This window comes from Palaeococcus ferrophilus DSM 13482 (genome assembly GCF_000966265.1).
Taxonomy (GTDB): domain Archaea; phylum Methanobacteriota_B; class Thermococci; order Thermococcales; family Thermococcaceae; genus Palaeococcus; species Palaeococcus ferrophilus.
In genome coordinates, this window is the sequence record NZ_LANF01000019.1 from 337,193 (window position 1) to 377,594 (window position 40,402).

45 protein-coding genes, 1 tRNA gene and 4 pseudogenes (1 of these 50 only partly in view) are annotated in these 40,402 nt (G+C 54.9%); 25 read left to right on the plus strand and 25 right to left on the minus strand.

The features are described from left to right. Positions 1-461: the 5' portion of an ADP-dependent ribose-1-phosphate kinase gene (locus tag PFER_RS11515; RefSeq protein ID WP_048152547.1), read on the minus strand. 418 nt of this gene lie to the left of the window's left edge; only the first 461 of its 879 coding nucleotides appear in the window; the start codon lies at positions 459-461; the stop codon falls past the left edge of the window. Positions 462-521: 60 nt separating this feature from the next. Here PFER_RS11515 and PFER_RS11520 point away from each other — a divergent pair, with 60 nt between their 5' ends. Further along, the gene (locus PFER_RS11520) at positions 522-1,394 is read left to right on the plus strand and encodes a PfkB family carbohydrate kinase (RefSeq protein WP_048152548.1); all 873 of its coding nucleotides are present in this window, start codon (positions 522-524) and stop codon (positions 1,392-1,394) included. A 26-nt stretch (positions 1,395-1,420) separates the two neighbouring features. Here the strand turns inward: PFER_RS11520 and PFER_RS11525 are convergent, their stop codons facing one another. The 5 genes and pseudogenes from PFER_RS11525 to PFER_RS11535 all read right to left on the minus strand — a co-directional run bounded on the left by PFER_RS11525 (position 1,421) and on the right by PFER_RS11535 (position 4,759). Then, entirely contained in the window at positions 1,421-2,527 is a 1,107-nt protein-coding gene (locus PFER_RS11525) for a M20 family metallopeptidase (RefSeq protein ID WP_048152552.1), read from the minus strand. Between the two features lie 188 nt (positions 2,528-2,715). After that, positions 2,716-3,351, minus strand: a pseudogene (locus tag PFER_RS12495) (radical SAM protein); the annotation flags it as partial. Between the two features lie 498 nt (positions 3,352-3,849). Beyond that, positions 3,850-4,053, minus strand: a pseudogene (locus PFER_RS12570) (LAGLIDADG family homing endonuclease); the annotation flags it as partial. Positions 4,054-4,089: 36 nt separating this feature from the next. Continuing rightward, positions 4,090-4,419: pseudogene (locus PFER_RS12575) on the minus strand (hypothetical protein); the annotation flags it as partial. Then, positions 4,400-4,759 carry a hypothetical protein gene (locus PFER_RS11535; protein WP_157255245.1) on the minus strand — a complete coding sequence of 120 codons (360 nt, stop codon included), beginning with the start codon at positions 4,757-4,759 and terminating at the stop codon, positions 4,400-4,402. The gene PFER_RS11535 and the pseudogene PFER_RS12575, both read right to left, overlap by 20 nt. A 94-nt stretch (positions 4,760-4,853) precedes the next feature. Between PFER_RS11535 and PFER_RS11540 the strand changes: the two genes are divergently transcribed. The 5 genes from PFER_RS11540 to PFER_RS11560 all read left to right on the plus strand — a co-directional run bounded on the left by PFER_RS11540 (position 4,854) and on the right by PFER_RS11560 (position 9,133). Continuing rightward, positions 4,854-5,657: a GTP cyclohydrolase IV gene (locus PFER_RS11540; RefSeq protein ID WP_048152557.1), complete on the plus strand. Its 804-nt coding sequence runs from the start codon at positions 4,854-4,856 to the stop codon at positions 5,655-5,657. A 79-nt stretch (positions 5,658-5,736) separates the two neighbouring features. After that, a complete protein-coding gene (locus PFER_RS11545; RefSeq protein WP_048152559.1) occupies positions 5,737-6,042 on the plus strand; it encodes an MTH1187 family thiamine-binding protein in 306 nt (101 codons plus the stop codon). Positions 6,043-6,044: 2 nt separating this feature from the next. After that, a complete protein-coding gene (locus PFER_RS11550; RefSeq protein WP_048152709.1) occupies positions 6,045-7,217 on the plus strand; it encodes a DUF373 family protein in 1,173 nt (390 codons plus the stop codon). Then, on the plus strand, positions 7,186-8,253 hold the full coding sequence (locus tag PFER_RS11555) for a hypothetical protein (RefSeq protein WP_048152562.1): 1,068 nt from the start codon (positions 7,186-7,188) through the stop codon (positions 8,251-8,253). Before PFER_RS11550 ends, PFER_RS11555 begins: the two co-directional genes overlap by 32 nt. A 40-nt stretch (positions 8,254-8,293) precedes the next feature. Next, positions 8,294-9,133 (plus strand): deoxyribonuclease IV, encoded by an 840-nt coding sequence (locus PFER_RS11560; protein WP_048152565.1) that lies wholly within the window; start codon positions 8,294-8,296, stop codon positions 9,131-9,133. Here PFER_RS11560 and PFER_RS11565 read toward each other — a convergent pair. Then, the gene (locus tag PFER_RS11565; RefSeq protein ID WP_048152568.1) at positions 9,118-9,936 is read right to left on the minus strand and encodes a DUF835 domain-containing protein; all 819 of its coding nucleotides are present in this window, start codon (positions 9,934-9,936) and stop codon (positions 9,118-9,120) included. The two genes, PFER_RS11560 and PFER_RS11565, sit on opposite strands and share 16 nt — an antisense overlap. A gap of 122 nt (positions 9,937-10,058) precedes the next feature. On the opposite strand from PFER_RS11565, the gene PFER_RS11570 reads away from it, so the two are divergent. The 4 genes from PFER_RS11570 (at position 10,059) to PFER_RS11585 (ending at position 12,762) form a co-directional block, all read left to right on the plus strand. After that, entirely contained in the window at positions 10,059-10,697 is a 639-nt protein-coding gene (locus PFER_RS11570) for an MBL fold metallo-hydrolase (protein ID WP_048152570.1), read from the plus strand. A 2-nt stretch (positions 10,698-10,699) separates the two neighbouring features. Next, entirely contained in the window at positions 10,700-11,359 is a 660-nt protein-coding gene (gene radB, locus PFER_RS11575; protein ID WP_048152572.1) for a DNA repair and recombination protein RadB, read from the plus strand. 92 nt (positions 11,360-11,451) lie between these two features. Beyond that, a complete protein-coding gene (locus PFER_RS11580) occupies positions 11,452-12,621 on the plus strand; it encodes a pyridoxal phosphate-dependent aminotransferase (RefSeq protein WP_048152575.1) in 1,170 nt (389 codons plus the stop codon). 64 nt (positions 12,622-12,685) lie between these two features. Beyond that, positions 12,686-12,762: transfer RNA gene (locus tag PFER_RS11585), tRNA-Val, on the plus strand. A gap of 66 nt (positions 12,763-12,828) precedes the next feature. On the opposite strand, the gene PFER_RS11590 is transcribed toward PFER_RS11585, so the two are convergent. Both PFER_RS11590 and PFER_RS11595 read right to left on the minus strand, forming a co-directional pair. Continuing rightward, positions 12,829-13,605, minus strand: a complete 777-nt coding sequence (locus PFER_RS11590) for a M48 family metallopeptidase (RefSeq protein WP_048152577.1) — start codon at positions 13,603-13,605, stop codon at positions 12,829-12,831. Positions 13,606-13,611: 6 nt separating this feature from the next. Continuing rightward, complete coding sequence (locus tag PFER_RS11595) at positions 13,612-13,977, minus strand: BlaI/MecI/CopY family transcriptional regulator (RefSeq protein ID WP_048152579.1); 366 nt, start codon at positions 13,975-13,977, stop codon at positions 13,612-13,614. Positions 13,978-14,058: 81 nt separating this feature from the next. Between PFER_RS11595 and PFER_RS11600 the strand changes: the two genes are divergently transcribed. Next, complete coding sequence (locus PFER_RS11600) at positions 14,059-14,586, plus strand: deoxycytidylate deaminase (protein ID WP_048152581.1); 528 nt, start codon at positions 14,059-14,061, stop codon at positions 14,584-14,586. Positions 14,587-14,679: 93 nt separating this feature from the next. Here PFER_RS11600 and gcvH read toward each other — a convergent pair whose 3' ends face one another. Further along, a complete protein-coding gene (gene gcvH / locus PFER_RS11605; RefSeq protein ID WP_048152583.1) occupies positions 14,680-15,084 on the minus strand; it encodes a glycine cleavage system protein GcvH in 405 nt (134 codons plus the stop codon). Between the two features lie 100 nt (positions 15,085-15,184). Here gcvH and PFER_RS11610 point away from each other — a divergent pair. The 8 genes and pseudogenes from PFER_RS11610 (at position 15,185) to PFER_RS11645 (ending at position 23,120) form a co-directional block, all read left to right on the plus strand. Beyond that, a pseudogene (locus tag PFER_RS11610) lies at positions 15,185-16,091 on the plus strand (pantoate kinase). Between the two features lie 40 nt (positions 16,092-16,131). Beyond that, positions 16,132-17,808 carry an ATP-dependent DNA ligase gene (locus PFER_RS11615; protein WP_048152585.1) on the plus strand — a complete coding sequence of 559 codons (1,677 nt, stop codon included), beginning with the start codon at positions 16,132-16,134 and terminating at the stop codon, positions 17,806-17,808. Between the two features lie 44 nt (positions 17,809-17,852). After that, positions 17,853-18,524, plus strand: coding sequence for a hypothetical protein (locus tag PFER_RS11620; protein ID WP_048152714.1), 672 nt, complete (start codon positions 17,853-17,855; stop codon positions 18,522-18,524). Between the two features lie 88 nt (positions 18,525-18,612). Beyond that, positions 18,613-19,191: a winged helix-turn-helix domain-containing protein gene (locus PFER_RS11625; protein ID WP_048152587.1), complete on the plus strand. Its 579-nt coding sequence runs from the start codon at positions 18,613-18,615 to the stop codon at positions 19,189-19,191. Positions 19,192-19,217: 26 nt separating this feature from the next. Next, positions 19,218-19,523, plus strand: coding sequence for a DUF211 domain-containing protein (locus PFER_RS11630; RefSeq protein ID WP_048152589.1), 306 nt, complete (start codon positions 19,218-19,220; stop codon positions 19,521-19,523). Further along, positions 19,524-20,090: an ArsR/SmtB family transcription factor gene (locus PFER_RS11635; RefSeq protein ID WP_048152591.1), complete on the plus strand. Its 567-nt coding sequence runs from the start codon at positions 19,524-19,526 to the stop codon at positions 20,088-20,090. A gap of 151 nt (positions 20,091-20,241) precedes the next feature. After that, entirely contained in the window at positions 20,242-21,663 is a 1,422-nt protein-coding gene (locus PFER_RS11640; protein WP_084593965.1) for an alpha-amylase, read from the plus strand. Positions 21,664-21,986: 323 nt separating this feature from the next. After that, on the plus strand, positions 21,987-23,120 hold the full coding sequence (locus PFER_RS11645; protein ID WP_048152596.1) for a hypothetical protein: 1,134 nt from the start codon (positions 21,987-21,989) through the stop codon (positions 23,118-23,120). Positions 23,121-23,180: 60 nt separating this feature from the next. On the opposite strand, the gene PFER_RS11650 is transcribed toward PFER_RS11645, so the two are convergent. From PFER_RS11650 to PFER_RS11670, 5 genes are all read right to left on the minus strand, one after another. Next, the gene (locus PFER_RS11650) at positions 23,181-23,648 is read right to left on the minus strand and encodes a hypothetical protein (RefSeq protein WP_048152597.1); all 468 of its coding nucleotides are present in this window, start codon (positions 23,646-23,648) and stop codon (positions 23,181-23,183) included. Next, the gene (locus PFER_RS11655) at positions 23,641-24,045 is read right to left on the minus strand and encodes a hypothetical protein (RefSeq protein ID WP_048152600.1); all 405 of its coding nucleotides are present in this window, start codon (positions 24,043-24,045) and stop codon (positions 23,641-23,643) included. Before PFER_RS11655 ends, PFER_RS11650 begins: the two co-directional genes overlap by 8 nt. A 4-nt stretch (positions 24,046-24,049) precedes the next feature. After that, positions 24,050-24,757, minus strand: coding sequence for a hypothetical protein (locus PFER_RS11660; protein WP_245612561.1), 708 nt, complete (start codon positions 24,755-24,757; stop codon positions 24,050-24,052). Between the two features lie 176 nt (positions 24,758-24,933). After that, on the minus strand, positions 24,934-25,563 hold the full coding sequence (locus PFER_RS11665; RefSeq protein ID WP_048152602.1) for a hypothetical protein: 630 nt from the start codon (positions 25,561-25,563) through the stop codon (positions 24,934-24,936). 9 nt (positions 25,564-25,572) lie between these two features. Then, positions 25,573-27,015: a bifunctional ADP-dependent NAD(P)H-hydrate dehydratase/NAD(P)H-hydrate epimerase gene (locus PFER_RS11670; RefSeq protein WP_048152604.1), complete on the minus strand. Its 1,443-nt coding sequence runs from the start codon at positions 27,013-27,015 to the stop codon at positions 25,573-25,575. Positions 27,016-27,158: 143 nt separating this feature from the next. Here PFER_RS11670 and PFER_RS11675 point away from each other — a divergent pair, with 143 nt between their 5' ends. Then, positions 27,159-27,380 carry a hypothetical protein gene (locus PFER_RS11675; RefSeq protein ID WP_048152606.1) on the plus strand — a complete coding sequence of 74 codons (222 nt, stop codon included), beginning with the start codon at positions 27,159-27,161 and terminating at the stop codon, positions 27,378-27,380. A gap of 50 nt (positions 27,381-27,430) precedes the next feature. Here the strand turns inward: PFER_RS11675 and PFER_RS11680 are convergent, their stop codons facing one another. From PFER_RS11680 to PFER_RS11710, 7 genes are all read right to left on the minus strand, one after another. Next, on the minus strand, positions 27,431-27,844 hold the full coding sequence (locus PFER_RS11680) for a hypothetical protein (protein ID WP_048152608.1): 414 nt from the start codon (positions 27,842-27,844) through the stop codon (positions 27,431-27,433). A 42-nt stretch (positions 27,845-27,886) separates the two neighbouring features. After that, entirely contained in the window at positions 27,887-28,426 is a 540-nt protein-coding gene (locus PFER_RS11685; protein WP_048152610.1) for a [protein ADP-ribosylglutamate] hydrolase, read from the minus strand. Positions 28,427-28,437: 11 nt separating this feature from the next. Next, positions 28,438-29,415, minus strand: coding sequence for a DUF835 domain-containing protein (locus PFER_RS11950; protein WP_052696247.1), 978 nt, complete (start codon positions 29,413-29,415; stop codon positions 28,438-28,440). Beyond that, entirely contained in the window at positions 29,412-30,686 is a 1,275-nt protein-coding gene (locus PFER_RS11695; RefSeq protein ID WP_048152613.1) for an amidohydrolase family protein, read from the minus strand. The genes PFER_RS11950 and PFER_RS11695 overlap by 4 nt, the downstream gene beginning before the upstream one ends. 66 nt (positions 30,687-30,752) lie before the next feature. Then, positions 30,753-31,526: an S-methyl-5'-thioadenosine phosphorylase gene (locus tag PFER_RS11700; RefSeq protein ID WP_048152615.1), complete on the minus strand. Its 774-nt coding sequence runs from the start codon at positions 31,524-31,526 to the stop codon at positions 30,753-30,755. A gap of 114 nt (positions 31,527-31,640) precedes the next feature. Then, positions 31,641-31,997 (minus strand): DUF2304 domain-containing protein, encoded by a 357-nt coding sequence (locus PFER_RS11705; protein ID WP_342666403.1) that lies wholly within the window; start codon positions 31,995-31,997, stop codon positions 31,641-31,643. Then, positions 31,997-33,319, minus strand: a complete 1,323-nt coding sequence (locus PFER_RS11710) for a glycosyltransferase (RefSeq protein ID WP_048152618.1) — start codon at positions 33,317-33,319, stop codon at positions 31,997-31,999. Before PFER_RS11710 ends, PFER_RS11705 begins: the two co-directional genes overlap by 1 nt. A gap of 111 nt (positions 33,320-33,430) precedes the next feature. Here PFER_RS11710 and PFER_RS11715 point away from each other — a divergent pair, with 111 nt between their 5' ends. Further along, a complete protein-coding gene (locus PFER_RS11715) occupies positions 33,431-34,333 on the plus strand; it encodes an MraY family glycosyltransferase (RefSeq protein ID WP_048152624.1) in 903 nt (300 codons plus the stop codon). Here PFER_RS11715 and cas6 read toward each other — a convergent pair. Further along, entirely contained in the window at positions 34,248-35,039 is a 792-nt protein-coding gene (cas6, locus tag PFER_RS11720; RefSeq protein WP_048152626.1) for a CRISPR-associated endoribonuclease Cas6, read from the minus strand. The two genes, PFER_RS11715 and cas6, sit on opposite strands and share 86 nt — an antisense overlap. 215 nt (positions 35,040-35,254) lie before the next feature. Between cas6 and PFER_RS11725 the strand changes: the two genes are divergently transcribed. Beyond that, complete coding sequence (locus PFER_RS11725; protein ID WP_048152628.1) at positions 35,255-36,451, plus strand: proteasome-activating nucleotidase; 1,197 nt, start codon at positions 35,255-35,257, stop codon at positions 36,449-36,451. 6 nt (positions 36,452-36,457) lie between these two features. Here PFER_RS11725 and PFER_RS11730 read toward each other — a convergent pair whose 3' ends face one another. Continuing rightward, on the minus strand, positions 36,458-37,555 hold the full coding sequence (locus PFER_RS11730; protein WP_048152630.1) for an MFS transporter: 1,098 nt from the start codon (positions 37,553-37,555) through the stop codon (positions 36,458-36,460). Between the two features lie 93 nt (positions 37,556-37,648). Here PFER_RS11730 and PFER_RS11735 point away from each other — a divergent pair, with 93 nt between their 5' ends. Together PFER_RS11735 and PFER_RS11740 are read left to right on the plus strand one after the other, a co-directional pair. Next, entirely contained in the window at positions 37,649-38,569 is a 921-nt protein-coding gene (locus PFER_RS11735) for a serine/threonine-protein kinase RIO2 (RefSeq protein WP_048152632.1), read from the plus strand. Between the two features lie 41 nt (positions 38,570-38,610). Continuing rightward, positions 38,611-39,090, plus strand: coding sequence for a hypothetical protein (locus PFER_RS11740; protein ID WP_052696248.1), 480 nt, complete (start codon positions 38,611-38,613; stop codon positions 39,088-39,090). Here PFER_RS11740 and PFER_RS11745 read toward each other — a convergent pair. Further along, the gene (locus PFER_RS11745) at positions 39,070-39,996 is read right to left on the minus strand and encodes a radical SAM protein (protein ID WP_048152635.1); all 927 of its coding nucleotides are present in this window, start codon (positions 39,994-39,996) and stop codon (positions 39,070-39,072) included. The genes PFER_RS11740 and PFER_RS11745 overlap by 21 nt on opposite strands. 68 nt (positions 39,997-40,064) lie before the next feature. Here PFER_RS11745 and PFER_RS11750 point away from each other — a divergent pair. Continuing rightward, positions 40,065-40,402: phosphorylase family protein (locus tag PFER_RS11750; RefSeq protein WP_048152718.1), on the plus strand; the 338-nt coding region annotated here is incomplete at its 3' end.

Consider the following 40,402-nt stretch of genomic DNA (forward strand, 5'->3'; position numbering starts at 1 on the left):
ATGGAGACGCTGATTCCCCTCTCGTGGGCGAAGTTGACGGCATCAACGATGAGCTCTCGGGGATTGGACGACATGTGGATGTGCCTCGTCCTTGAGAGATAGTCGAAGTCGAGCGTCCTGTGGGCGTTGGCCCCGCTGAACTTGATTATCCGCTTGTCCTCGCCCCTTATCATGGCAATCGCCACTCCGGAGGGGACGTCAAGCCTTTTTATTCCCCCTGTGTCCACGCCGATTTTGTTGAAGTAGCTTATGTGGGCCTCTCCAATCTCGTCCCTTCCCACGGCGCCTATGAACCCCACCCTAAGCCCGAGGGTGCCGAGCCACGATGCGGTGTTTCCTGCGGCTCCTCCGAGGCCGAAGAACGCCCCCCTCGCCATCATCTTCTCGTGAAATTCCGGGAATCTATCAACGAGCAGGATTATATCGTAGTTCAGGTTCCCAATGGCCACAACGTCGAACATTCCACCACCCGTAGCGGGTAGGGGCTAAAAGTATAAAAACGTGAGGGGAGAGGCGGAGTTATGCGTGTGCTGGTCGTGGGGAACCTAACTCGTGATGTTATAGTGAGCGGGAAGGGACGGTGGGAGCGAACGGGAGGCGGTGCCTACTACTCGGCCCTTGCCCTTAGAGGCCTGGCTAGGGTGGATGTGGTGACCAAAGGCGCCCCCGAGGGTCCCCTTCCCGAGGGCATAAACTTTCACGTTCTTCCATCTGACGAGATAACCACGTACCTTCTGGAGTACCGCGGTGAGGGGAGGAGGCTCTCCCTCCTAAGTCGCGGTGGAGAGATACGCCCGGAGGAGCTGCCCCCGCTGGAGGACTACGACTTCGTGGTGGCCAACCCCGTGGCGGGGGAGCTGTCACCGAAGACGCTCGAGCGCCTGATGGAGAGGCCCCTTGCCCTCGACGTCCAGGGCCTCGTGAGGAGGTTCGGGGAGGAGGGAGAGGTATTCATGGGCCCGCTTGAGCCCGATGTTCTGGATGGGGTATGGGTGCTGCACGGCGATGTACGAGAGATTCTAACGCTGGGAAGCTTTGAGAGAGTCCTTGAAACCCTTGCGGAGCGCGTTGAGGTTGCCCTGATATCCAACGGCTCCGAGAGGGGGATAGCCCTTCACAGGGGGAAGGTTTACGCGTTCTATCCACCCAGAAGGGATGTGGAGAATCCCACGGGGGCGGGGGACACGTTATTGGGGGCCTTCTCGTTCTTCTACAGAACTTTGCCATTTGTGAAGGCGTTAAAAACAGCCGTTGCCTTCACGGCGCTGTCCCTCGAGGGCAGTGCGAACCTCAAAAAAGCCATGAGCATGGCCCGGGAGGTACGGGTGGAGCGGCTCAGCAACGTCGATCCCGGGCATCACTACCCCAAAGGCCAATCTACATCATCGCCGTGAATTGTAGGGGGAGGGAGCTTTAAAACCTAACGGGCCAGTTCCCTCAAAAATTCAACGTAGAGTCTCTTGACCCTTCTGACGGAGCTCAGGCTCACCCATTCATCCGCGGCGTGCCAGTTTCCGCCGATGGGCCCGAACACGAGCGTTGGGACTTTGAGGTATGCCCCGAAGTAGTTGAAATCCCCCACGCTCCTGCCGTACGTGACTTCGGGGGTCTCCCCAAAGAGCCTCCCATATGTCTCCTTGAACCTCTGGGCGTACGTTGAGTTTTCCCTCGTCAGATAGGGCAGCATCTCGGGGGTTGGGCGTGGGTATCTGCTCACCACCACCCTGGAGCGCAGGTCGAGCTTCGAAATGAGCTTCTCAATGTCGCCCTTAACCCTATCCCACTCCTCTCCCGGTACAACGTGCCTGTCAACGATGGCCTTTGCGTATTCCGGGATGCTCAGCCCGTCGGCGCTTCCCTCGAAGTGGAGAACTGCCCAGCTGCCCCTTCCAAGCTTCAGGTGCTTCTTAGTCCTCAGACGGCCGATGTTCCCCACGACCTTCGCTAAATCCTCGACGGCGTTCGCCCCGCTGTCGGGCTGCGTTGCGTGGGCCTTCTTTCCGAAGGCCTCGATCTGAATCACGAAGCGCCCCCTCGCCCCCAGCATAAGGCGTTCGTTCGTGGGCTCGGCGATGAGGGCAACGTCCGCTTTTCTGACGATGCCGCTCTCTACGAGCCTCCACGCTCCCCTAGAGTAACCCTCCTCATCAACGACCGCGGTGAATATCACGGTGGGGCGCTCCTTTCGCGGGAGCTGGCTTACCTCAATGAAGGCCGACATCAGTGCGGCCAATCCTCCCTTCATGTCCGCGCTGCCAAGCCCGTAGAACCGGTCCCCATCAAGCTCACCCCAGGGGTTGCGCGTCCACCCATCCGAGAGGCCAACGGTGTCCATGTGCCCGTTCAGAAGTACCGTGCGCTTCTTTCCACGTATTCGGGCTATCACGTTTCTCCCGAAACCCTCGACTTCCTGTGTCTCCACGGTGGCGTACTCCTCAAGGATGCTCGCGATGGCGTTGGATATCTCCTCCTCGTGTCCAAAATGAGAGTCTATTCGTACAAACTCCTTCAAAAGCTCAGCTTCCATCCTATGCACCAACATATTACTATTGCGGTTAAGCTTTATAACACTTTTTAATACAATTTCCCTGTAATCCACAGGATATATAACAGCGCGGCAGAATTTGAATGGAAACTTGAGTGGGGCCTGGAGTTTGCGAGGTTCTTCGGTATTTTGCCCGTTATGGGCCAAAAGAACAAGGAGGAAACTCAAACCTAGAGCACGTTCAGGTACTTGTGCACCTGAAAGCTGAGCCCCACGTTCTCCCTCCCCATAATGAGGGCGGCCTCGCGGTAGAGCTCCATCAGCCTGCCCTGGGAAATCTCTATGGGCTCCCTTGGCTGGAGCACGAGCGGCGCTATTCCCTTCAAAAGGCCCGCGTACCAGCGGACGTTCTCGACCTTCGTCTCGCTTGTAACGACGAGCTTTGCATATGTCTTTGCTCCGGCCTCCTTCAGGATTTTGATGCTCTCAACCTCTCTGAGTACAAGCTCCCTCCAGTCCTCCGTTGCCCTCGCGCTCTCGTCCTTTATGTCAACGCTCGCGTAATCGGTGAGCGGTGCCACCTCCTTAATCAGCTCCGGCAGGCCACCGTGGGTCTCAAGGAAGTTGCGGAAGCCGCGCTCTCTCATCCTCTCCATGAGCGCCTTGAGGGGCTTCAGCTGGAGCGTGGGTTCCCCGCCGGTGTAGCTTATGGAGTGTATATCGCCGGTATCGAGGCGGAGGATGGCATCAACGACGTCATCAACGCTCGCGGGATTCGGTTTGTACTCGAACTTTCCAGTGAAGGGTTCAATCTCGTAGCGCCACTTTGACACCTTGGTTGGGTCTATAAAGCCTGCAGAATCACAGTTCTTTACGAGATATCCGCTAACAATGTAGTTTCCGCTTTCGGTTTTTATGTTGTAGACCCAGTCCTCTCCAATCTCGACTATATCGACAACCTTATCTCTCCCTCTAACCCACCTATCGAGGGCAGCCCTACGTTTTCTCTCCATTTGCCATTTTAATTCAAGGAGAAGCGCCATAACCCTCTTCCCTTTTATTCTGATTCCCCTTCCTTCATCAACGTACTCATATCCGAGTTTCTCAAGGTACTCGGCAATCCGAGCTTTTTTCTCCGGGTTTTCTTGGGCTATTCTGACAACACCTCCAACCGTTCCTTCTGCGTCTATCATCCCGGCTATATAGCCCCTCATATAGAATCGGTCTATTTTAGGGGGATGTAGAATCTCCCTCTCAAATCTGAAAACCTCATCAGTTCTTGTCAGATAGAGGGCGGGCATTATTTCCTTTTTTCCAGTTATTGAGGTGTGCTTGTGGTCGAGCCAGTAAAATGAGTACCCCAGTTCATTTGCCCATTGTTTAAACCTCTCAAGAACCTCCCTGTCTTTCATTGCTATACGTATCCGTCTTGAGCCGTTTTTTAGGCTCCATATTGTTCCATCGCCGTCAACTATTCCAGCCAACCATCCGCGAATGAACGATTTATTCGGGTTAAAGACAAACGTTGTCCCGATTGTCCTGACGTTTTTTCCGAGGAGATCTTTGATGGCTCTTTTACGCTCTCCATAGTAGTAGAACTTGTGGTTGGGGGTAACCTTAAGGGAGTTTCCGCTTTCAAACCTCACTCTAACGACTTCGGATGGCCTCTTAAAGCTCTCCAGGACCCTGACTGGATACAGTTTGTTGGTTTTTTCGTTGTATCCCATTACGAGTTCTCCGGGCTTTATGGTTTCAATGTTCCTCCAGCTTAAATCGGCCATTAAAACCTTGCTCTCTCTTCCAAAGCACCACTCACAGTGAAGGTCGCAGCCGGCGAATCTAACGAATATCTGCCTCCTCCCGAAGGCGGAACCTTCAACGCTTCCCCCTTCCCCCTGCCAGCTGTTGAACACCTCAGCCATCAGCAGCTTCATTCACGCTCACCTTCTCTCCATTGAGCAGGAGCCGCCACGTTATGTATGCGTCAATCTTTATCACCATGCTCGGATTTTTTGACTCCGGAACCACAAGGAGGGCCTCCACAAGACCCTCTTCCATCTCCAGTTCCCGGAGCAGGCGTCTGAACAGCTCCTCCCTATCCGTGATCATGTCGTCCATAAGCGAGGCCTCGTTCTGCTCGCTTACGTCGAGGATGGCCCCCTCCTCCCAGAGGGCGTTGAGCAAGGGGGTCAAATCGTCCATCACCCTGTATATCCTGTAGAGTCTTCCCATGTGCCGCTCACTCTCAAGACGGGCGTTTATCCTCATTCTCATCACCCATGGAAGTGGTTGGGAATCCTTAAAGACTTTTTGAGTGCAAAACCTTAAAAGGGCTCCCAGTTAGGTTCCCCTAAGTGAGGTGAGAGACATGATTTTCGAGACACAGGAGGAGAGGCCGGAGATAATGGAGAACCTCCACCGCGTCGGCATCACCAACCTGAGGACCGTTGCAAGGATAAACTGGAAGGGAAAGGTTTACACGTTCATCCCGACCTTCGAGATAACGATAGACGTGCCCGCGGAGAAGAAGGGCATACACATGAGCAGGCTTGTTGAGAGCATAACCGAGACCATGGGCGAGGCCGTTGAGGAGGAGGTCCTTGAGCCCCACACCTCGCTCGAGGAGCTCGGAAAGTGCATAATCAAGCGCCTTGAGGGCAAGCACCCCCACAGGCGCGCCGAGGTCTGGATAAAGACCCAGCTCGTCATGGAGAGAACCACGCCCGCAAGCGGCAGGAGGAGCCTTGAAACGTATGACGTCGAGGTCGGCGTTGTTAAAAACTACGATGGCTCCTTTGAGAAGGTTCTCCGCGTGAAGGCCATAGGCAACACGGCCTGTCCTCACGCGATGGCCAACAACGAGGGGAAGACCCACATACAGCGTGCAGTTGGTGAGCTCGAAGTCAGGGCCCCATTTGATGAGGAAATCGCCCTTGAGGACATGATAGACGTTGTCGAGGGTTCCTTCAGCCACCCAACGTACACGCTCCTCAAGACGGTTGACGAGAACGCGGTTGTGCAGGGGATGTACAGAAACCCCAAGTTTGTGGAGGACGTTGCGAGGGAGATTCTCGCGAGGGCAAAGGAGCGCTTCAAGGGTAGGATTCACGTTAGGGTTGTCAGCCACGAGAGCATTCACAAGCACGACGTGATAGCTGAAACCTGGAGCTGATTTTCCATTTTTGCCCTTCTCTTCTATGCCCACCGTTAAATTTAAAAAATTGCCGACTTAAGTTTAGTCGGGTGTCGAAATGTCTGTTATCATAGAGTTCGTTATCGTGCCCCTGGGGGAGCTCAGCCTGAGCCGATACGTAGCGGCGGTAGTAAAGCTTTTAGAGGAGAAAGGCGTAAAGTATATGCTGACACCCATGGCAACGATAATGGAGGTTCCAACTGTGGAGGAGGGCCTCAGGATCATAAACGAGGCCCACGAGCTGATGTTCAAGCTCGGTGCAAAGAGGGTCTCGACCACGATAAGGATTGACGATAGAAGGGACAGGGAAAGGCACATGGAGGATAAGGTCGAGTCCGTGATGAATAAGGTCAGGGAGGGTTGAAGATTCGGGCCCTTGTTCTTGCGATAGATAGGGATGATGACTTCGGTAGGAAGGCGGGCGTTAAGGGTCCGGTAGTTGGGAGAGACGCCTGCATAGACGCCGCCCTAAAACTCAGTCTCGCGGATCCTGAAGATAGCGATGCGAACGTCCTCTACGCGGCCATAAAACTTAGGGACCAGCTCAAGGAGAGCGGTGATTTTGAGGATGTGGAGGTTGCTCTCATCACGGGGCACGAGGATGTTGGGGTTAAGAGCGATGTTGAGCTCCTGAAACAGCTGAACGCGGTTCTCCACGAGTTCGAGGCGGATGGGGTCATCCCCGTTACGGACGGGGCCGAGGACGAGCAGGTTTTTCCGATAATAACTTCGCGCATACCCATAATAAGCACCCACCGCGTGGTTGTCAAGCAGAGCGAGAGCATAGAGACGACATACTACATAATCTACCGTTACCTCAGGGAGATTCTGGGTGATCCGGAGGTTGCGAAGGTCGTCCTTGGAATCCCGGGTCTCATAGCGATAATGTACGGTGTGGCGAGGCTCATATCCATCCAGTACCCTCAGAGCGTTGGTATAATCTCCTCCGCCGTCGGGGGGACGATACTCCTCGTCATCGGTGCCTACTTCTTTAACAAGGGCTTCAACCTGTCTCCCATGCTAAAGGGAGCGTGGGCGGGTGTTAAGGATGCCTTCAGCAAGAGGCTCGTTAGCGTGGTCTCGACGGTGATAGGCATTTTCGTCATTCTGAGCGGCGCCCTGCAGGTCCACTTCAACCTCGCATACTACATCAGGAACTCCTCGACAATCTCTCTCCCCGGCGTTCCAACCAATCCACTGCTCCAGCTTGTTCTATACGTGTACTTCCTGAACCCGATGCTCGTTACGGGTCTTGGCGTCATAATCCTTGGACGCATGCTCCAGGCGTACATAAGGAAGGACTACCACATATGGCACCACGTAACGGAGCTCCTCCTCCTGCCGGCGATATGGGGGAGTGTTGACATAACCACCACGTACATCCTTAACCTAGCGTCCCCGGCGCTCATAGAATTCTACCGCAAGCTCCTTATAGTCATAGGAGATATAGTCTTCGCGTCCCTCGTGGGGATGTACATGAGGGAAAAGGTTAGGGGATGGGGTAAGATTGAGACTCGAAAGGGCACTCCGAGAGCTTGAGAAGCTCGAGGAAAAGAACGAAAAAAAGAGAAAAAAGCTCCACGATGAGTACTTTAAAAAGGCCGGCAGGATTCTCAAGGGCATAAGGAAAGAGATCAGCGGTCTCGAAAGGGAGAAACTCCCCAAGAAGGTTGACGAGAGACTTGCGAGGATAGTGGAGAACGAGAGGAGAGCTTACATCACGACGTTTGCCAACCTCCTCGGCAGGGTAGAGGGAATGGACGACATCGGGCGCTTCCTCCCGGAGTTCTCGAAGTTCCACGTGGGCCATGGACGCTACCTCCTCGAGTTCTTTGAGAAGAGGGTGTACAAAATAAACCGTCTCCTCCGCGACCTCTCTGCCCTCTACGCGGAATACCTGGAGGCGCTGGAGAAGCTTCCCCACACGGAGGTTCCGGATGTGGAATCAAAGCTCTCCCGCATGGGCGAACTGAGAAGGGACATAGGCAGGCTGGAGGGGGAGATTGGGAGGCTCCGCGTAGAGGAGGAATCCCTGAAGGAGGAGCTCTCCAGAGCGAGGGAGAGCGCCGGCATCGGGGCCCTCGAGGAGAGGGTGAGGACCCTACGCAGCGAACTCTCCTCGAAGGAGATGGGGGTGGTGTCCGCCCTCTCATCGCTCAAAAAACCCCTCAAGCGGGCAAGACTCGGAGGAGATGCCTTCAACGCCTTCATGGCGGACACGAGATTCGCCCTCAAGGAGCCGGAGGCTGTTAGAAAGCTCATCGAGGAGGGCCTCAACAGCGGTTACTTCTCCGGCAAATACGAGCTGAAGGCCCGTGAGGCACTCAAAGCGCTCGACCTGGTGCCGGAACTAAGGGAAAGAAGGGAGGCGTTGCTTGCGGCGGAGGGAGAGCTCAACGCCCGCAGGAAGGAGGTCGAGGAATTCGAGGTTAAACTCCGCCACCTTCGCGAGAGCATTGAGAGGAAGGAGAGGGAGCTCGAACGCCTCAGGGAGGAGATGGAACGCCTCGAGGAGCAGCTCAACGAGGCCATCTCCAGAATCGAGGACATCTTGGGCGAACGGATAGAGCGGTAGGTTTATTAATTAGGGTAACCTAATTCTTTTGGTGGTGAGGATGTTCAAGGTTGAGAGGCTTCGCTTCGGAACGGCCGGGATACCAATCTCAACTCCCAGGCGTTCTACCGTTGACGGCATAAAATGGGTGAGGGGACTCGGGCTGGACGCTATGGAGCTGGAATTCGTCCGCGGGGTCAACATGAAGCCGGAACTGGCAAAAAAGATAAAGTACGTCGCCAAAAAGCACGACGTCCTCCTCACGGCCCACGCGCCCTACTACATCAACCTCAACGCGGCGGAGAAGGCAAAGGTTGAAGCTAGCAAGAAGCGCATCATACAGAGCGCCGAGAGGCTCTACGAAGCCGGCGGCTGGAGCGTCGTCTTTCACGCGGGGTACTACCTCAAGCAGCCCCCCGAGAGCGTATATCAGAAGATACTGGAAGCACTCAAGGACATCCAGAAGGAGCTGATGGATAGGGGGGTGGAGGTGTGGATAAGGCCCGAACTCACGGGAAAGCCCACCCAGTTCGGCGACCTCGAGGAGATAGTGAAGCTCAGCGAGGAGATTGAGATGGTTCTCCCGACGATAGACTTCGCTCACGCACACGCGAGGAACAAGGGGAAGTGCAACTCAACTGAGGAGTGGCGCGGGATGCTCTCGCTCATGGAGGAGCGCCTCGGGAGGGAGGCCCTTGATAACATGCATATCCACATGAGCGGCATTGAGTACACCGCCAAGGGCGAGAGAAGGCATCTGCCCCTCAAGGAGAGCGACATGAGATGGGAAGAACTGCTGGAGGTTCTCAAGGAGTTCAGGGTTAAGGGAGTGGTGATAAGCGAAAGCCCCAACATCGAGGATGACGCAATTCTAATGAAAAAAACCTACGAGGAGCTCTGAAGCTCCCTCACATTTCTCAGCTCGGACTCGAGGAACGCCACGTCCTTGGGGTCGAGGGACTCTTTATCGTAGGGCACGAGGAGTAGGCCCCTGTGCAGCTCCACCATGTCGCGCAGGTTCGTGATGAACTTCAGGACAGCCTTTCTGTCGTTTTCGAGCATGAGGTATTCTATGCCGTCGAGGAGCACGACCTTGTCAAGGTCTGACTCCTTCAGGAACTGTTCTATGATGTGCTGAATGTAGGGGAGGCGCGTTGGGTGAACCGCCTCTTCGCTGTCTACCTTGGAGAGCCAGAGCACGGGCACTTTCTCGAGTCCCAGCCTCTCCCTGAACGCCTTCGGTGGAAGGCGCGTTATTGCCATCCCAGGTATCCTGTGGACGTACTCCTTGAAGAGGCTGTAGCAGACGTCTTTGTCCCCACCGTAGGCCGAATGTTCGATTTCACCTGAAACTTCCGTGGCTATCTTTATCACCTTGAACGTGCCCCTCGCGAAGGGAACGTAGAGCAGGAACACCGCCGCGAAAAACAGGAGCGCACCGACCACGAGGATTATTGAGCGCACCTCCATGAATGCGGCATGATCCTCCATGAGCACGTCCGTGCGGGAGATTACACCCAGTGTCTGGGCTATTGCAACGAGTACGAATGCGACGAAGAGCGACTGCACGCTTCGCTTGAACTCAGGGAAGCTCATGGCCTCGTAGAGCCGCTCCTTACTCCTGTAGAGCACCAGTATGCCCCCTACCATGAGGGCCAAAACCACGAGATCCCTAAGGAAGTACGGAAGGTCAAGCACCTTCATTGTTATCCCTAATTTATACTCTGGGGAGCTTCCATTATTTAAACGTTGCCGCAACGGGAGGGAAAGCTTTAAGTTGTTGGGGGTAGAGTGTCAATTATCCCGAGCGATATGGAGGTATTGCGATGAGAATTACCTGGCTTGGACACGCGTGCTTTTACATAGAGACAAAGGGCGTGAGACTCCTGATAGACCCCTACGAGGATCTGGACGACGACCTTGTGGGAGAGGTAGACTACGTGCTCGTAACCCATGAACACCACGACCACTACGGCAAGGCGCCCCTTATAGCAAGGCTCAGGGAGGCCACACTGATAGGCCCGAAGACGGTCTACCTCATGGCCATCAGCGACGGGGTAACCAAGGCAAAGGCGGTTGAAATCGGGGAAGAGGTGGAGCTTGAAAACGGCGTGAAGGTTTTGGCGGCCTACGCCGAGCACCCCTCTAGCCAGTACCCCGTAGGATACATGATCTTAGGCGATAAGGTTCTCTACCACATGGGCGACACCTACTCCTCCCCCCGCTTCAGGGACTACCAGAAGTACAGGGTGGACGTTCTCCTGATCCCCATAAGCGGCCGCTCCACGGCGAGCGAGAGGGAAGCGGCGGATATTATTGAGCTCATCCGCCCGCGCATGGCCATTCCAATGCACTACGGTGTTTACGGGGATGCCAGCGTGGAGGAGTTCAGGAAGAAGCTGTTCGAGAGGAGAATCTTCGTCCGCGTTGTGGAACCCGAGTTCGGAAAGCCCATAGAGGTCTGAGTATGCTGACCACGGGGAGCAGGAACCTCGACGAGCTCCTTGGTGGCGGAATAGAGGAGGGAGTGCTCACCCAGGTTTACGGCCCCTTCGCGAGCGGCAAAACAACGCTGGCCCTCCAGGTGGGGCTCTTAAGCGGGGGCAAGGTGGCCTACGTTGACACGGAGGGCGGCTTCTCACCGGAGAGGCTCGCCGGAATGGCCGAAAACAGGGGCTTCGATGTTGAAGAGGCCCTGTCACGTTTTCTCCTTTTTGAGCCCATGAGCTTTTCCGAGCAGAGAAGGGGCGTGGGTCGTCTGAAGCGCGTGGTGGATGAGCATTTCTCCCTCGTTGTGGTGGACTCCATAAGCGCCCACTACAGGGTGGAGGAGCACAGGGGGGATATGCTCCAGGACATCGCGCGGCAGCTCCAGGTGCTCTGGTGGCTCGCGAGGAGGCTTAACATAGCCGTTATGGTCATCAACCAGGTCCACTTTGACCCCAAGGGCAACGCGCCGCGCCCCATAGCGGAGACCACGCTTGGATACAGGTGCAAGGACATCCTCAGGCTCGAAAAGCACCCCAAACCCTCCGTGAGAATAGCCGTCCTCGAGAGGCACCGCTTCATGGCCGAAGGCCGGATGGCGTACTTCCGCCTGAGCGATGCCGGGATAGAGGACATTTAAATGCACCCCGGGCCACAAAATTTCACGAATGCACACTATTTTACGACGGTAAAATTATAAGCCCCGAGTTCTAGTTTTAAACGGTGATTCTCATGGCGCTGAGCGATAGGCTTGAGCTGGTTAACCCCTCAGAGATAAGGAAGCTCTTCGACCTCGCGGCTGGAATGAAGGGTTTAATCTCACTCGGAATCGGAGAACCCGACTTTGACACGCCCGAGCACATAAAGGAGTACGCGAAGGAGGCCCTCGATAAAGGGATGACGCATTACGGCCCGAACGCCGGTTTACCCATGCTCCGCAGGGCCCTCGCGAAGAAGTTTAGAGAGCAGAACGGTATTGAAGCTGACCCGGAGAGCGAGATAATGGTTCTCGTCGGTGCGAATCAGGCGTTCATCCTCGGAATGGCAGCCTTTCTCAAGGAGGGTGAGGAAGTTCTCATCCCCTCGCCGATGTTCGTGAGCTACGCCCCCGCCGTTATCCTCGCCGGAGGAAGGCCCGTGGAAGTTCCCACCTACGAGGAGAACGAGTTTAGGCTTTCAGTTGACGATCTCGAGAAGCACGTTACCGAGAAAACCAGGGCGCTCATAATAAACACCCCGAACAACCCAACAGGCTCTGTTCTGACGAAGAAGGACGTTGAGGAAATAGCGGACTTCGCGGTGGAGCACGACCTCATAGTGTTCTCCGACGAAGTTTACGAGCACTTCGTCTACGACGGTGTCAAGAACCACAGCATAGCCTCCATTGACGGCATGTTCGAACGCACAATCACCGTCAACGGCTTCTCAAAGACCTTTGCCATGACCGGCTGGCGTCTCGGCTTCGTGGCGGCTCCATCGTGGATAATCGAGAGGATGACGCGCTTCCAGATGTACAACTCCACCTGCCCCGTCACCTTCGTTCAGTACGCGGCCGCTAAGGCCCTTGAAGACCCGAGGAGCTGGAAGGCAGTGGAGGAGATGAGGAAGGAGTACGACAGGAGGAGGAACCTCGTCTGGAAACGCCTGAACGAGATGGGACTCCCAACGGTCAAGCCCACCGGTGCGTTCTACATCTTCCCGCGCGTTAAGGGTACCGGCTTGAGCAGCAAAGAGTTCAGCGAGCTCATGCTCAAGGAAGCTAAGGTTGCAGTAGTCCCGGGAAGCGCCTTCGGAAAGGCTGGGGAGGGCTACATCAGGATAAGCTACGCGACCGCCTACGAGAAGCTCGAGGAAGCAATGGACAGGATGGAGAAGGTCTTAAAGGCGAAGGGTCTCGTCTGAGCCCTTCTCCCATTTTCCCGCTGCGAAAAGGTTATAAGCCCTCCAGGGGCTAGAGGTTGTGGACGGGCCCGTGGTCTAGACGGTTATGACGCCACCCTTACAAGGTGGAGGTCCGGGGTTCGAATCCCCGCGGGCCCACCAGTACAAACTTTTGCCGAGCAAAAGTTTGATCAAAGTTTGTTTAGAGATTAAAGCAAAAAGAAAAGCTCAGTTTATCTTCTCGAGCATCTTGAAGGTGCTGGTTTCCACGAGTATGCGCCATATCCTCTCGTCGTAGCTGGGGTGTGTGGCCATGAAATCTCTCTTCGGCTTCCTCTCGAGGGTCGGCTCGATTCCCGGGAGCAGGGAGGCCTTAACACCCATCCTTATGTCCTCGTAGTACTTGAGCTCTTCCAGAGCATCCTTGAGGTCGAAGGGCCTTTCCAGCAGGTGGAGGGCCGTTTCATCCGCCATGAACTCCCTGTCCTTTAGGGTGTGCACCCTGAGAGCCTCGTAGAGTGCGTAGAGTATGAAGGATAGCATGGCGAGGTGCGTGTGTCCGGAGAGCAGCGTTACTAGGGCCATCACCACCATCCAGTAGCGGGCGTAGGCGAGGAACGGGAACAGGCGCGTGTCGCCATTCTTTATGTGTCCTATCTCGTGGGCGGCAACGCCGAGGATTTCGTTTTCACTCAGCACCTCGAAGAGGCCTAGGGAGAGCACCAGGGCGTTTTTGAAGGAGAAGGCGTTCGGGATGTAGTCCTCGAGGATGTAAACGCGGGGCATCGCTATTCCCGCTCTGGCGGCCATCATGGCTATGCCGTCGTAGAGCCAAGGCATATCGTCATAGCGTAAACGGTGGTAGTTCCCGTTCTCCACGTTCCTCATCAGCGAACGGTAGAGGAGGACGAGGGCCAGTGCCATTACTACAGCTATGCCCACGCCAAGCCTGCCAAGGGCGAGGAACACGACCAGCGCTTGGGCCACGAGGGGGATGTAAAACATAGAGCATCACTTCTTGATCTTCGAGAGGTAGGCGAAGGTAGCCTCTTTGAAGTTGCTCATCAGTGCGTCAAGGATGCTCTCGACGACCCGCTGTTCGAACTCGTCCCTCGTGGTGGTCACCTTGTAGATGTACCTCATGCCCCCTCTCCCCTTGCTGACCTCGCGCTTGAGGAGGCCTTTGTCGCAGAGGCGGTTCATGAGTATGCTAACGGTGGAGCGCCTGAGGTCTGGATGTTTTTCCCTGAGGCTCTCGTAGACCTCGCCGGCGGTAGAAACGCGGGCCTTCCACATGTACTCCATGATCTCCGCTTCCAGGGGCGGCAGAACAGCTTTTAATCCCTCCTCGGTGAGTTTGAACTCGTGGGGCTCCATAGCTATCCCTCTTTCCGGTGATGTTATTAACTACGCGGATAACCTTTATAAAAATTCGCCCCTATCTCCTTTGGTGGTGTGATGGAGATATTCCTCGACGAGGCGAAGGCGGAGAGAATAAGGCGGATTCGCCCGACGAAGGACGAATACTTCATGCTCATAGCGAAGCTGGTTTCCCTCAGGGCCACATGTCCAAGGCTGAGGGTTGGGGCGGTTGCCGTTAAAGACGGCTACATTCTCGCCACCGGGTACAACGGCGCGCCTAGGGGGATGGACCACTGCATCGACGTTGGTTGCCTCATAGTTGACGGCCACTGCCACCGGGCCGTTCACGCGGAGCAGAACGTCATAGCGATGGCCGCGAGGAAGGGCATAAGCCTCGAGGGGGCGACCCTCTACGTCACGCACTTCCCCTGCGATACCTGCTTCAAGATAGTCCTCAACGCGGGAATACGGGAGATAGTCTACGAGGAGATGTACCCTAACGAGGCCACGGAGGTTCTCCTCAAGGAGGCGCGGGAGAAGGGCATAGTGAGGATAAGGCAGTTCAAGCTCGATAAGGAGCGTGCGAGGCTCTTCCTGCGGGAGCTCTTTGGGGAAGACTTCTGACGGCGGCGGCTATGAGGAACTCTAGGGTATCTGAATTGTGATGAGGGTCAAGACCTGAGCCGCCGAATCGCGAAAGGAAAATAAGGAGAGCTGTCAGAGGCTCTCAAGGTACTTCGCGTAGGCTTCCGCATCCATAAGCTCCTTGAGCTCCTCTTCGAGGTTGGCCGGCTTGAGCTTGGCTATCCAGGCCTCGTAGGGCTCCTCGTTGATCTTCTCGGGAGCGTCGTCAAGCTCCTCGTTGACCTCAAGGATTTCTCCGCTGACCGGGGCGTAGACCTCCGAGACGGCCTTGACGCTCTCGACCTCACAGAGGACGTCGCCCTTTGAGACCTCGGTTCCCACCTCAGGGAGCTCGACGTAGGCCAGATCGCCAAGCTCCTTCTGGGCGTAGTCGCTTATCCCTACGAGAACCGTTCCGTCCTCAAGAACCTGGGCCCACTCGTGGTCCTTGGTGTAGTAAAGGCCTTCTTTGACCTTGTATTCACCGACTTCAATCATAGCAATCACCGCTTGTTTTATCTACAAAAAACATTTAAACCTTTCTCTTCAGGGGCTACCCTTAAAAATTCCGGCGCGTATGCCCTCTGGAGGTGATGAGATGCTGGTAAGGGCCTTTATTCCAGCTCACATAACGGCTTTTTTTGTGCCTGTGTTCAACGAGGAGCCCCTTCTGGCGGGTTCCCTTGGGGCGGGGGTAAACATAGATAAGGGCGTTAACGTTTTTCTCTCCATAGGGGACGGGCTGGAGAGACACATCCACGTAGCCTTCAACGGCGAGCCGGTCTCACGGGAGAGGGCCAGCATAAGCTACTCCGTGGCCGAGGAGCTCATTCCTAATGACTTCACGGGCGAGGTTGAGGTGTGGCAGTACTTCGACTTCCCCAACGGCTACGGCTTCGCGAACAGCGGTGGGGGTGCCCTCGGAACGGCCCTTGCTATAGCCTACGCGTTCAAAAATAGAACGCTCCTCCAGGCTGCCCAGGTGGCGCACAAACACGAGGTGCTCAACAGGGGGGGGCTTGGGGGATATAGTGGCCCAGCTCCACGGCGGGGTCGAGATACGCGTTAAGGCCGGCGGCCCGGGAGTGGGGGTGGTTGACGAGATTTTCGTGGAGGGTTACAGGGTTCTCGCCGTTCCGATGGGACGCCTCTCCACAAGGGAGGTGCTGGACGGGGAGGTTATAGCGCTGATTGAGCGCGAGGGCAGGAAGGCGCTCGATGGGCTCCTTACCGAGCCGACGGTTGAGAACATGATGAGGCTGGCGCGCTCCTTTGCTGAAAACACGGGTTTGCTGGAGGGGGAGCTCCTCGAGATGGCGAGGGAGCTCGACAGGGTTCTTGGAATTCCGTGCTCGATGGTGATGCTCGGAAGAAGCCTCTTCGCATTCCTGCGTGAGGAGGAGGTCGGAAAGGTCAGGGAGATGCTCTCGGAGCTCTCCATCGAGAACTACACCATCGCGGAGGTCTGGGGTAAGAGACCCGAGGTGGGCCGGTGGGTAGGTTAAGTTTTTATCCCTCTTCCCCCATTTTATACCGGTGGTGAACGTGAGGTATTCTGAGCTTGCCGACCTCTACGAGAGGCTTGAGAAGACAACGCTGAAAACCGTCAAGACGCGCCTCGTGGCGGAGTTTCTTCGAAAGGTTCCGGATGAGCTGATAGAAATCGTGCCCTACCTCATTCTCGGCAAGGTTTTCCCGGACTGGGATGAGAGGGAGCTGGGAGTTGGGGAGAAGCTCCTCATAAAGGCCGTCGCCATGGCCACGGGGGTTAGCGAGAGTGAGATTTTAAACTCCGTGAGGGACACGGGCGACCTCGGGAGGAGCATAGAGGAGGCCCTGAAGAAAAAGAGGCAGAAGAGCTTTTTCTCCCAGCCGCTCACCATAAAACGCGTTTATGAAAACTTCGTCAAGGTGTCGGAAGCCAGCGGGGAGAGGAGCCAGGACAGGAAGCTCAAGCTCCTCGCCAACGTCTTCATGGATGCCGGGCCAAAGGAGGGGCGCTATCTGGCGCGCACGGTACTCGGGACTATGAGGACGGGGGTTGCGGAGGGCCTTTTGAGGGACGCGATTGCGGAGGCCTTTAAAGTCAAGGCGGAGCTCGTTGAGAGGGCCTACATGCTCACGAGCGACTTTGGCTACGTGGCAAGGATAGCAAAGCTCGAGGGGGATGAGGGTCTTTCCTCCGTCAGGATGCAGATAGGAAAGCCCATACGACCGATGCTGGCCCAGCAGGCCTCGGGTGTTGAGGAGGCCCTGAGGGAGATGGGGGGAACGGCGGAGTTCGAGATAAAGTACGACGGGGCGAGGGTGCAGGTGCACCGCGATGGAGACACCGTTATCGTCTACTCCCGCAGGCTGGAGAACGTGACGCGCTCCATCCCAGAGGTGGTGGAGAGGATAAAGGCCCACGTCAGGGCGGAGCGGGCGATAGTGGAAGGAGAGCTCGTGGCTGTCGGCGAGGACGGAAGGCCGAGGCCGTTCCAGTTCGTTTTGAGGCGCTTCAGGCGGAAGTACGATATCAAGGAGATGATAAAAAAGATTCCCCTCGAACTCAACCTCTTCGATGCCCTCTACGTTGACGGCGGGGAGCTCATAGAGGTGCCCCTTGAGGAGAGGAGGAAGAGGCTGGAGGAGATAGTTGAGGAGGGGGAGGGCATAAGGCTTGCCGTCAAACTCGTCACGGACAGTGCGGAGGAAGCAGAGCGCTTCTACAGGGAGGCACTCAAGCTCGGTCACGAGGGGCTGATGGCGAAGAGGCTGGATTCAATCTACGAGCCCGGCAACCGCGGTAAGAAGTGGCTCAAGATAAAGCCGACCATGGAGAACCTTGATCTCGTCATCATCGGCGCCGAGTGGGGAGAAGGGAGAAGGGCGCACTTCCTCGGCTCCTACCTTGTGGCCGCCTACGACCCCGAAAGGGGCGACTTCGTGCCGGTGGGGAAGGTCGGGAGCGGCTTCACGGACGAGGATTTGGCGAAGTTCACGGAGATGCTCAAACCCCTAATCGTCGAGGAGCACGGCAAGGAAGTGGTTATAGAGCCCAAGATAGTCATCGAGGTAACATACCAGGAGATACAGAAGAGCCCCAAGTACGAGAGCGGCTTCGCCCTGAGGTTCCCGCGCTACGTTTCCCTCAGGGAGGACAAGGGGCCTGAAGATGCTGACACGATTGACAAGGTGGCCAGGCTCTACGAACTCCAGGAGAGCATGAAGGGGAAGTGAGCGAAAGGGGTATAAAGCGGGAGCGCGTAAATAACGTGAGGCCCATGAAATTAGTGCCCAGTGTGGCTTACCTTCAAATCCACCGGCAGGCGTTTGTCGGGTACTCCATGGCCCTCGGGGGCTGGATAGGGGAGAGACTCCTGAACCAGAGGAGCCTCCCCAGGCCGATATTCTTTTCCCGCGCTCTGAAAAAGCTCAACTTCAAGCTCATGGGCGAGGAGAGGGATGATAACGAGGTAACCCAGTTTTTCACAGGCCGGAACGTTGGGGTGACCGTCTCACACGATCCCTTCCACGACTCCCTTTTCCTCCAGATTTATCCCCTCAAGAGGCGCATCTCCTCGGCGATGACCATCAGAGCTCAGTACATAGAGTTCTACGACCAGTTTGTGGTCTCCATAGAGCCGGCCCAGAAGCTCCCGAGGGGGATAAGGAGCCTCGGAATAAACCCTCTAATCCTCGAGGATGACTACCCGCTGAGCGTGCCCTACTGGGGCATGGTGCACGAGGACTGGGAGAACGACCTCAAGATTCTCGTTATGGTCGATGAGGTGTTCCACGAGCTGCGCGAGAAGGAGTACCGTTGCCCGGTCTGCTTTTCTCCCCTCCGTATAGAAGGAAACGCCCTGAAATGCGACACCTGCGGCTTCACGTTTACGGATGAGCTTGGCTTTCAGGATGTTCTTGAGAGTGTGGAGGAAGAGCTCGCTTTCTGAAGCGGGTGCAAAAGTTCGGAGTTGGAGCGAAAGAGTTATAACACATAACGTTAAAATGCCTATTAGAACGCTAAAATAGGTGAGCGCCATGAAGAGGAAGGTTAAAGTTATTACGGACCCTGCGGTCATTAAGCTGATGCTGGAGGACACAAGGAGACAGATTCTCAGGCTTCTCCGCGATAGGGAGATGACCATCTCCCAGCTTTCCGAGATACTGAAGAAGACCCCCCAGACGATATACCACCACGTCGAGAAGCTCAAGGAAGCTGGACTGGTCGAGGTCAAGAGGACGGAGATGAAGGGCAACCTCGTGGAGAAGTACTACGGAAGGACTGCGGATGCCTTCTACATAAACCTCTACCTCGGAGATGAAGAACTCCGCTATCTGGCCCGCTCGAGGCTCAAGACCAAGCTCGAGATATTCAAGGCCCTCGGGTATGAGTTCGATGACGAGGAGCTCCTCGACGTGATGGACAGGCTCCTTGAAAAGGAGCACGAGGTGAAAACGAAGGTCTCAAAGATGATAGAGGAGAACGAGGACAAACTAAGGGACTTCTCAAATGAGGACATAATCCACGCGATAGAGTGGCTCGCCAGCGCCGAACTCTCCCGTGACGAGGAGTTCAAGGAGCTTTCCACTAAGCTCGGTGAAATCCTTAAAAAGTGAGCACTTAACGTTAGACGGTGGAAGGAATGGCAAAGGGTATAAGGCTTCTCGTCCTGGACGTGCTCAAACCGCACCAGCCCATAGTGACGGAGCTTGCAATAGGTCTCAGCGAACTCAGGGGCGTCGAGGGAGTCAACATAACGCTCGTTGAGATAGACAAGGAGACGGAGAACGTCAAGATAACCATAGTCGGCGACGACCTCGACTACGAGGAGATAGTGAGAACCATAGAGGAGTTCGGCGGTGTGGTTCACAGCATAGACATGGTTGCCGCGGGTAAGAGAATAATCGAGGAGAGCGAGACGCCACAGGACAGGCTGGAGGAGTACTGAGTGAGGGAAGTCCTGATTATTACGGAGCCCGAGAAGGTTAAGCTGCTCTCCGACCAAACGCGCTTCCGGATAGTCAGCCTCCTCAGGGAAAGGCCCATGAGCGTGGGCGAACTTGCGGAGCTCCTCGGAAAGGACCGCTCCACAGTGCACCGCCACATAAAAGCCCTTGAGGACGCGGGCTTCGTGGAGGAGATTGGAAGGGAAGGCATCGAGCGCCTCTACACGAGAACGGCGAGGCTCTTCCTCCTCAAACCCTTCGGGGAGGAAGAGGACATAGTAGCGTTCAGGATGCACTACCTCCAGGTGGAGGCCGAGCGCCTCTACAACCTCCTCAAAAAGGCAGGCTTTGATATCAGGGACAGGGAGGAATTCATAGAGCTGACGAGGGAAGTCCTGAAGAACATAGAAGACCTGGCGAGGGAGCCATTGAAGAGACTCGAAGGCGTTGATCTCACGGAAATTGAGCTCTTCCACGTCCTCAATATACTCGTGTTCCTCGAGTCCTGCGAGCTCTGCGAGAAGGCTAGGCGGGCAAGGGAACTCCTCGGTATCGGGGAACTTAGGTAACATTTTTCACTTACTATTTTACCTCTTAGTCAGTCACAGGAGTTCCCTTCTCCGTGCTTTTGCATTTTTCGGTCCATGTGTCACACTATGTTGGCTAATGTCCATGACTTTGCATCCGTGCCCAAAAATGGAAAAGTTTAAATATTCACCCATGGTGATATATTTTTTGACAGTGATGTTTGGGGTGTGTAAAATGGGGACAAAACTTAGAATCGCAGCCGTTTTCGTGGCCCTCGTGCTCTTCATGGGGGCCTTTGCGGTTCCAGCGAGGGCGGACACCCTCGAGGACGGCGGGGTAATAATGCAGGCATTCTACTGGGACGTTCCCGAAGGAGGAATATGGTGGGACACGATAAGGAGCAAGATACCCGACTGGGCGGGCGCGGGCATATCCGCCATATGGATTCCGCCCGCGAGCAAGGGGATGAGCGGTGGATACTCAATGGGCTACGACCCCTACGACTTCTTTGATCTCGGCGAGTACAACCAGATGGGAACTGTTGAGACTCGTTTTGGCTCAAAGCAAGAGCTTGTGAACATGATAAACACGGCCCACGCCTACGGCATAAAGGTCATAGCGGACATCGTCATAAACCACCGTGCCGGCGGAGACCTCGAGTGGAACCCCTTCGTTGGGGACTACACCTGGACGGATTTCTCAAAGGTCGCATCGGGTAAATACACCGCCAACTACCTCGACTTCCACCCCAACGAGGTCAAGTGCTGTGATGAAGGCACCTTTGGAGGCTTCCCTGACATTGCCCACGAAAAGAGCTGGGACCAGTACTGGCTCTGGGCGAGCAGTGAAAGCTACGCCGCCTATCTCAGGAGCATCGGCGTTGATGCCTGGCGCTTCGACTACGTGAAGGGCTACGGAGCGTGGGTAGTCAATGACTGGCTGAACTGGTGGGGCGGCTGGGCCGTCGGAGAGTACTGGGACACGAACGTTGACCTGCTCCTCAGCTGGGCCTATGACAGCGGTGCAAAGGTCTTCGACTTCCCGCTCTACTACAAGATGGACGAGGCCTTCGACAACAATAACATCCCAGCCCTAGTTGATGCCCTCCAGAACGGAGGAACCGTCGTCTCCCGTGATCCCTTCAAAGCCGTTACATTCGTTGCCAACCACGACACGGACATAATCTGGAACAAGTACCCTGCCTACGCGTTCATCCTCACATACGAGGGTCAGCCGACTATCTTCTACAGGGATTACGAGGAGTGGCTCAACAAGGACAGGCTCAAGAACCTTATCTGGATACACGACCACCTCGCTGGGGGAAGCACGAGCATAGTCTACTACGACAGCGACGAGCTCATCTTCGTTAGAAACGGCTACGGAAGCAAGCCTGGACTTATAACTTACATCAACCTTGGCTCGAGCAGGGTCGGAAGGTGGGTGTACGTTCCCAAGTTCGCGGGTTCTACAATTCACGAGTACACGGGCAACCTCGGGGGCTGGGTTGACAGGTCGGTTGACTCAAGCGGCTGGGTTTATATCGAGGCACCGGCATACGACCCGGCCAACGGGGAGTACGGCTATACAGTTTGGAGCTACGCCGGCGTGGGGTGATCACCTTTCTCTTTTCTTTTGTGTTGTCACGGAATTGTCGTGAACCATTCTGGATGTATATCATCAGCAGTTGGAATTGAAACCGAAATCTTTTAAAGCTTAAAATTTCTTTTTTTGGTGGTATATTGCAAGCGCATCAGGTGATTCCATGAGGAGAGTGTTTATCTTCGCCTTGCTCCTCTTTGGTGTCTTGATTTCCCCTCTGCAGGTTCAATCTCCCATTCAATCACTAATGCGGATGATCCGGGGACATCGTTGGGGGAGAGATAAACTGCATCCCACAAACCGTTGATATTCACGATGCTGTAGTGTGTGATGTCAGATTGCACCTAACAAAGAATGAAAGCGTGAACCTAAAGCTTGAGGGAATCTACCTCAATGGGAAACTTGTGTGGAGTCAAAATATTTCCTCCGAAGCTGTTCGAGTCATAAATCCTCAGGTATCTCTTGGGCCTACTAACGTAGAGGGGAGCGTTACCATAGTTATTACTCTGGACAATGAACTTGCGGATTCTTACTCCGGAAAGCCCGTCTTCGATTCATACCTGAACAAACTTGCAGGGAGGACGTTTACCATCACTGCCACAATTGATGGTATGAAAAATCCTATTGCCGGAACTTTCAGGGTGAAGAAGCTGGGCTACTGGGACTTATTAAAGGGAACCCTGTTATACATGTCTATGCTTGGTATAGGAATTGTGTTTGCCTTTGGCCCAACATGGGGTCATTCCCTGGGAGCTGGGATATTCTCCTTTGGCCTGGTTGTGTATCTCGCCAAAATGGCCTCGGAATTCCAGTGGATTCTCCGCTACGGGGGCTCTCCGGACTTTGTGCTTTTTGTACTGCTCCTTCCTTGGGTGGCCCTCACAGCACTCCTGATGATAAAAAATCGCTCAGGTGGCATAATTGGCCTTTTCCTGTGGATGGGCCTTTTGGTTGCCTCCAAGTATGGAGACAACGGGTGTGTTATGGCCTTTGTCTTTTCAATCACCCTCTGGACGCTTGTGGAGACCCATCTTTTTTCACTCGGCTTTTACAAGGTTTCCCGTGGAACGCTTTTTGAAATGGGCACGGTTATCCTTATGCTTCCGTATGCAGTCCCTCTAATGTACTGGGGCTTGGGGAAACTGCCAGGATGGGATTTCTGGGTACTGGCAATCTCATTTTTTGCCTTTGGAGCTTTAATGAAGGGTGAATACCTCTCAGTTACCGGCAAAAACCTATACCCAGTTGTTTATCCATCTTTCTTGATAGCTTTTGCATTCACTCAATCTCTCTGCTCTATAGCCTACCTGCTCCCTGCATTCAGGGTTCATCAGATTTCGAAGATGTTCCTTGAGAACTGGGGAGAGTTCGTCAAAGATGACCGAGAATTACAAAGTGAGAGCAGGCGAAGCCTCTGCTCGTTCATCTATCCCAAAAAGAGGCACAGACAGAAAAGGAAACAAAAATTATGAACTATCCCCATGATTTTTGGAATGGCTGTTGTCTTGTTCCAACTAGTCTGCTAACGCACGTCATAGGGGAGGGGGGAATAGGAGGCAAGCAGTTATTCCCGAAATAGCGCTTGTAATCCGAACTAAATACTTCCTTTTTGGTGAGTTATGGGATAAAATAACCCCAAGTCTATAGTATGAGATAATAAGAGCAATTAATAATGACCCCTGCTCGATGACCCCCCTAATGGTGTAGAGCCCGGGAAAGATTAGGTTGGCGAATCTCAGGATGAGGGCAACAACTCCATAAAGCGCAGCGGGCTTAAAATACTCCACAACATTCGCCGTCAGCGTAATAGTCGACCTTAGAATGCCCTTCAAAATACAAAGGGGATTATCAAAAATATCATTCCTCGGATAGTGTATCCAATGCTCGATGCTAAAAACAGCAAGGTAATTCCCGCGTGCCCAAGTGATGCCCCCCATGTTGAAATAGAAAATATTTGAGGCAGATAAAACATCCACGCATACATCGGAATCTTCAGCCATTTTGAGCTTCTAAACATTGGTTCCCCTCCATTAGGTTGTCAAGGTGATATAAGATGGGGAGAATGATGAAAAGCGATGTCCATCCTACGATGGGTCTCGTCAAGTAACTTAGCAGTGCAGGCGTAATTGAGAGTAGGGCTCCGGCAGTTAATACGCCTGTTATCCTAAGGAACACTCTGAGGGCCGTTTTGGTTTCGTCCGTCTTGACCACCCGGGTGGTGTAACGTTCATATGCTAGGGTACCAGCTAGGAGGAGAAGTGCCACTCCCACCGGGATTATTATAGCGTACACAAAAGCATCCACAATGCTCCCTATATTATTTCTCCCCCAAGTTATTCCCACCAACAATGTTAACGAGAGAAAAAAACAAACAGAAAAGAATCGGAGGATTTTCATATAATCACCCCACATAGACGAACCCGATATCCGCATTAACCCCGGTTTCTATTATTGTCACTATAAGTCCAATGAAGTTTGAGCTTAGTGCGAGGCGTTTGAGAGCACTTAGACTAAACGTTGTCCCTAGGGATTCAACCAGCTTTTTAATGCCGTAGAAGCTGAAAGCGAGTTTTCCGGCATCACCGAAAGATGACATTGATGTCCCAATGGTTCCAATAACCGTCCAGCCTTTCCGTGTGAATCTTGTTGGAAGCCTGACACCAACCTTCCATGTCAACCATCCCTCCTTCTTGAAGTGGAAGGAGTTTTTCATGAGCCATGGTCCAAGGTACTCGACCTTCTTGTACTCATTTGAAAGTATTCTCTTCCCATCCAGATCGGTAGCTTCCTTGAGGTTTACTTGAGCACTTTCTGGGAATATTACAGCGAACTGATACTGGCCGCTAAGTGGAATTCTGTAGTATTTAACCTCGACAGTATAATACCTTCCCCTTTGAACTTTCCAGACATCTATCTTTCTAAGCGGCCCATGAAGCGGGACAGAATAGTGCGTGGCTCCAACTATGGACATTGAGACATAGGAACCAAAGCCTACGCCGCTCTCAGGCTTTACATGTTTCCTCAGAAATGGCATTGCCATGGCGCTTCCTGCTGTCACTCCGACCATCATCAAAGCCAGGAAGATTGCCATTAATGGCTTCCACTTCACCAGCTTCACCTCCTGAAGTGTTCATGCTAATCAAAACATTTAGTCTTTAAAAATTTTTCTATTAATTAGTAAATAGTAAACTGTCGATTATGTAATATTAAAACTGCCAATAATTGTTCAATATGGTATGAAAAGAGAAGTAAATAGTTCATGATGTGCTGTGGCTGACCGTTGGCTCACCCACATGAACTCAAAATCCTGAAGACCTCATCCGTTAGATAATCGCCTTTCACCCTATCAACTGGGAATTCAACCGTCCCGTTTTGCGTTTCAATCCTCACCAAGACATCGTAGGGCCTCCCCCTCACTTCGACGGTCTCTTTCACGCAGGTGGTCTCCTTCGCGGCCCTGAACTCAAAGATGAGTACCGCCTTTCTCTCGAGGCTGTAACCTGTGTAGGTGGCGTTGAGGCAGCCTGTTAAAGTTATGCTTCTTGTTAAAGCCTCATCAAGGCTTTCGTAGCAGTTCCCTCTGCGGAAGACGAAGGGCCCTTCACCATTATTCGCCCGGCAGTAGAGCGTGGAGCCGTTCTCAAGTTCTATGATGGTATAATCAGGAGGAGCCTCAAAGGTCTCGTTGATGTCCCAGACTCTCTTTCCTTTAGAGGACTCTTTGAAACGGAAGACCGCAACGTGGGTCACGTCGTTCGGATAACCGGGAAGGAAATCCGTGCCTTTAAACTCGACCGGTTCGGGGAACTCCGCGTGCAGCTGGACTAAGTACCTCTCGGGGGATGAGAGGAAGAGGAGAAAGGCGATAGGTACGATGAAGATGAAAAAGAGGGAGGGTCCAAGGGGCCGCTTCATGAGACCACCTCAGAACTCCAGCACCCACTTCACGGCATAAGGAATCTTTTTGGCAACATCAAAGGCGGTGAAGTTCTCTTCCATCTCCTCCGTCACCATGTCGCCGGCGAGGCCGTTGAGGAAGGCCCCAACCGATGCTGCCCTCAACGGGGAGTTTCCGAGTGCAAGGAGTGCCCCAACCAATCCAGCTAAAACGTCCCCCGTTCCGCCCGTCGTCATGCCCCTGTTGCCGGTCTTGTTGTACTTCCAAACCTTTCCGTCGCTTATGATGTCGTAGGCCCCCTTGAGCAGGATTGTACCTCCAATGGTCTTGGCCTTCTCCACCACAAGCTTTGCCCTCTCTTCAAGGCTTCCTTCGGGGTTATCCCCAAACAGTACCCTGAACTCGCCGGCGTGGGGTGTCAACACGAACTTCCTGCCCTTAAGGACGTCTAAGTCCTCGGCAATGGCCTTTAAAGCGTCGGCGTCTATGACTAGGGGCTTCTCACACCAGCGGAGGAACTCAAGGACGAACTCTTTCGTTTTAGTCTTCTCTCCGATTCCCGGGCCAATAACGACTGCATTAACACCGTCAGCTATTGCCAGAACGTCCTCCACGTCTTCCTTCGTGAAGTTCCTACCCTCAAAGGGGCGCAGGATTAGGTTGGGATCGTTTATTCTTCTCGCCGAGTACTCGGGCATCGCGAGGTAGACAAGATCCACAAGGTAGCTCGCCGCCTTAGCCGCCAGATAAGGGGCCCCGAAGTAGTCCTCGCTCCCGCCGACCACGAGAAGCTTCCCGTTCTGGCCCTTGTGTTCGCCCTTCTTCCTCAGCGCGAACTTAGCATCGCCGGGCCCCACGAGGTGGTAGAGCTCCCTTGGGTAGCCTATCTTTGCTATGACGCGCTCAAAATCCTGGTATTCCTCTTTGTCCCACTGGAACGTAACCGCAAAGTCGCAATCGACGCGAACCCCACTCGGGTAGCCGCTCGGGAGGTCTACGCTCACGATCTTAGCCTTCCTGGCGTACTCGTTTATCTTCTCGATGGCACTCCTTATCGGCTCCCTCGGCTCACCCTTAGTCCCTGCCCCGAGGAGCGCATCCACTACCACGTTAAAGCCGGAGAGGTCGAGAGGGCGGATCTGAGAGGAGTCCTTAAGAACCTTGATCCTCACGAAGTCGAGTTTCCTAAGAGTCTCCCAGTTGTGGCGAGCTTCTTCGCTCCTTATCTTTGCCTCATCGCCGACGAGGAAGAGTGTAACCTCATTCTCAAAGCTGAGGTACCTTGCAGCAACAAAGCCATCGCCGCCGTTGTTGCCCGTTCCGGAGAAGACCGCTATTTTAAGGCCCCTCCCAAAGCGCTCCTCGATGGTTCTCGCGACTCCCGCTCCCGCGTTCTCCATTAGCTGGTGAGGGAGTATACCCAACCACTTCGCGTTTATATCCCAGATGTAGACGTCCTCAATTCTCATGATTACCCCCGCTGGATTCTATGGCGTGAAGGGTTAAATCCTTTTGCCGCAGTTCCACCGGCTCGAGGGTCAAAAGGGTTTCCAAAGTTTATTATTATGATGAAGGCGATGTGAGAGTATAAGCCTCACCCGTGGAGATGCCCATGACAAGCCGTCCCCCAAAATGGGTTGAAGAGCATCCTGTTCTGACCTTCTACGTCATGGCCTTCGCCATCTCGTGGGCGGGCTACCTTCTAGGGCTGGCCTACACATATGACCTCTTCCCGTTTCAGAGTGCGCTTTTCTTCGCGGTCGGCGGCGTGGGGCCGGCTTTTTGGGAGAAGGAGTGGATGTCCCGGAGGTCATCCCCTACACGGCCCTTGTGACGTTGGTCGCAGCGGTTATCGTCGTGGCCCCCTTCGGGTGGGAGAACCTCTCACGCTCCGGAAGAACTGCGAGCAGTGCTTAGAGCAAGCCCAAAGCCCGCCAGGGCTGCCAGGTACCAGGGGATGACAAACAGCGTCAGGCCCAACGAAACATGGGCGAAAGGCGCGTAGGGTAGATCAAACAGGAGTGCCGCGCCAAAGTAAGCCAACAGGGTTTTTAGGGGGAGGACTCCCCTCCTGAGCGTCACCACGAGGTAAACTTCCAGGGCACCCATGAGGAGGATGTAGCCCGGGATGGTAAACCTCGGCCGGGGTAGCTTCATTAGAAGGGGAACGTTGTAAAAGAGCACTATTCCAAGAGTGTCCATCGCCGAGATGAACCGAAAGGCGAGCCGGAACATCAGTAAGAGCGGGAGCCATGGTGAAGGCCTTTTTCCAGCTTTGTTCATGTTCATGGAATCCATGTTATCATTCCCACCGCCCGAGTGGGACTTTAAATCGAAGGGTTAGGAGCAGACCTCCAGAGCCCTTCTGTAGGTATCCTCCGAGTACAGCACGAGGTAGACCCTCTCGACGCTCCTCGCTTCCTTCTCAAACTCCTCGACGACCCTTTTGAAGATCTTCACGACCTCCTCAAGCGGACAGCCGTAGATGCCGGCGCTTACCGCCGGAAAGGCTATGCTCTTAACACCGAGCTCCTCCGCCTTCCTCAGCGCCCCAAGGATCGCCCTCTTAAGCTTCTCCTTCTTCCCCTCGTCCCAGAGGCCACCGCAGTAGGGTCCAACAGTGTGGATGACGTAGCGGATGCCGTACTTCTCGAGCCTCATGGCAGGTGTCACGACGACCTCCCCGTGCTCGATGTGGTCTTTTCCAAGCTGCTCGCGCATGGCCTCCTTGCTTATCCTCACGTACTCGCGGGCGTTTCCGGCTGCGGCTTTTGCTATCGCGTAGGCAACGCCTCCACCGTGCTCCAGATAGCGGTTGGCGGCGTTGACTATGGCCTCGGCCGGAAAGCGGGTTATGTCGCCCCTTACCACCTCCAGCATCGCCCATCCCCTCACTCTTCGTTCCCCACAAGCCGCAGGAGGAAGTTCTTCTCCTTTTCGGATAGGCCCTTGAGGTCACTTAGAATCACGACACTGGCCCCGTGGAGGATGGCATAGTCCCTGAGCGTTGAGAGGAACTTCGCCACGGTGTTGAAGCCGTTCTCGAGTATCAGGTACTCCACGCCCTCCACAACGATGAGGGGCCGCTTGCCCTCGTCACTGGCGCGCCTCATAAACTTAAGGGCGATGTCAAGTATTTTCGGCAGGTTCGTTGGTGAGACGGCATTCTCTTCGGTGGCCTTTGTTATCCAGAACCAGTTGGGACCGTTATCGCGCCGTCGGGAGAAAACGAGGGCATGCCTGAGGATATCGCGGGATATCGTGGGGAGGACCACCATTCCGGTGGGGAAGTCGGGGGGCGCGTTCTCAACCTCGAAGGATCCCTTGAACGTTGTGCCGATGAGGTGTCTCGTGGAGACGTAAGCTGCCAGAAGGGCCACGAGGCTCGAGAGTACGTGGAGTGTCCTTGGTTCCCCGAGTATGCCAACGATCCCCGCCATGACGCCAAAGATTCCCTCCAACAGGCCTATCTGGACAAGCTGGCCCTCGCGGCTCATTATCAGAAAGGCCGAGGCAATCACAATGGACGCCGCTATCAGCGAAAGGGCCCCCACTTCGTGGGCGGGGGTTAGGAAGAGCAGGGCCGCTATCGGAAGGAACGAGAAGAACTTCAGTTCGAGGTGGTAGGGGACGGGCTTGAGGAGCTCCTCCCCCATCTTTATGTTGCCCAGCCACAGGAAGAAGGCGAAGAAGGCGATGCTTATTTTGTACACCTCGTCAGCAGGGCGGAGGTGGTGTATCGCGAGGGTAAGCCAGCCGAAGGAGTAGTAGAGGAGAGATTTCCTCTCCGTGGTGTAGTAGCTGTAGAACATAATGACGTACGCCACGAGAAATGCAACACCGATTACCATGTCACCGTAACCTATCAACCCAACCCCTCCATGGCTTTCTCCACGAGGGAGAGTACCTTCTCCTCGTCAAGCGTTAGTACTTCGCGGTCGAGCATTATAATCTTTCCGTCCACTATGGTAGTTTCCACGTCGTTGCCGCTGGCCGAGTAGACCATGTGGCTTACCACGTTGTTTACGGGCCTGAGGTGGGGCTGGGAGAAGTTTAGTATGGCGATGTCCGCGAGGTAGCCCTCCTTTATGGCTCCCGCATTTAGGCGGAGTGCCCTGGCACCGTTGAGGGTCGCCATCCCGAAGACGGTCTTTGCATCGGCCACCGTCGGGTCGAGGTTGTGCACCTTGTGGAGAAGCGCTGCAAGCTTCATCTCCTCGAGCATGTCGAGGTTGTTGTTGCTCGCGGCACCGTCGGTGCCGAGGCCGATGTTAACTCCCGCGTTCAGGAGCTTTCCTATGGGCATGACGCCGCTGGCAAGTTTCATATTGCTCCCCGGGTTGTGGGCGACGGTAACACCGTGCCTGGCCAGAATCTGAACGTCCCTGCTGTCGAGCCAGACGCCGTGCGCTATGATGACGTCGCTCCCAAGGAAGCCGATGTCCTCAAGCAGGACAACGGGGCTTTTTCCGTAGCGCTCCTGGATTCTCCCGACCTCGCTCATGGTCTCGCTCACGTGAATCGTTATGAGCTTCCCGTGCTCGTCTGCGAGCTTTCTCACCTCTTTAAGCAGGGCTAGGGAACAGGTGTACGGCGCGTGCGGCCCGAAGACGAAGTGAACCCTCTCAGATTTAAGACCTTCTATGGCTTCCATCTCTCGGAGGGCCTCCCTCAGCTCCTTCTCCGTCCTGTCCGGATCGCCGAGGTCTATCATGCCGTAGGAAAGGTAGCCCCTAAGGCCGCTCTCGAGGACTGCCTCGGCCACCTTGTCCATGTGGAAGTACATGTCCAGGAAGGTCGTCGTCCCGCTCTTTATCATCTCAAGGGCGCCGAGGTAGGCACCGACCTTAATGGTTTCCTTCGTCAGCTTGGCCTCCTTCGGCCAGATGTGCTTTTCGAGCCACTCCATAAGCGGCAGATCATCCGCTAAGCCCCTCAAGAGGCCCATCGGGGAGTGCGTGTGGAGGTTCACGAAGCCGGGGGAAACTACCCTCCCTTTGGCGTCTATAACGGTGTCGACGGCCTCGTCTATGTTCCTGGCGACCTTGGTGATGGTGTTGCCCTCGATGAGAACGTCCGCCCTAACGACATCAAAGTTCTCGCCGTAGATGACGTGTCCGTTCTTGATGAGAATGCTCATGACTATCACCTCTTTTTAAAGAATTATGTTTCCGATGGAAGTTAAAAAGGTGACGGAAGAAGAGGATCAGACAAACATCGTCTTCAGCACATCGGCACAGCCGCAGTGCCTCTCCTCCGGAATCCTTGGGATGGCCTTCTTGAGGAGCTCCTGAACCTTGTAGTTGTTCTCGGCCATGACCTTGAGGACCTCCTGGGCATCCACCGGCTTGTCGGCCCAGACGTCGTAGTCAGTGACGGTCGCTATGTTGGCATAGCACATTCCGAGCTCCCTAGCGAGGTTTATCTCCGGGACGAGGGTCATTCCGATAATATGGGCGTACTGCCTGAACATGAAGCTCTCGGCGCGGGTTGAGAATCTCGGTCCCTCGATGCAGACGTAGGTGCCCTTCTCGTGCACCGGGAAGCCGAGCTCTTTAGCAGTCTCGTAGAATATCTTTCTCATCTCGGGGCAGAAGGGGTCAGCCATGGAAACGTGGGCAACGCGCGGCCCGTTGTAGAAGGTGTAGTCGCGCTTTTTAGTGAAGTCAATGAACTGGTCGGTTATGACGATGTCGCCCGGCTTGTACTCCTCACGGAGCGAGCCGACGGCGGTAACCCCTATAACCCTCTCGACGCCGAGCTCCTTGAGCGCCCAGATGTTGGCCCTGTAAGGAACCTCGTGCGGCGGAAACTCGTGGTGCTTGCCGTGTCTCGGGATGAAGGCCACCTCAACGCCCTCTATCTCTCCAATTTCCACCGGAGCCGACGGTCTGCCGTAGGGAGTGTGCACCTTAACGGTCTCCTTGGGCTCGAAGACGCCGTAAACGCCTGAACCGCCGATGATACCAATCTTCACCATAGACATCACCCTGATAAAATAGGGGCCGGGTTATTTAAGGATTGCCTCCTCGGTGAAATGTGCGGCCCAAAAGAGAATGAAAGGAGCATAGCCATGAAATTCGGCGGCGGAGCTTTATTTTTCAAGCTTCTCCCGCAGCTGTTCCATCTCTATCCCGAAGTTCCTCGTGAGTTCCGTAATCTCCCGCTCAAGCCTGTCCACTGCCAGGTAGAGCTTGAAGAGGAGGATGTAGGCAAAGCCTATGGCCACGAGGAAGAGCGAATCGAGTCCCCTTCCGAGGCCGAGGATGTTGCGTATCTCCATTGAAATCTTCACTGGAAAGGCTGCGATGATAAGCATCACGAGCAGGAGCGACTCCCAGAACAGGAAATCGCGCCAGTCGAACTCCTTCTTTCCGTACTTGCCGAGGACGTAGAGCATCAGGCCGATTATTATCACGAAGGCAATGTACTGGGCAACATACATATCCATCACCTCAGCTTATCCAGCATTAGATTGAGGGCGATTTTGATACCTTCGAGCACGTTGGTTCCTTTTTTCATTGCGTATTCGGTGTAGACCGCCTTTATTGGCACCTCGATGATTCTGCACTTGGCCTTTGAGACCTCGATTATTATCTCGCTCGAGACGGCGTAGCGGTCGCAGGTTATCCTCACCTTTGAGGCACACTCCCGGTTAAAACATCTCAGCCCGCTCTGGCTGTCGCTAACGTACCTGGCCGCGAACAGGGCGGTGATAGAGTCGAGGACGAAGTTGCCGAAGCGCTTGACGAAGGGCATCTCGCTGACATCACCCTTGAGGCGGGAGCCGACCGCGAAGTCCGCCCTCCCCTCAGCCACGGGGGCCATCACGCGGAGGGCATCGCTTACCAGGTGCTGACCGTCGGCATCGAAGGTTACTATGAGCTCCGCACCGCGTAGGAGGGCGTATTTTATGCCGGTCCCCAGGGCCCCACCTAGGCCGCGGTTGATTAGGTGTCTGACCACCCTCACGCCCTTTGAGCGCGCTATCTCCTCCGTTCTATCGCGGGAGCCATCGTTGACCACTATGACCTCTTCGGGCCTGAAGTACTCGAGGAGCGAATCGAGCACGCCCCCTATCGTCCTCTCCTCGTTGTACGCGGGAACCACTACGTAGGCGTTGAGGAGGCGTCTGAGGAGTTCCCTTGCCTGGATCAAATCATTTACCTCAAAGGTGGGCCTCTCCGCGATTTGAAAGCTCATTCTCCCGCTCTCGTGGCCCGTTATCATGACGCTGAGTGCCCCCACGCGGTTAGCCGGTATCACGTCGTAGCCATGATCTCCAACCACGACGGTCTTCGATGCCGGAACGCTGAATTCCTCCATGATCGCCCTGAGCTGCCCCTCGTTTGGCTTCACGTCCTCGATGGGAACATCGTCCCTCGCGGAGACCAGGTCAAAGAACCTCATGAGGCCGTGCATTTCGAGGGCCTTGAGGGCGGCTTCCCGGGGGCTTCGCGTCATCAGGGCAACTTTTACACCGTTCTCTTTCAGAAAGCTGAGAAGTTCCCTCGCTCCATCAAAGGGATAGCTCTCCTCCATGCGCTCCACTTCAAGGTCTATCAGTATTCTGTGTAGCTCATCAAAGCTTCTGCCGGTTTCCTTCGCTATTCTCTCGAGGTTCTCGTACATCGGGGTTAAGTCTCCCACCCTCTCCTCGCTTATGCCGAGGGATATCAGCCTCTGCCTGAGCTCCTCCTTTATCTCCTGAAAGGGTTTTGGCGCCCCTATGAGGGTTCCGTCGAGGTCAAAGACCACCAGTCTTATGTCCATGCTGCTCACCCTTTACGCGCGCTTTTCTATAGGGGAATGGGGTTTAAATGACCTTCGCCGGTTCCGAAGGGTTTATCTACCTTACACTCCTTCACCCCGTGGGGATGAAAAATGCTGTGGTTTTCACCGGTTGCGGGTTTTTTCCTCTCGCTAGCCCTTACACCGTACGTTGCATCGCTCATGCGGAAGGCGGGGATAGTTGGAAGGGACGTCCACAAGCTCGACAGACCGGAGGTACCGGAGATGGGGGGGCTGGCGCTTCTCATTGCCCTGCCCGTGGCTCTCCTTCCAGCACTCGGTGGTGCCCTCGACGTTGCGCTCCTCACGTTCCTTCTCTTCGGTGTGGTGGGGGTTATAGACGACCTCGTCGCGCTGAAACAGAGCCACAAGGTGGCGCTCTCACTGCTTGCCGCTTTACCCGCTGTTACCCTACCCTCCCACAACGTTGACGTCTTCGGGGTTGAAATTGGCCTCGGCCTTCTCTTCCCCATCATGGCGGTCCTCTTCATCGCGGGCTCGGCCAACCTCGTCAACATGCTCGCTGGCTTCAACGGGCTTGAGGTCGGCACTTCCGCCATAGTCCTTGCCTTCATTGCCCTCATGACGGGAGGAGAGGCGCGTCTCCTTGCCCTAACGGGGATGGCCGTTGCCCTTGGCCTTCTGTGGTGGAACCGCTATCCTGCGAGGGTTTTCCCGGGCGATACGGGCACTTTGAGCCTTGGGGCCCTCATAGGGCTTGCCGCCATAATAGGGGGCGTTGAAGCCTACGCGGTGGTACTCTTGGTTCCACATGCCGTTGATTTCCTACTCAAAACGAGGGTCCGCTTCCAGGGGAAGGCACGTGGCGGGGCAAAAATAAGGGAAGATGGAACGCTGAGTCCCCCTCCCTACACGAGCTTTCTGGGGATGATAATGCGCACGGGTAGACTCACCGAAAGAGGCCTGGTGTTTCGGGTGTGGTTCCTTGAAGTGCTTCTTGGCCTTCTGGCTTACTCTCTTCGTCTATTACTTTGACCATACCAAAACCAAAGCGCGTCTTGTCGCCGAAGCCGTTCGCATACCCGAACTCCGCAATCTCAAGGCTGCCGTAATACCTGAAAACGATGAGAGAGCCGCGGTAGTACGCGTCCTTTACCTTTATCCTCACGGGCTTGTGCTTTATGACGCTTATCATGAAGTCCTTTTCTGAGGGCATCTCCCCCATCAGCTCGGAGTAGCGCATCAGCATGACTTTTCTCAGCTTCTCCTGGTACTGGGGATCCGTGGGGTAGAGGTCCCATATCTTCATCCTGTTGTTCTCAAGCTTTATGGTGCGAACTATTATGGGGCTCAGCGTTGAGAGGAGCATCCCGTCCCGTATCTTTGGCTCCTTGAGAACCTTTATCTTGGAAACGTAGAGCTTGAGATCCTCGATGAGCATGAGGGGGTTCTCCATGAAGCCCTCCGCGATGGCCTTTATGACATCGGGGGAGAAGGAGGAAACGTAAAGGCAGACATCGTCGGATAGAATCTGTATTCCCCTGTCGGGCAGGAGCTTCCTTGAGCGCACCATTATGCGCGAGAACGTGAAGTAGTCAAGGGGATTGGACTGGATTACCTCCGCAAGTTCCGGAGATGAAAGGCTTATCTTACTCATTAACTGGCTGTACACGTCGTAGTTATAGTTGAACGGCAGGATTGCCCCTTCCCCTTCGGGCTTGAATTTTATCTCTATCCTCATTCCCCGCCCCCCATGATTGTACATTATGATATACTTCTCCACCGGATACTATTTGTAATACGTCCTAATTGTTAATAAACGTTTCGTAAGATACAAAACGTGCCATTAGCTGGCTGGGGCAACATTAAGCGCAGCCCAATGAACAGGTTTATAAGGGGTTATGAGTGGATAAGGTTAAAAGCTGTTCTGGGATAGTAAGTATAGGAGGGGTAAATATGAGCTTTGAAGATGATGTGAAGGTTGGGGATACGAATTACGATGATTACGTTATCTTCCTAAAAAGGCGCATAAGGCAGCTGGAACTTCAGGTGAGGACTCTGGAGGCGGATAAGGAGAGACTGGAGCGCGAGTTATCCCGCCTTAGAATGGAGATGTCCAGGATGAAACAGCCACCTGCTTTTGCAGGCACGCTCCTAGAGCTCCTTGACGATGAGAGGGCAATAGTGCAGAACTTCAATGGCCCACGCTTCGTCGTCAGGATAGCACCGTGGATAGAGCGCGATAAGCTTAAGCCAGGCTCAAGAGTAGCGCTTGACCAGAGGACGATGGCGGTCATAGAGCTCCTTCCGAGCCAGAAGGACCCGAGCGTCCTTGGATTTGAGGTCATTGAGAGACCGAAGGTCACCTACAGGGACATAGGTGGGCTCAGGCATCAGCTCAAGGAACTCAGGGAGGCCGTGGAGCTCCCGCTCAAGCATCCGGAGCTCTTTGAGAGGGTTGGAATAGATCCGCCCAAGGGGGTGCTCCTCTACGGGCCACCCGGCTGTGGTAAGACCCTCATGGCCAAGGCCCTCGCGAACGAGGTCAACGCGACCTTCATCAGGGTGGTCGGAAGCGAGCTCGTGAGGAAGTACATAGGCGAGGGGGCGAGGCTCGTGGGTGAGCTCTTCGAGCTTGCCAAGGAGAAGGCTCCTACCATAGTGTTCATAGACGAGATTGACGCGGTGGGAGCAAAGAGGATGGACGAAACGACAGGCGGCGAGAGAGAGGTAAACAGGACGCTCATGCAGCTCCTCGCTGAGATGGACGGCTTCGACCCGAGGGGCAACGTCAAAATCATAGCGGCCACCAACAGGCCGGACATACTCGACCCGGCACTCCTGAGACCCGGAAGGTTTGATAGGCTCATAGAGGTTCCGCTACCGGACTTCGAGGGAAGGCTTGAAATACTTAAGGTCCACACGAGGAAGATGAACCTCAGGGACGTTGACCTCAGAGCCCTCGCCGGAATGACGGAGGGGGCGAGCGGTGCCGACCTCAAGGCCATCGTTACCGAGGCAGGAATGTTCGCCATAAGGGCGAGGAGGGAGTACGTTACCCACGAGGACTTCCTTAAGGCCATAGACAAGGTTCTTGGAAGCGAGCAGAAGCTGGCCCAGCAGATAGCCATACACGAGGTAATGTACGGCTGAGCCTCCCTACCTCTTTTCTTTCATGATTATACCGAGGGCGAGAAGGTAGAGGGCCGGAAGGGCGAGGAAAGCCATCTTGTAACCAAAGGCATCTATAAGAAGGCCCAGGGAGTAGGGGCCCACCGTTGCTCCAAAGAAGCCTGCCATGTTCACGAAGCCCATGACGGAACCCCTGTTCTCATCCGTGGCAAGTTCGGCGGTGTAGGCGGTAACGATCGGCCCGATGGCGTAGAAGAATACGCCGAGGATGGGCACAACCTGGGGGAGGGTGCTAACTGTCAGGAGTAAAATCAGGAGTGCGGTGAGTCCTATGGCCATCTCCGTGCTCTTTCTGCCGAGTCTGTCGTAGAGGGCACCCCCACCGAGGGAACCCGCTATGCCCGCTATCGAGAGGGCCGAGAAGTAGAGGGATGCTTCCTCAACGCTCCGGCCCATGCTGACGAAGAAATCGGGCAGAAATGTTAAGGTGGCAAAAAAAGCGGCGAGAATTGCAAAATTTGCCACCCCAAGCGGGAGCAGGTGCCTCGGAATGGTGGCCTTTGCCTTCTCACCCCTTTTCGTATCGCAGCGAACGCCGAAGAGGAGGGCCAGCCCGATTAGAGCGCTCGCGATGGACGTGACGACAAAGGCCCAACGCCATCCGAGGGAGAGCGCTACAGGAAGGGCTATCAGCGGTGCTAAACCGCTTCCTACGGGCGGTCCAACCATGAACAGGCCGAGGGCGGAGCCCTTCTTCCTCCCGTAGACCTCGCTGATGAGGGCCGTTGCGGGTGCATAGTATAGGCCAGCAAAGAGGCCATAGAGGGCCCTAAAGCCTATTACGTGCCAGTAGTTTCTCCCAAAGAGCATCAGGGCGCTTGAGAGGGAATAGCCCAGTATGCTCATCACGAGAACCCTTTTCCTCCCAAAGCGGTCGCCGAGGTAGCCGGCGGGCACCTGGATGAGCGCGTAGGGGAGGAGGAGCGACGTCATGAGGAGGCCCGCCTGAGCGTTGTTTATCCCGAACTCTACCTTGATGAGGGGGATTAGCGGCGGGACTATCATTCTGTGCACATAGTTGAAAATCCATCCGAGGGAGAGTACGATGAGGAGCCGTCGCCTCATGGTTTAGACTGGACGTTGTGCGTTTAAAAATGTATCGAAGTGAAGCACCGCATTATTTAAAAGTCCTGATGGGAGTTTAAGCCGGGAGCGAAGATGGTAACCAAACTGCTGGCCCTAGAGGTTTACCCCCAGCTCAAGGACGTTGACTTTCGCGTGCTTAGAGGGGTAGAGCTGAATATGCGGCACTACGAGTGGGTGCCCCTGGAGAGAATAGCGAGCTTCACACGCATGGAGATAGGGAGCGTATCCCACAGACTGGGGAAGCTCGATAACTGGGGCCTCGTGATGAGGAGGAGCGACCTCGGCTACATAGGCTACCAGCTGACGAGCCACGGTTACGACGCCCTCGCCATCAGGGCGCTCTCGAAGAAAGGGGTGATAGAGGCAATAAGCACCACGCAGATCGGCGTGGGGAAAGAGGCGGACGTTTACGTTGGAATAACGCCAGAAGGCCGGGAGGTGGCGGTCAAGTTCAACCGCATAGGCAGAACCAGCTTCACCAAGATAAAGCTCTACAGGAACGAGTTTAAGGACAAGAGGCACATCTCGTGGCTTTACGTCTCCCGCCTGGTTGCGGAGAGGGAGTACGAGGCACTGAGGCTTCTCTCACCCATAGCAAAGGTACCCGAGCCCGTGGCGTGGAACAGGCACGTCCTCGTCATGGAGTTCATAGACGGCGTTGAGCTCGTGGATCTGAGGGACACGGACCTGACCACGGAGGAGGCGGAGGAGATACTCGAGAGAATACTCGAAGAATACCGCAAAATCGTGGCCTTCGGGATAGTGCACTCGGACATGAGCCTCTACAACATAGTCCTCCGCGACGATGGGGACATACTCATAATAGACTGGCCCCAGTACGTCACGACCGCATTTCCCGAGGCGAGGTTCTACCTTGAGCGCGACCTTAGGGTGCTCTTGAACTCCTTTGAGAGGAAGTGGCGCGTGAAGAAGGAATGGGATGAGGTGTGGCCGTCCTTTGAGGAGGCCTTTCTGGAGAGCCTCGGGGAATAGGTTAATATACTTCCCGCCCCAATTGTATGTGGGGAGCGAGAATGGAGACGGAGATATCAACCCTCTTTAAGGAGGCCTACGAGGCCCTTAACAATCAGGACTACGAGAGCGCGAAGAGAAAATTCGACAGGATTATGGAGCTCAGCAGGGGAAGGTTCCCCGAGGCCTATTTTGAGGCATGTTTCAAGCTTGGGGACGTCTTTTTCGAGGAGAACAACTACCGGGGATTTTTCAAGTGCTCAATGAGGGCACTCAAGCACGTCTACGGCACGGCACTCTACGAACAGGGCGTTAACCGGATGAAACACGTCCTCTACATAATAAAGCACAACGAGGCCCTCCCCCAGCTCGCCGAGAACATGGATCCCCTTTTGGTTCAGATGAAGGAACGTCCGGACCTCTACAACTTCGTCCTTGCCGTCACGATGCTCGCCGCGGGAAAGAGGGAAGAGGCGAGGGAGATCGCCTCGGCCATAGGCGATAAAAAGCTCGCAGCCATTTTAGAGGAACTTTTTGAGTAATTCTTCTCCTTTTTCGGGCCGTGCTGGGAAGTTGTAGGGCTCTTTTCCTGGCTTTTCGTTGTAATACGGCCTGTTGCAGCCTGGGCATCCGTGGGTCATGAAAGCCACAGGGTCAACCTTTTCCTTCAGGTCATTGAACCCCACGAGCTCCTCACCATCAAACTCGAGCTCATCAACACGGGCGAGGCCGTTCCTTATGAGGTAGTGGGCGGCCTGTATTCTGCGGTAGCGCTCGAGAGGCGGAGGAGAGAGGGACTCGAGGCGCGTGCCCTTTATCGGTGTGAAGGCAAACAGGGAGACGCTTCCCCCCATGTCGTAAACCCTCTGGATGGTCTCGAGGGCCTCCCTGTCCGTCTCTCCCAGGCCTATTATTATGTGCACGAAGGCACTGCCGGGCCCAAAGACCTCCAGAACGTCCCGTGTGAATGCCCACATGTCATCCCAGCCGTAGAGGGAGTCCTTGATGATGGGATATATCCTCTCGGCCGAGGCGTCGAGCCCAACGCCGATGTAGTCAACGCCGAGCTCTTTCAACTCCACGAGCGTCTCTCTGGGCACAGGGGTTATCGAGACGGAGGTGGGTAGATTGAGGGGCTGGAAGGCTTTAAGGAGCTCCTTAACATCCTCAACCATTCCGGGATAGTCAATGGTCTGAAGGCATATCCTCGCGAAGTTCCCCCGTTTGAGGCCATCCAAAACATCTTCGAGCTCAAAGGCCGGCCAGGTAACCCTTGAAAGGCGCTTTACATCGGCGTTGCTCTCCCTCGCCTGCGGACAGAAGGCGCAGTTGTTCCTACAACGACCGTCGTGGTAAGTCATAAGGTAAGCTGTGAAGGGCCTCGCGAGCATCCTGCCCCTCTTAAGGCCCATCTGAATCGCGGTCCCGTATGAAATCCTAATCTTCATACTCCCACCGCCCGATGATGGGGAAGAACATATATAGGTTTTTGGGAGATTTAGTGAGGGGGATGGTTATGAAAAAGTTCGTTTCAGCTGAAAGACCGCAGACGGAGGAAGGGATGCAGTACCACATAGCCTGCAAGCCCGGTGACGTTTCAAGGTACGTTCTCCTTCCCGGTGATCCGGAGAGGGTTCCCAAGATAAGCTCGCTTTGGGACGAGGCGAGGGAAATCGCCTTCCACCGGGAGTACAGGACGCACACAGGAAAATACAAAGGCGTTCCAATAAGCGTCACCTCTACGGGAATAGGTGGCCCATCAACGGCCATAGCGATTGAGGAGCTGGCTGCCATTGGAGCGGACACCTTCATACGCGTGGGCTCTACAGGCGCCATCCAGCCGGGAATGGAAAT

What these genes read in the sequence shown, in the direction of transcription:
- PFER_RS11520 (WP_048152548.1), top strand. Translation starts at nt 522, where the DNA reads ATGCGTGTGCTGGTCGTGGGGAACCTAACTCGTGATGTTATAGTGAGC.
- PFER_RS11525 (WP_048152552.1), bottom strand. Translation starts at nt 2,527, where the DNA reads ATGGAAGCTGAGCTTTTGAAGGAGTTTGTACGAATAGACTCTCATTTT.
- PFER_RS11535 (WP_157255245.1), bottom strand. Translation starts at nt 4,759, where the DNA reads ATGAGAATGAGGATAAACGCCCGTCTTGAGAGTGAGCGGCACATGGGA.
- PFER_RS11540 (WP_048152557.1), top strand. Translation starts at nt 4,854, where the DNA reads ATGATTTTCGAGACACAGGAGGAGAGGCCGGAGATAATGGAGAACCTC.
- PFER_RS11545 (WP_048152559.1), top strand. Translation starts at nt 5,737, where the DNA reads ATGTCTGTTATCATAGAGTTCGTTATCGTGCCCCTGGGGGAGCTCAGC.
- PFER_RS11560 (WP_048152565.1), top strand. Translation starts at nt 8,294, where the DNA reads ATGTTCAAGGTTGAGAGGCTTCGCTTCGGAACGGCCGGGATACCAATC.
- PFER_RS11565 (WP_048152568.1), bottom strand. Translation starts at nt 9,936, where the DNA reads ATGAAGGTGCTTGACCTTCCGTACTTCCTTAGGGATCTCGTGGTTTTG.
- PFER_RS11570 (WP_048152570.1), top strand. Translation starts at nt 10,059, where the DNA reads ATGAGAATTACCTGGCTTGGACACGCGTGCTTTTACATAGAGACAAAG.
- radB (WP_048152572.1), top strand. Translation starts at nt 10,700, where the DNA reads ATGCTGACCACGGGGAGCAGGAACCTCGACGAGCTCCTTGGTGGCGGA.
- PFER_RS11580 (WP_048152575.1), top strand. Translation starts at nt 11,452, where the DNA reads ATGGCGCTGAGCGATAGGCTTGAGCTGGTTAACCCCTCAGAGATAAGG.
- PFER_RS11590 (WP_048152577.1), bottom strand. Translation starts at nt 13,605, where the DNA reads ATGTTTTACATCCCCCTCGTGGCCCAAGCGCTGGTCGTGTTCCTCGCC.
- PFER_RS11595 (WP_048152579.1), bottom strand. Translation starts at nt 13,977, where the DNA reads ATGGAGCCCCACGAGTTCAAACTCACCGAGGAGGGATTAAAAGCTGTT.
- PFER_RS11600 (WP_048152581.1), top strand. Translation starts at nt 14,059, where the DNA reads ATGGAGATATTCCTCGACGAGGCGAAGGCGGAGAGAATAAGGCGGATT.
- gcvH (WP_048152583.1), bottom strand. Translation starts at nt 15,084, where the DNA reads ATGATTGAAGTCGGTGAATACAAGGTCAAAGAAGGCCTTTACTACACC.
- PFER_RS11620 (WP_048152714.1), top strand. Translation starts at nt 17,853, where the DNA reads ATGAAATTAGTGCCCAGTGTGGCTTACCTTCAAATCCACCGGCAGGCG.
- PFER_RS11625 (WP_048152587.1), top strand. Translation starts at nt 18,613, where the DNA reads ATGAAGAGGAAGGTTAAAGTTATTACGGACCCTGCGGTCATTAAGCTG.
- PFER_RS11630 (WP_048152589.1), top strand. Translation starts at nt 19,218, where the DNA reads ATGGCAAAGGGTATAAGGCTTCTCGTCCTGGACGTGCTCAAACCGCAC.
- PFER_RS11640 (WP_084593965.1), top strand. Translation starts at nt 20,242, where the DNA reads ATGGTGATATATTTTTTGACAGTGATGTTTGGGGTGTGTAAAATGGGG.
- PFER_RS11650 (WP_048152597.1), bottom strand. Translation starts at nt 23,648, where the DNA reads ATGGCTGAAGATTCCGATGTATGCGTGGATGTTTTATCTGCCTCAAAT.
- PFER_RS11655 (WP_048152600.1), bottom strand. Translation starts at nt 24,045, where the DNA reads ATGAAAATCCTCCGATTCTTTTCTGTTTGTTTTTTTCTCTCGTTAACA.
- PFER_RS11665 (WP_048152602.1), bottom strand. Translation starts at nt 25,563, where the DNA reads ATGAAGCGGCCCCTTGGACCCTCCCTCTTTTTCATCTTCATCGTACCT.
- PFER_RS11670 (WP_048152604.1), bottom strand. Translation starts at nt 27,015, where the DNA reads ATGAGAATTGAGGACGTCTACATCTGGGATATAAACGCGAAGTGGTTG.
- PFER_RS11675 (WP_048152606.1), top strand. Translation starts at nt 27,159, where the DNA reads ATGACAAGCCGTCCCCCAAAATGGGTTGAAGAGCATCCTGTTCTGACC.
- PFER_RS11680 (WP_048152608.1), bottom strand. Translation starts at nt 27,844, where the DNA reads ATGGATTCCATGAACATGAACAAAGCTGGAAAAAGGCCTTCACCATGG.
- PFER_RS11685 (WP_048152610.1), bottom strand. Translation starts at nt 28,426, where the DNA reads ATGCTGGAGGTGGTAAGGGGCGACATAACCCGCTTTCCGGCCGAGGCC.
- PFER_RS11695 (WP_048152613.1), bottom strand. Translation starts at nt 30,686, where the DNA reads ATGAGCATTCTCATCAAGAACGGACACGTCATCTACGGCGAGAACTTT.
- PFER_RS11700 (WP_048152615.1), bottom strand. Translation starts at nt 31,526, where the DNA reads ATGGTGAAGATTGGTATCATCGGCGGTTCAGGCGTTTACGGCGTCTTC.
- PFER_RS11705 (WP_342666403.1), bottom strand. Translation starts at nt 31,997, where the DNA reads ATGGATATGTATGTTGCCCAGTACATTGCCTTCGTGATAATAATCGGC.
- PFER_RS11710 (WP_048152618.1), bottom strand. Translation starts at nt 33,319, where the DNA reads ATGGACATAAGACTGGTGGTCTTTGACCTCGACGGAACCCTCATAGGG.
- PFER_RS11715 (WP_048152624.1), top strand. Translation starts at nt 33,431, where the DNA reads ATGCTGTGGTTTTCACCGGTTGCGGGTTTTTTCCTCTCGCTAGCCCTT.
- cas6 (WP_048152626.1), bottom strand. Translation starts at nt 35,039, where the DNA reads ATGAGGATAGAGATAAAATTCAAGCCCGAAGGGGAAGGGGCAATCCTG.
- PFER_RS11725 (WP_048152628.1), top strand. Translation starts at nt 35,255, where the DNA reads ATGAGCTTTGAAGATGATGTGAAGGTTGGGGATACGAATTACGATGAT.
- PFER_RS11730 (WP_048152630.1), bottom strand. Translation starts at nt 37,555, where the DNA reads ATGAGGCGACGGCTCCTCATCGTACTCTCCCTCGGATGGATTTTCAAC.
- PFER_RS11735 (WP_048152632.1), top strand. Translation starts at nt 37,649, where the DNA reads ATGGTAACCAAACTGCTGGCCCTAGAGGTTTACCCCCAGCTCAAGGAC.
- PFER_RS11740 (WP_052696248.1), top strand. Translation starts at nt 38,611, where the DNA reads ATGGAGACGGAGATATCAACCCTCTTTAAGGAGGCCTACGAGGCCCTT.
- PFER_RS11745 (WP_048152635.1), bottom strand. Translation starts at nt 39,996, where the DNA reads ATGAAGATTAGGATTTCATACGGGACCGCGATTCAGATGGGCCTTAAG.